This window comes from Mesorhizobium sp. L103C119B0 (genome assembly GCF_000502235.1).
Taxonomy (GTDB): Bacteria; Pseudomonadota; Alphaproteobacteria; order Rhizobiales; family Rhizobiaceae; genus Mesorhizobium.
In genome coordinates, this window is sequence record NZ_AYXE01000027.1 from 1 (window position 1) to 44,932 (window position 44,932).

Sequence of the window (44,932 nt, forward strand, 5' to 3'; positions counted from 1 at the left end):
CATCTGCAAAATCTGGACAAAAGAGCCCGAACGATTCAGGCTCGATCCAACCCATCAAACCTTGGGACTAAACACCTAGGTACGTTCGTTCAAAATCTGTCGGCCTTGATTGACGCTACCCGCAACAACCTTAAAAACTCTCGTCCAATCGGCGCTGGCCCCCCGCCACCAATCGCTGGGGTCAGGCCATTCCTCTTGGTCGGTGTATCTCACGTCATCAAACCGAAACGCCTCAGATGTCAGCGGACGCGTGTCTTCGGGATCGATCGCACTCGCAAATATGATCTGGAAAGGCCTCCCCTGCCGCTTTTCCTTGATCAGGTTGCTCAAGCCGTTGGCCTTTAGGACAGGGATCGACTCTGCACCCGGATTGGTCAGGTGAGCTCTACCCTGATGCCGGACGAACAACACTGGCTCGGGGTCAGTCATCATCTCGCGCCAACGCTGTCCAAGAAACTCGTACTTGTCACGGACCTGCTCTACATGGGCCGCCCAATCGGGAACAATACGACCATTCTCGCGTGGCACATCGTGATGGTGCAGCACGAGATGGTTGGTGTTCAGTAGGCTGAAATAGTTCTGGTAAGGCGCGAGATGCGCAGGTTCGACAAACGACTGCAGATCGTTTTCAATCAACTGGATAAGACTAGCGAACGGCGTGATCAGCCAGTCAAACGGAAACGCTGTCTCCTGCCCGAAGTAGCGCCTGATCTGATATGCAACCGAGCAAGAAGCCCCGAGGCTCACAGCGAATTTAAACTGCATCCTGTACATACGCCGATTTTACAGAGAACAAAAAATCCATGTCAACTCGACTTCACCCGGCCATTCAGAAGACCGAGTTTGAACGAGACGCCATGGCTTTGCCTCATGATGTTTGGGCACGAGCCTAGTCAAGGAGAGGCGGGTTAGCCGAAGGAATTGCGGGTGGGATCTCATCAGGCTGCGCCTGGAATCTGCGGCTGGTTACGGTTCTTTTCGCTCTTTTGAGAACCTTTCGATGCGATTCCAAACGAATCTGGCCAGTCTGTGATGCCTACTTGCGAATTGACTAAGAAACATAGCCACCTTCCAGCTCTTTGAGCGCTCAATCGCTTCCAGCCTGCTAGTTGTTGCATTCATTGCAAAACTGAGTTCCTGTGTCCTCGTGCCTAAAGCTTCTTCATAGATGCGGGCCTGCTCAACGAGGGCCTGGCGTTGCTGAATCAGGGCCATCTCCAGTTCGCGAAGGCGACCTAATGGCGGCATCAATGACGCCAATGGTCGCCGCATACCGTTCCTAATGTCACGATCGTTTTGATGCGAACGCCCATGAAACCAAGAACTGAAATTATCGATGAACATCACCTCTGGTACTAGCCCAGCTCTCCGAAAAGCGTAGTTCATCGACAACTGATCGCGTCGAGCGTATCGCTGGACATGTGCATTCCATATCTCCAGCATACTACGAACAGCGGGAGCCTTGTGATCGCGCAAGAGGATTGCCCCCCAAAACGGCTTCTCCATCAAGACGTCGGGACATTCAAGCTGATAATGGTTGAGTTGCTCGAATATTCGACTCTGATCGTCTAAACCAAGGCGGGCGACCTCCATGAATTCATCTAGGACAGTTTCTCGAAAACTATGCGCAGCGACGCTAAAGCCAGATTCCTTCTGATGTCGCTCTAGAATCTTCTCTGGCGGTTCCTTGAGGATAACAGTATTGTCGATATACAGCGACCCTTCGAAATCAGCAAGATGAAGGTGGGGACGTAGCTTTAAATCGCGTTGGCTCCGGATCGGGTCCATTCCGAAAGTGGGCGAGACCATTCGAATTTGCCAAGTGGCGCTCGTTAGCTCCAAATCGTCGGTCAGACAGATAAAGGGGATATTCGATTGCGCCGCAACGGGTTGATCATTGAGTCGCTCGTATCGGCCTATCATCGTTGTATAGACGCAAAATGGCTTAGTGCTTTGACGTTTCATGGAGAGCCTAAGTAAGCGCTGTCAGGCTCGTCTGCCTTCGCAACCATTTGTCCGCGTTCAACAAATATAAACCATATCGCGTCAACAAAAACTCCAAAATCTATAGCAATACAGAAAGTACCGATTTCGGAGCGACGGTAGCGTTGCGACACGTCGTTCCATCCCGAGGTGAAGGGTACAACAACTCTACCTATCGAATTTCGGATACCGACCGGCGCTTTTGACAAGGGAACTGAGTATGCAGCCGCCATAACTTCAAAGTTCCAGATTATATCCGAATGCTTCAATGGTCGGAAAGAGCTGCGAGTTAGCAAATTGAAGCTGGTCATCCGAAAGATTCCGGAAGCCTTGATTTGGCAGAACAATATCGCCATCAAATCGTATTTGCGTGTCTTCTATATCTAAGAATTCGCCTATACGCTGTGAAATTACCCTAGGCGAATTGACACAATCCTCCAGTCGAATCGTAAGCTCTCGGTCGTTTTTTCCGCCCGAAGAGGAGCGAAGCCTCCAATACTGTTCATAGTACAAACGAACCCATATGACTGCGTCCTCGAACGAGCCGGTAAACCAGTCCTGCCGGGCCAACGACTCTGCAATTCGTCGAGGATCCCGCACAACGTGGATAAGTCTGCTTTTGGGATACACATTCAAGACACGACCGAATTGCAGCGCGTTGTGTGGGGTTTTTTCAAGTACCCACCGGGCAGGTTCAGGCTGGAGTACCCCATATAGAAAAGGCGTCGCATATCTGCGGAATGCATCAGCCAAATTCAACGAGCCGGTGCGCACTCGATACAGATGCCCGACAAATTCTCTGGCTGCTGCGACAGCGCTATCTTTCGTGATTGGCGCAACCTCATTGCTTTCCGGAAGCAATGCAAAATTTCGCTCGACACTACTGACAAAAATATTGGCCATCCAGTCGAAGCGGGATTGGGTATAGGAGTAGACGTAGAAATCGAACAAATCTGGGATGGATGCCGGCTCTGCAAACAGCTTTGATTCGAAATCGAGAATTCCGGATATCTCGTTGCATGCACCAAGCCGTTCTTGAATAAATGTAGTTCCCGAACGGCCGCACCCACCTATAAGAAGGAACCGGGTTGTATCCGCAGGCGTAAAAACCGAGCTCATTTCAATAGTGCCGCCTTACCCACACTGATTCGTCATATTGGTCCTCGATCGCTGCCAGACCTTCACTGTGCACCCAATCGTGGTAGGTTTGGGGTCCAACTAAGAAGGGATTTGGGAAGGCTTCTTGCAGGTCTCGATGGCGGCGGTAGCATGTGCGCTGGGCCTGTGTCACTTCAGAGCCGTCTGCGTAAAGTCCATAAATCCAAGGTTGGCGAGGAAGAAGTGACCTATTTCGTTCCACTCGCCCCTTGTAGTCGGCTAGCAAATGTCGACCAGCCCCCCCTTTAATAAGCGATTTTGCGAAATGCTCCGGTGTCCCTTTGTCCCAGCCCGAGAAGTGGAACATTTCCAGGGGCTGTCGGTCGACAAAATATTTGTCCCCCTTTCTGGTGAAACTCCGGCCCTCCATGTTCCAGACCGCGGTGTTCACGCCAGGGTATGAGATGACTTCGATGCCTTCAAAAAATACAGGAACGTGATCAAACCACTTCTGGTCCGTGAATAGTCCTCTTGGCACGTCACTGAAACAGTAACTTTGGCATCGTTCTTGCCAGTAGTTTGCGACGCGCAGAGTCTTCTCTGAGTTCCGACAAGCAAAAAAACCGAGGTTGAAGATTCCATGCGCCAGCGCCGAAATCTCGAAGGTTGCAATGGATTCACTGGAAGTGGCGGGACGATAGAGGTGTGGGGTCAACGCTACATCTGACCGATCGATTGCTAACAAGGCAGAATTTAGCGGGGCGAGCAATAGCGTATCGGGGTCAAGATATATTGCCCGGCGGGCTTTTCTTTTTAAGAGAAAATTTAAATAGAAAGGTTTTACAGCAGTACTTAGCTCAACAACCGTATGCATGAAAGCCCAATTCGCTGTGAAGATGGGCAGGTCGCTTGCCAAAGATACGTGATCGATGCTGCCGTGTTGTTTTATTAACGAGCGTCGATCTTCGTCATCCGCATCAACCATTAGGAGGTGAAACTGAAAACCGGGCATATGCAGCTTGCAGCTGTCAGCCAAGACTACGGCCTTGTCTATATAGCGCCAATTGCAAACCGTAAAAATGACGTCCCGCCCCTCCACCTTGGCGCCCGCCGACGCCTGTCGGAAAAAAGGATGAGACAATTTTATCTCGTTGGCGCACAATCTATCATTGCTACCTTTTAGAGGCGAACACGATCGGCCGACACCTCTCTGTCCCAAAATCTTGGACAGCCCATTCAGCACAGGTCTTCCAACCCCCACCCAGGCGGCCCGGGCTGCTGTCAGAAAACGATACTCAATAGATTGTTCAAGCGTTGTGCGATGGCTAGAGAGTTCAATCTGGCGCTCAATCAGCAGCATCTTTAGAGACGAGTGGAAGTTCGAGGAATCTCGATATCGTCGTCCAGAGTTTCGGCGAGATGACGATGCTTCGATCAGACTAGTCAACGGAACGCGAATGGTTTTCTGCTCTTTGTAGAAGGCCTTCAGTGCAGCTTCATGTTCCTTTACACGTTTGGCGGTGTCCGAAGGATTGAGCGGTATCAAAAAAGTCGACGTCGTCGCGTTAACCGCCACGATGCGTTGGCCAATTAGCGTTTTCTGCCAAAACGACCAATCTTCAAGTGCGTTTAGCTTAGTGGAAAAGCGAGCGTTCGTTTCTATGATGCTTCGGCGAAACATCACGGCTTGAATAGGGAATAGATTGATATCGAGCAGGTCAAGGCTGCTGGCGCGTTCATAAAAGAATCTGGTGCGTTCACCGTACCTGCTCAAACTAGGGTTCTCTGCGTCAATGGCAGCCTCCAGCTGCCACGCTGCCGAGTAAGCTGCGATGGCATCTGGCGAGGCATTAAGTCTTTCGACCAACACTTGAATGTGGTTATTCTCAAACCAATCGTCATCGTCAAGGAAGTTTACAAATTGTCCTTTTGCATCATCGAGTCCAGCGTTAGCAGCTATTGAACGCCCGGACTGTTTGCCAAGACGAATAATTCTAGTGTTTTCACTTCTAGAACTTGAAATAATGTCCATGTCAATATCGCATGGTCCGTCAACAACAACTATGGTTTCAACCTCAGCCTGCCCCGTTTGTTGTTTCACGCTTTCCAGTGCTCGTGCAAGCAGTCGTTCGCGACCATGATACGTTCTTATGATAACCGTCACTAGCATAGCTAAATCCTGTAAATCTCTTTGACTTGTATTCCAGAACCACCATTGTAGGCTGCGTCTATCGTAGGTGCTAATCCGCGTCGGTTCTTAAGGTGCACGAAGGCACAACTTGATTGCTGGCAATGGATCCGGAGTTCACGCGCTCCGATAGACCCGGCTAGCTCATTCGGCTCGTCTGTCCTTATAGTCCTATGCAAGATTCTGGTGGGGACATCTAGTGTGAACCCCGCCAATGCCCAACGGTTTTGACAGAGAGACGGCAACCCCTCCGAAGGTGAACTAGTTCTGCAATTTTCCAGCATGCTTGACTGGGCTTGAATTATATAGAGATTCCACACGGCCGCTCTTGAGCGTCAGCTTTTTTGTGCACACTCTTTCGATCAGACTTTCACTGTGGGTGGCCAGCACGATAATGCCGGCCTTTTCCGCCAGTTCGTCCATACGCCTTTTGGCCTTGTCCTGGAAAGAGGCGTCACCGGCGCCGATCCACTCGTCCATGAGCAGAATTTCGGGATCGAGCGCAGTTGCTGCCGAAAAAGCCAACCGCGCGGCCATGCCCTGGCTGTATGCCTTGAATGGGAGGTCGATGAAGTCGCCCAACTCACTGAAGGCAATGATGTCCTCCATTTTCCCTTCGATCTCGGCTTCGGTCCATCCGTTGATCAACCCGCGCAAAACGATGTTCCTGCGACCCGTGGCTTCGCGGCGAAAGCCGATGTTGATGTTGAACAGAGCGTCGACCTTGCCCTCGATTGCGATGCTCCCCTCAGTTGGCGCGTAGATCCCGTAGAGCACCTTGAGAAGTGTCGTCTTCCCGGCTCCGTTCGGACCGACCAGGCCCAATCGGTCGCCCGCCTTGAGTTCGAAACTGACGCCGTCGAGAGCCTGCACAAACTGCTTTCTGCCTGAGCTTTCAATTCTGCCGCCTGGCCCGGCCACGCGCCGATCGGGCGCGGAAAGCGTCAGCTTCTCGTGTAGTTTGTAAACAAGGCTAACATTGTCCAGCTTGATAGAAACCATTGAGAACTCAGATGAGAAAGACGACTTGTTTGCGGTACCGGCCAAGCAGCAGCAATGCAATCATCCATGTAAGCAGCGATGCAGTGATGGTTACTACGAAGGCATGAGCCGGAAATTCTCCGTTTATGATTGGCAGGCGGACGATTTCCAGAAAGTAGGTGAACGGGTTCCATTCATAGGCATATTTTTGGATAGGGTCCTTGCCGTTGTTCATCCAGAAGACGGGCGTGAAGAACATGCCGACGCGCAGCAAGTTGCCGACTATGAATTGGCTGTCAGGGAAGAAGGTTCCGAGGAACGCGAAGACGGTGGTAAGGGCGGGCGTGACGACCAGGATCAGCAACAATCCTGCCAACGACCATAACCAGGAAATGGCGACTGGTGAGCCGCTCAAGATCAGTATCGCAACGCAACCAGCAATCGCGTAGCCGGCCCGGATGACAGACTGCAGACCCAGTCGCATCACGTATACAAACAAAGGCAGCGTCGTGCCTTCGATGAAGCTCTCCTCGCGTTGAAAGAGCGCCACGCTCGTGGAGATAACCTCCATTAGGTAAAACCATACCAGGAGACCTATTGCGACATAGGCGGAATAGCCTGCAGCATCCTTGCCGGCAGGCTGGAACACGAAAACGAAGGTGCCGACGAACGCGACGTAGTTGACCAGCAGCCAAAGCGGGCCAAGTGTCGTGCGTCTGTGCTGGTCGCCGATGTCTTCGTGAGCAAGCGCAATCCAGACCCTGCGCAACTTCATGGCCTTGCTGATATCGTCGACAGCGCCGTTTAGTGCCGCAATCATAGTTTCCTAGTGTCGCATTCTTTTGTTCTTGTGCATCTATGGCCGTTAGACGGGCCAAAGGCGCCCTTCATAGCCACTGCGGCGCGCATTTGGCAACGCATTGCGTCGCAATGAACCACGAATCGCTTGCGACAGGTCGACGCCTCTTACCTCGATATCGGAATCGGCGCACTGCGCGAATCGCAGATTCGTGCCTCTGATATCGCAAATTCCTGCCGCTGATTATGAGCAGAGGCTCATCTTCGCGCTTGGCCACAATCGCTTTTCCTGCCAATGCCGCGCGCGGCTGCTGCTCGAGGCTTGCTGGTCACACCCAACGGCTCGACCTTCTGCAAAACCTGGCGAAACCCTTCTTCGTTCGATCATTTCAATCCCTTAACCAAAGGGTCTGCCAAAAAAATATCTGGCGATCACTACAACTCCACGCTATGCGATACAAAGCGGCGGGGCTGGGGATTGGCACTCTAAACAGGTGATCGGTGACGGGTTTCCGTCGCTCTTGCACCACGTTAGTGTCCATGTCCTTGCGCCTGGAGTTCAGTACCACCCAATGACATCCTATGTAGAGGTCGTGTCCGGACTTCGGCCGAAGATGCGGCGCGCCATTATAATGATCCAGGATCTGGTCATGGTCCTGGTCGCGGTGGCGCTGAGTCTGGGGCTTTCTCAGTCGAGACTTTCATTCGACGCGCTCTCCACGGCCGGCCTGGCGTGCTGGGCAAGTATTGTTTTTCTCAGCCATATGCTGTTTCGCTATTGCGGCCTCTACAACACCGTGTGGCGTTTCGCCTCCACGCCGGACTTCTTCAACATCCTGAAGAGCTGCGCCATCCTGACCGTCACGCTCTATGTCGTCTCGCTGGCGGTTCGATCGTTTCAGCCGGTGACCGGCCTCAACGAGCGCCAGTTCATCGTCTTTTTCCTCGTCTCCTTCACCATCATATCGGCGCCTCGGCTCTATTACCGGTTCCTGCGCGACGGGGCGAGCTGGCGAATCCTGAGCCGCAACGCAAACAATGCGGCGATCAAACAAGCGCTGTTCGTCGGCAGGCTTGGCGAAGCAGACGTCATCATCCGCTTCACACGCACGGCCGAGCCGGCCGAATATTCCATCGCCGGCATCATGGCCATCGAGAACGGCGCGCCGTTGGGCACGCAGATACAGGGCGTTCCGGTGGTGGCCGTGCGGCCCCGCCTGGTCGAGGTCCTCGAAGAATATGCAAGAGGCACCAAAAGCCTCGACATGCTGATTTTCGGCAATGGCACCGAACGCGAGATCGAGGAATATTCGGAACTGGTCCGTGTCGCCCGTCACAGCGGTATCGCCGTCGTCCAATTCTCCGGCGTTTCGGAGCTCGGCCAAGGCGGAAAGCTGGTACTCGACGCTGTCGAGATGGAAACCATCCTGCGCCGCCCCACAGTTGCTTCCGATATGGAGCGGATCGGCGGCTTTATCGGTGGCAAGCGCGTCCTGGTCACCGGCGGCGCCGGCTCAATCGGTCGCATCCTGGTCAAGCGGTCGCTGGAACTTGGCGCCGAGGCGGTTCTGGTCGCCGATATCTCGGAGTTCGGTATTTTCCAGCTCGACCAGCAGGTTGACGAAAAGGACCATGTCCGGCTCAAGAGCCGCATCGTCGATGTCACAGACCGGCGCCAGATCACCCGCGTCGTCAGCGATTTCAAGCCCGACATCATCTTCCATGCCGCCGCGCTCAAACATGTGCCGCTGCTCGAGGAAAATTGGGAATCGGCGATCCAGACCAACATTTTAGGCACCCTCGTCTGCGCCGAGGTTGCCGCCAAATGCGGGGTGCCGCAGTTCCTGCTGATTTCCAGCGACAAGGCGGTCGATCCGACCTCGGTGCTCGGCATGACGAAACGCGCCGCCGAGCAGATCGTCTCTTCGCTGCACGAAACGCATGCCACCGGGCCTAGCGGCCGTCGCTCCGGCACCAAGTTCATCGCCGTGCGGTTCGGCAATGTCTTCGGCTCCAATGGCTCGGTCGCCACCATCTTCCAGGCGCAGATCGAGGCCGGCGGTCCGGTCACCATCACCGATCGTCGCATGACCCGCTACTTCATGACGGTGGCCGAAGCCGTCGACCTCGTCATCATGTCGGCGGCCGACGCCGAGCGGCGCCAGGGCAAGGACGACTACGCCATCTACATGCTCGACATGGGCAAGCCGGTGCCGATCCTCGAAGTCGCTGAAACCATGATCCGCATGGCCGGCAAAAGCCCCTACACCGACATTCCGATCCGTTTCACCGGGATCAGGCCGGGCGAGAAGCTTCACGAGGTGCTGCATGGCGGCAATGAGGAGATCGTCGCGCTGGATATCCCCAAGATCTTCGGCCTCAGGACCGATGTCGTGGGATGGCCCAAGGTCCAGGAGGCGCTGACATTGCTGCAGGCGGCCATGCGCGATCAGGACAAGGCCTCGGCGCTCGCCGTCATGGCCGGCCTCTATCAGGCGGAAGAGCCTCCAAGTGACGCACGCCGGGAAACCGTTGCGAAAACAGTCGGGCAAGCTGGTTAGAGCAATTCCAGGAAAAGTGTGGAGCGGTTTTCCGTCCGGGATTGCGTCAAAACAAAGAGCCTGTCCTGATCGACCGGGATTGGCTATTGAAACCGATCCGATGGCCGTTCCCAGGCGTTTGCAGATGATTTTGAACCAGTGAGCAGACAAGATCAGCGCGTGGCCGTGCTGCTGGGCACGAAAGATGGCGCGGCTTTCCTTGACGAGCAGCTCGCGTCGCTGGCTGCGCAATCGCATCCTGTTGTCGACCTCTGGGTTTCCGACGACGGTTCGACAGACGGCACTTCGGCCATTATCGGCGCCTGGCAGAGCCGCTGGTCCAAGGGCCGGTTGACCCTGTCGAATGGTCCTCGCCAAGGCTTTGCCGCCAATTTCCGCGCGATGATCATCGATCCGCGCATCGAGGCCGACTACTACGCCTTCTGCGACCAGGACGACATCTGGGAGCCGGACAGGCTGGAGAGCGCCATTGCCTGGATGCAAGGGCACGACGCCGGAACGCCGCTGCTGTTTTGCTCCAGAACCGCGACCATGTCCGAAACCGGAGCAGCGCAAGGGTATTCGCCGCTGTTCCAGCATCCACCCGCATTTCGCAATGCGCTTGTGCAAAGCATTGCCGGCGGCAACACGATGATGATCAACCGCGCCGCGCGAAAGTTGCTGGCAAAGGCATCGGGAAGGACCGAGTTCGTCAGCCATGACTGGTGGACCTATCTGATCGTCACGGCTGCCGGCGGCATTGTCCGCTATGACCCGCGACCGCTGGTGCGCTACCGCCAGCATGAGGCAAACTTGGTCGGCGCCAACGTGTCGTGGAAGGCGAGGCTGTCGCGGCTGGGGCGCCTGTTCAGGGGCGAGTTCGCCGTCTGGACCGATCACAATCTGAGCGGCCTGGCGGTCAATCGCGACATCCTCTCGAGGGATGCCGCCGCCTGTCTCGGCCTGTTCATCAGGGCACGAAAGGGCGGTATTCTGCGACGCCTGCGCCTTCTCAGGAAAAGCGGCGTCTACCGGCAGACGCTGGCTGGGACGCTTGGGCTCTATCTGGCCTTCATCTGGCGGCGGATCTAGAGCATGCAGACACGGCCATGAGGGAACCCAAGCGAGCTTTCGACCTGGCGGTGGCGGCGCTGCTGCTGCCACTGGCCTCGCCTTTCGTCCTGCTTGCCATGCTGGCAATCAGGACGACGTCGCCTGGACCGGCACTCTTCTCTCAAACCCGTGTCGGCCAGCACGGGGTGCCGTTTGCCTGCCACAAGCTGCGCACGATGGTTGTGGGAACGCCGTCTCTGCCCTCGCATCAGGCGCCGGCAATGTCCGTCACTGCCGTCGGCAAGGTGCTGCGGAAATTCAAGATCGACGAGCTGCCGCAGCTCTGGAACGTGCTCAAGGGCGAGATGAGCCTGGTTGGGCCGCGTCCATGCCTGCCCACGCAAACCGAATTGATCGAACGCCGCAGGCAATTGGGTGTGCTTGCCGCACTTCCGGGCATTACCGGGCTGGCACAGATGAAAGGCATCGACATGTCGGATCCGAAACTCTGCGCCGAAACGGATGCCGAATATCTCAGGGGAGCCTCGATCGGACTCGACGTCAAAATCCTGCTTGGCACAATCTACCGGACCTGACGGGCCTGTCGTGCAAGTTCCTCAATCCGGCCGAGCGTGTCGGTTTCCGGCATCCAGCCTTCCGAGATCAGCAGTGACGGGTCGCAAATCTGTGTCGCCATGGAAGCGTCGTACGCTGCTTTTCTGCCAAGCAGTGTGGCGAACAGCCTGAATGGCCAGGCCGGCACAGGAACGAGCCGGGTCGGAACGTCGTATCCGTGCCTGAATGCAGTCAAGATTTCGAACATCGCAACGGGGGAAGCATCGCCCAGGACATAGGTCGGGCGCGGTGGCGTGGGACGAGTCAAAAGATGCGCCACGGCGCCAGCCACCGCGTCGCGCGATATCAGCGAACGAACTGCGGTGAAAGCGCCTGAGGGCAATGGTAAGGCAATGGCGGCAGCCCGCATCATTCCACGCAGGTTTCCCTTCATGCCTTCGCCATAGACCGGCGGCAGGCGCAGCGCGGTGGCATCGGAGGGCCTGGACGCATAGGCTTCCAGTGTCTTGATCTCGCCTTCGCGTTTCGAGCGCCCGTAGGCGCATTGCGGGGCAGGGAGCGTCGCCTCGCTGATCGTTCCGCTGAAACCGGGACCGGCTACTGCCCGGATCGACGACAGATAGATGAAGCGCCCGCTTGTCCGCGAGGCGGCCGCGCGCGCCAGCTGCGCGGTCAGTGTCGCGTTGGCTGCCATGAAGTCGGCTTCGCTCGCCTTGCGGTCATTATTGAGCGCCGCACAGTGGACGACATGGGTGATATCTCGCATCAGCGCCTGGTATGCCTGAGCCGGTGCGTCGAAGTCCGGCAACAAAACCGCATCGCTCACGGGATCGAGCCGTTCCGGGTGGCGCGATGCCATGCGCACCCCGAACCCGGCTTCGCGCAGCTGGTTGACGACCTGCCTGCCGATGAAACCCGTCGCGCCTGTGACCAGCACTTTCACGGCCGGCTTGCCTGGGGGGCCGGGGCCGGTGCCTGTTGTTCCGGCAGCATTTGTTGCCGGCCCGATGCAAGATATGTCCCGGACACCAGGAACACCATCAGTGTGGCATCGAGGATGTCGTGGCCGACCAGGATGCCGGTCAGGCCGCCGATGAGGTAGGTGATCGCAGTGACGACAATCATCGTGGCGCCGAACCGCTCGATCGCGTCCGTGCTGGTGCGCAGCACGATGGCCGCGTTTCTCGCGGCAACGAAGAACACAGCCGCGAGCGTTACGGCTCCAAGCAGCCCGGCCTCCACCAATGCAGTCAGGAAGCCATTGTGAAAATGGCTGAAGCCCGTGGACGGCATGTGGAACTGATTGTGGAATCCATCCTTTATCAGCTCACGGCTTGCAGCAATGCCGTGACCGAAAATCGGCATGTCGTGGAAGGCGCTCAGCCCAATCTGCCAAAGTGCGGCGCGCAAGCCGAGCGCGGTCGTGTGGTCGCCCTTCGTGGCGAGCGCATCCCAGTCGCTGAACAGGAAGGCCGCGCGCTCGGAAATGATGGGGAGACCGATGACAGCGATGACGATGCCGGTCGCCCCCGCAATCAGCAAAAGCCGAATGGCGTTTCTGTTGTTGAGCTTGCGACGGTTGATCAGCAGGACCGCGATGCCGGCCACCAGCATCGCCAGCCAGATGATCCGCGACCCCGAATAGACAATGGCGACCGCGCCGGCCAGTGTCGCGCAGGCCAGCAACGCCCTGTTCTTTTCGACACCCGATAAGGCGCCTGCCAGGCACATCATCATGCTGAGGCAGGCGACGGTCGCGAACACGATCGGATTGCCGGCGCCGCCTTCGGCCCGTATGCCCAGCCCGTGATATTGCACGACCGCCAGCAGCAGGGCGCCAAAACAGGCGGCGGCGCTCGCCAGCACGACGATGCGCGTCAGCGTGGTTTTCTCGGTAATGCTCCAGGTCGCGTATGAGACAGGGAAAAACAGGAAGGTGATCAGCCCTGCCAGATGCGGCGCATCCCTGGCGATCGAATTGTTGACGATGGAGGCGAACACGCTGGCTGCGCAATAGGCATAGATGGCCACCGTCATCGCGGTCATCGGCCGGTCAATGTTGAAACGCCGTCTTTTCAACGCAAGCAGAAGCACCGACCACAGGCCGCCACCATTGAACAAAAAGCTGACCGCCGATCCCAGCACCGGCGGGAAAAAGAAGCACAGAATGGAGAAGGTGATGTTGATCCGTGACGGCGAAACGTGCTGCTTGATGGCGGAAATCGGGGTCAATGCTCTGGTTCACAATGCGCTGGGTCGCTTGGCGACGGACGATGTTTGGCGGCGGCATTTGCGGCATGCCGCCCGGCGCAGGTTCAGGAGCCGGTATAGCGGCTGGGTGCGGTTTTCGAAAGTGCGACGAGGTCGGGCCGGCGTTTCTTTCGGTCCAGGCAAGATTTTTCCCGGCCTTTGAATGCTATCGCTCCGTCGGGCAGGAATTTTCGGATTCTAGGCTTTTCATGGAAAATTCGTTGCCGATCGGTGTGGCCGCCGGCCTTTCCAGCGTTGTTATATCAGGTGGCGATCTGCTAGAACGCCGGCACGAACCGATAGTGTCCAGCAGTGAAGCTTGAACCGGGCGGCTGAAAAGGACGCCCGATCCATCTGATGCAAGGTCTGGATTGCACGAGAGAACGCTCACAGTCCATGAACATCGCGCTTACGCACCTGCAGCGGCTCGAGGCCGAGTCCATCCACATCTTCCGTGAGGTTGCCGCCTCCTTCTCCAAGCCGGTGATGCTCTATTCCGTCGGCAAGGATTCCTCCGTGCTGATGCATCTGGCGATGAAGGCCTTCTATCCGGCCAAGCCGCCTTTCCCCTTCCTGCATGTCGACACCACCTGGAAGTTCCGCGAGATGATCGCCTTTCGCGACCAGATGGCGCAGAAGCTCGGCTTCGACCTGCTGGTCCACGTCAATGAAGACGGCGTGCGCGACGGTATCAACCCCTTTGACCATGGCTCGAACACCCACACCCATGTCATGAAGACGGTGGCGTTGCGCCAGGCGCTCGACAAATACGGCTTTGACGCTGCCTTCGGCGGGGCTCGGCGCGACGAGGAGAAGTCGCGCGCCAAGGAGCGCATCTTTTCCTTCCGCAACGCCCAGCATGTCTGGGACCCGAAGAACCAGCGGCCGGAGATGTGGAAGATCTTCAACACCCGCATCGCGCCGGGCGAATCGATCCGCGTGTTTCCGCTGTCGAACTGGACCGAGCTCGATATCTGGCAGTACATTCTGCAGGAAAACATCCCGATCGTGCCGCTCTATTTCGCCAAGGAGCGGCCGGTGGTCGAACGCGACGGCATGCTGATCATGAAGGATGACGATCGCATGCAATTGCGCCCCGGTGAGACGATGGAGAACCGTCTGGTGCGTTTCCGCACGCTCGGCTGTTATCCGCTGACCGGCGCCATCGAATCCGACGCCGACACGCTCGAAGCCATCGTCGGCGAGATGCTGACGGCGCGCACCTCCGAGCGCCAGGGCCGCCTCATCGACCGCGATGAAGCCGGCTCGATGGAAAAGAAGAAGCGCGAGGGATATTTCTGAGCATGCGCCATATCCTGGCCAAGAGCCTCGCTCCCACCGACGGCGTGCGCGAATACATGGCGGCGCAGGAGAAGAAGTCGCTGCTGCGCTTCCTCACCTGCGGCTCGGTCGACGACGGCAAGTCGACGCTGATCGGCCGTCTTCTGTCCGACACAAAGCAGATCTTCGAGGACCAGCTCGCCGCACTCGAGCGCGATTCCCGCAAGCACGGCACCACTGGCGACGACATCGACTTCGCGCTTCTGGTCGACGGCCTCGAGGCCGAGCGCGAGCAAGGCATCACCATCGACGTCGCCTACCGCTTCTTCGCCACGCCCAAGCGCAAGTTCATCGTCGCCGACACCCCCGGCCATGAACAGTACACCCGCAACATGGCGACCGGCGCATCGACTGCCGATCTCGCCATCGTGCTGATCGATGCGCGCCAGGGTGTGCTGCGCCAGACCCGGCGCCACTCGATCATCGCTTCGCTGCTCGGCATCCGCCATATCGTGCTTGCCGTCAACAAGATCGACCTCGTCGATTTCGACCAGGCGGTGTTCGACCGTATCGTCGAGGATTACCGGCAGTTCTCGCACGAGCTCGGCTTCCAGACGATCGTGCCGATCCCGATGTCGGCCCGCTATGGCGACAATGTCACCAGCCGCTCCGGCAAGACGGCGTGGTATTCCGGCCCGTCGCTGATCGAGCATCTCGAAACCATATCGGTCGACGAGGCCGCGGTCGAACTGCCGTTCCGGTTTCCGGTGCAGTATGTCAACCGGCCCAATCTCGACTTCCGCGGCTTTGCCGGCACCATCGCGTCCGGCTCCGTCGCGCAGGGCGACGAGGTGGTGGTCGCCAAATCCGGCAAGGCCTCGCGGGTCAAGCGCATCGTCGCGCAAGGCGGCGATCTTGCCCAGGCGGTGGCCGGCCAGGCCATCACCCTTGTGCTCGATGACGAGGTCGAGGTCTCCAGAGGCAACATGCTGGTGTCGCCGGCGGCACGGCCGCAGGTCGCCGACCAGTTCGCCGCCAACATCGTCTGGTTCGACGAGGCAGCGCTGCTGCCGGGACGCTCCTATATACTGCGCACCGAGACCGACCAGACCAGCGCCACCGTCACCGACCTGAAATACCGCGTCAACGTCAACGACTTCGCTCGCGAGGCGGCGAAGTCGCTCGAGATGAACGAAGTCGGCATCTGCAATATCTCGACCCGGGCGCCGATCGCCTTCGACACCTTCGCCGACAACCGCGATACCGGCGCCTTCATCCTGATCGACCGCATCACCAATGCCACGGTCGGCGCCGGCATGATCCTGCATTCCTTGCGCCGCGCCGAAAACATCCACTGGCAGTCGCTCGATGTCGGCAAGCGCGGTCGTTCCGACTTGAAGAGCCAGCGTCCCGCCGTGTTCTGGTTCACCGGCCTTTCCGGTTCGGGCAAGTCGACCATCGCCAATCTGCTTGAGAAGAAGCTGTTCGCTTCGGGGCGCCACACCTACATTCTCGACGGCGACAATGTCCGCCACGGCCTCAACCGCGATCTCGGCTTCACCGACGCCGACCGGGTCGAAAACATCCGCCGGGTCGCCGAGGTGGCCAAGCTGATGGCCGATGCCGGGCTGATCGTCATCGTCTCCTTCATCTCGCCCTTCAGCGCCGAGCGGCGCATGGCCAGGGAGTTGATGGCCGACGGCGAGTTCGTCGAAGTGTTCGTCGATACGCCGTTCGAGGAATGCGCCCGACGCGACCCGAAAGGCCTTTACGCACGGGCGCTGAATGGCGAGATCAAGAACTTCACCGGCGTCGATTCCCCGTATGAAGCTCCCGAAAATCCCGAAATCCATCTCAAGACACTCGGCAAGACGGCCGAGGAGATGGTAGAGGCTCTGGAACACTGGCTGAATGAGCGCGACATTGCCGAAGACCAATATGACAGCGGCGGCGGCATCTGACGACGAAGTGATGCTCGACGTGTTCGAGCGCCTGGCGCTCGAAGCCGGACGCGAGGTGATGCGGGTCTTCAAGGCCGGCTGCGCGGTCGACAGCAAGTCGGACTCCTCGCCGGTCACGGAAGCCGACCGCGAGAGCGAGACGATCATCCTCGCCGGCCTGCGTGCGGCCTATCCCGATATTCCCTGCGTGGCCGAGGAAGAGGTCGCCGAAGGCATTGTGCCGCCCGATCTGGATGGCGCCTTCTTCCTGATCGATCCGCTCGATGGAACGAAGGAATTCGTCAACCGCCGGACCGATTTCACCGTCAACATCGCGCTTGTCCGGCACGGCGTGCCGGAGATCGGCGTCGTCTTCGCACCGTGCAGCGGGCGGTTCTTCTCTGGACGGCCGGGCTGGGCCGAAGCAATCGAGGTCGATGGCGACTTCCGTATCGTCGGCCGCCGGCGGATTTCGGTTAGGAGGGCGGTCACGCCGCTGGCGGTCGTTGCCAGCCGCTCGCACAACACCCCGGAGACCGAAGCCTTCATCAAGGATCTCGGCGCCGCCGAGATCGTCTCGGTCGGCTCATCGCTGAAATTCTGCCTGCTCGCCGCAGCCGAAGCCGACATCTATCCGCGCTTCGGCCGCACCATGGAATGGGACACGGCGGCCGGCGACGCCGTACTGCGCGCCGCCGGCGGCATGACGCGCACGCTGGACGGCGAGCCGCTCACCTATGGCAAGCGCAAACAGAGCGACGACGAGGATTTCGCCAACCCGCATTTTATTGCGAGCGGGAAGGCGGCGGACGCGGCGTAACTTACGCCGCCGCTACATGCGCCGGTTCGAGCCAATGTAGTTGCGGATCGTCTCGATGATGCGGTCCTGGTCGGCTTCGCTGAGATAGGGATGCATCGGCAGGCACAGGATGCGCTTCGGCAGTTGCTCCGAAACCGCAAGCCCGGTCGGCGTGCGCGGATAGTCGCGATAGGCGACCTGCTCGTGCAGCGGCTTCACATAATAGATCACCGAAGGGATGCCCTTTTCGCCGAGATGCGCCCTCAACCCGTCGCGCTTCGGCGTCTCGATGGCGTATTGCGCCCAGGCCGAGCGGCCACCGCCCAGATTGCGTGACGCATTGACGATGTCGCCGAGACCTTCGGCGTAGCGCTTGGCCACCACCTGGCGGGCGACCATCTCGTCTTCGAGGATGGCGAGTTTCTCGATCAGGATCGCCGCCTGGATCGTGTCGAGGCGTGAATTGATGCCGACGCGGACATTGTCATACTGCGTCTCGCCCTTACCGTGGAACGCAAACGAGCGCAGCTGGTCGGCCAGCGCGTCGTCATTGGTGAACATCGCGCCGCCATCGCCGTAGCAGCCCAGCGGCTTGGCCGGATAAAAGCTGGTCGAGCCGACATGGCCGAAGGCGCCGCACATTGTGCCGTCGGCCGAACCGCCGATCGACTGCGCCGCATCCTCGATCACCAGCAGCCCTTCGCGCTTGGCAATCGCCATGATCGCCTCGTAGTCGGCGGCAAGCCCGAACAGGTCGACGGGAATAATCGCCTTCGGCTTCAGCCGGCCTTCCTTCTTGATCATGGCGATCGCCGCCTCGAGGCTGGCGATGTCGATGTTGTAGGTCTCGGCGTCCACATCGACGAAAACCGGTTCGGCCTTGGCAAGCGCCACCACTTCCGCCGTCGCGGCAAAGGTGAAGCTCGGCACGAACACCGCGTCGCCGGGGCCGATACCGGCGGCAAACAGCGGCAACAGCAGCGCGTCGGTGCCGTTGGCGCAGGCCACGACATGCTTGGTGCCGATATACGCTGCGAGCTTGTTTTCGAATTCGGTGACTTGCGGTCCGAGGATATAGCGGCCTTCCTCGACGACATTGTCGATCGCGGCCTTCAGCCGGTCGCGGATACGTTCGCGTTGCGCGCCAAGATCGATGAACTGCATGTCGGCCTCAAAACGGTGTGGTGCGGGCTGCCCCGGGGACAATGACACGCACAGAAACAACAACTTAACCGGGCCGCTGGTACCAGAGTTGGGCCGGTCTAGAAAGCCGGACCGGCCGCGGGACGGGTTGTCTAGGTGTCGCAGCCTGTTACTTCAGGCTTTCCCTGCATTGCCGCAAGATGCCGGAAATCCGGGCTTCGCCGCCTATTAATCCGGCTGATTCAGTGCGTCTTTCCGGCTCGCGGAAACATAAAGTGATCGGCTGCTTGCAGCGGCTGGCGGCGGACTAAGCGTGGATCAGGCGATTTCGTGCCGCCAGGGCGGGTTGGCGCCGGCCCGCGACACGGTCACCGCCGCCGCTTTGGCGCCGAGCGCCAGCGCCTGACGGATGGCGTCCTCCGAAAGGCCGCCGATCCCGGCCTTGGTGAGCAGGCCTTGCTCGTGCAGCGAGGCCAGAATGCCGGCATTGAAAGTGTCGCCGGCGCCGACCGTGTCTACCACCTCCACCTTATGCGGCATCACCGTGACCTTGTGTTCCCTGCTGTAGCCGACGGCACCTTCGCTGCCGTGGGTAACGACGATCAGCTTCGGGCCGCGATCCAGCCAGTTGCGGATGACGTCCTCATGCGAGCCGGCCTCGCCGAACCAGTGCAGATCCTCATCCGATAGCTTCACGATGTCGGCCATCGCCATCATCGAGCGGATGCGCCGGAGGTGCTTGGCTTTGTCGGGGATGAAGTTCGGCCGGATGTTGGGGTCGAGCATCATGACGCGGCGTTCGTGCTCGCGTTTCATGAATTCTTCGTAGGCAGCACCCGCCGGGTCCGAAATCAGGCTGATCGCGCCAAACAGCATGGCTTCGATCTCGGCGCCCAGTTTCGGCAGATCCTCTGTCGTCAGCATGCGCCCGGCGGTGTTTTCGTCGTAGAAAGTGTAGGTCGCCTGGCCGTTGGTGAGCCGCACGAAGGCGAGCGTGGTCGGGCGAGGGGAGGTGTGCGCATAGGTGGAGCTGACCTTGCTTGCGCCGAGCGCCTCGCGGAACTGGCCGCCGAACAGATCCGACGACAGGCCGGAAAAGAAGCCGGCGGGCGCGCCGAGGCGGCCAAGCGCGATCGCCGTGTTGAACACCGCGCCGCCGACATAGGGCGCAAAGGCCGGCTCTCCCTGTGTCGTGGTGCGCGGCAGCATGTCGATCAGGGCTTCGCCGCAGCAGAGGATCATGATTTCTTGTTCTCCGGCGGATAGATCACGCCCTTGCGGATGATGATGTTGGCATAGAGCCGGGGTTCGCTGGTGGCGACGATCGCATATGCCGACCGGACGCGTGCATAGAAGTCGGCGCCCGCCAGCGCAACCACCTTGCGGCCCGGCGCGCGCCTGGTGCAGATCGCCTCGATCTCGAGGTGGACGGGATCGGCGACCGAGGGATCGCCTTTTACCGAGGCACGAAACAGCGTTTCCGGCACGAAGTCGTCCACCGGCAGCACGCTCAAAATGGCGTCAAGCACCGGTATGAGGTGAAGACCGTCGGCGCGGATCAGCCGGTTTGCCTGTTCTTCCGCCGGATAGTTGCCGTCGACAAGCGCGATCTCGTCGCCATGGCCCATGGCGCGCAATGTCGCCAGAAGCTCCGGACCGAGCAGCGACGGAATACCGATCAGCATTCAGGTGCTCCGGGAAATGGTGGTCGAACCGATGAGGAAGCGTTCGGACAGCGGCAGGCTGGCGCCGCCCAGCGCGCGGGCATGGATGCCGACGGTGCCTTCGCGCACCACCGGAAGCTTCAGCCCTTCGCCATCGATCGTACCGATCGCCCGCCTGATCGCATCGACGAGCCGGCGCCGGACAGCGAGCGGCATCCAGCCGTCGATCACCGCGGCCTCGAAATCGATCACCGATGACGCCGATACGATGGCATAGGCCAGCGCCTGAGCGGCATTGGCGATCCAGTCGTCGAGCTCGTGACCGATCTCGCCCCAATCCTCAGGCGACGTCCACAGATGCGAAGCCTCGACGCCGCGTGCGTTAAGCGCCTTTTCCAGCATGGCGATCGAGGCGACGTCGATGAGCTGCGTCGGCTTGCCGTCTGGTCCCGGCACCGGCATCGAACCCAGCGCCCCGGCATTTCCGGTTGGCCCGCCGAACAGCCGGCCGTTGAGCACGATGCCGCCGCCGGCAAAGGCGCCGATATAGAAATAGACGAAGTCGCGCGCCCCGCCGGTCTGGCCGAACACCAGTTCGGCGCCGCAGGCGGAGGTGGCGTCATTCTGCAGATAGACCGGGAATTCGCACTGCGCCTGGATGTCGGCACGGATGTCGCGATGGCGCCATTCGTCCATGATGTCGCGCGGCGCGCCGGCGGTGTCGGCCCAGTTCCACAGTTCGAACGGCATGGCGATGCCGAGCCCGGCAATGCGCTTGTCCTGCGCAGGTGTCAGTTCGGCGCGCATCGTCTTCATGCCTTCGGTGACGAACTCAACCGTCTCGCGCGGCGCCGGATAGCGGTAGGAGTGCTGCAGCATGGAACGCACAGTTCCGAGGAAATCGATCAGCACCAGTTCGGCGCTGCGGCGGCCGATCTTGAGGCCGATGAAGAAGGCGCCTTCGGGGTTCAGCGCCATCGGGATGGAGGGCTGGCCGATCTTGCCGCGCAACGGCGCCTGGCGCAGCAGCAGGCTGTCTTCCTCCAGTTCGCGCATGATGACCGAGACCGTCTGCGCTGAAAGCCCGGTCATGCGCGCAATGTCTGATTTGGCCAAGCTGCCGTGCTGGCGAACCAACGACAGCACCAGCCGCTCATTGTGGTCGCGCATGCCGCTCTGGTTGGTGCCACGGTGGAGACGGCTGGCGGCCGCCTCGGGCGAACCGTGCCTTGCAATGCCGGTCTCCACCCTTGTTCCTTCCCTTGGTTTATTCTTACTGCTTTTGCGGCAGAATGAGTGAACCGCGCAAAGCTGTCAATAATAAATAAGAGTGATTTAATTATTGACAGGCGGCTCCCGCTGGTGTCATTTGAGGGCGCGTCCACACTGGGAGAACTTCAGTGGATGCGCTCGAGATGCCGGTTGGCGGCATCCGCATGGTTCCATGGGAGGAAGATCGTGACCAAAGCTTTATTGAAGTCCACCGTGTTCGCCGCGGCGGGCCTCGGCCTGATGGCGTTTGCTTCGACAGCATCGGCCGCCGGCGTCGGCGCCTGCCTGATCACCAAGACCGACACCAACCCCTTCTTCGTCAAGATGAAGGAGGGCGCGACCGCCAAGGCCAAGGAACTTGGCGTCGACCTCAAGACCTATGCCGGCAAGATCGACGGCGACAGCGAGAGCCAGGTGGCGGCGATCGAAAGCTGCATCGCCGACGGCGCCAAGGGCATCCTGATCACCGCGTCCGACACCAAGGGCATCGTGCCGACGGTGAAGAAGGCGCGTGACGCCGGCCTGCTGGTGATCGCGCTCGATACCCCGCTGGACCCGATCGATGCCGCCGACGCGACCTTCGCGACGGACAATCTGGAAGCCGGCAAGCTGATCGGCGCCTGGGCAGCCGCGACCCTCGGCGACAAGGCCAAGGACGCCAAGATCGGCTTCCTCGACCTGACCCCCTCACAGCCGACCGTGGATGTGCTGCGCGACCAGGGCTTCATGATGGGCTTCGGCATCGACGTGAAGGATCCCAACAAGATCGGCGATGAGGACGATGCCCGCATCGTCGGCCACGACGTCACCAACGGCAATGAAGAAGGCGGCCGCAAGGCGATGGAAAACCTTCTGCAGAAGGACAACTCCATCACCGTCATCCACACCATCAACGAGCCCGCCGCTGTCGGCGCCTACCAGGCGCTCAAGGCGGTCGGTCTCGAAAGCCAGGTGCTGATCGTCTCGGTCGATGGCGGCTGCCCCGGCGTGAAGTCGGTGACCGAAGGCGTCATTGGCGCCACCTCGCAGCAATACCCGCTGCAGATGGCGGCACTCGGCATCGAGGCGATCGCCGCCTTCGCCAAGGATGGCGCCAAGCCTAAGCCGACCGAAGGCAAGAACTTCTTCGACACCGGCGTCAACCTCGTCACCGACAAGCCGGCCAATGGCGTGAAGTCGATCGACACCAAGGAAGGCCTCGCCAAGTGCTGGGGCTGATGGCTGTCTGACAGCCAGCGACAAGCTGACGGCCGGGGGCTTGATCCCCGGCCGCTTCGGGTGGACGATGCGTCACGCGAATAATCCCGGCAGCAGACCGGACAGGCGCGAGCGGGTATCGGCATGGAGCTGAAGCCCAGGGGAGGAAACATGGCTCAAGCACAGGAATTCGAGAAGGTTCTCTCGAGCAGCGACACAAGCGTTGCCGCCTTTGACGAGCACAAATCGGCCGTCAAGCGCATCCAGCATTTCCTGCACTCCACGCCGGCGGCGGTGCCGCTGATTGTGCTGGTCTTGTCGATCGTCATTTTCGGCATCGCCATTGGCGGGCGTTTCTTCTCATCCTATACGCTGACGCTGATCCTGCAGCAGATCGCCATCGTCGGCATCCTCGGTGCCGCGCAGACACTGGTCATCCTGACCGCCGGCATCGACCTGTCGATCGGCGTGATCATGGTGATTTCGGCCGTGATCATGGGCAATTGCGCGGTCAGCTACGGCATGCCGGCCGTGCTCGCAGTGCCCATCGGGCTTGCCGCCGGCGCAGCCTGCGGCCTGCTCAACGGCTTGCTGGTCGCCTACATGAAGCTGCCGCCGTTCATCGTCACGCTCGGCACCTGGAACATTGTCATGGCGACGAACTTCATCTATTCGGCCAATGAGACGATCCGCGATACCGACGTCGACGCCCAGGCGCCGCTGCTGCATCTCTTTGCCCTGAGTTTCAAGATCGGCACGGCGGTGCTGACACTGGGCGTCATCGCCACGGTCGTGCTCGTTTTGATCCTCTGGTACGTGCTCAATCACACCGCCTGGGGCCGCCATGTCTACGCCGTTGGCGATGATCAGGAGGCGGCGAAGCTGTCTGGCATCCAGACCAAGAAGGTGTTGATGACGGTCTACACCCTTGCCGGGTTGATCGCCGCTTTCGCTGCCTGGGTGTCCATCGGCCGCAACGGCTCGATCTCGCCGTCAGCCGCCGTCACCGACTACAACCTGCAGGCGATAACCGCGACGGTGATCGGCGGCATTTCACTGTTCGGCGGGCGCGGCTCAATTCTGGGCACGCTTTTCGGCGCGATGATCGTCGGCGTCGTCTCGATGGGCCTCAACATGCTGGGCGCCGATCCGCAATGGAAGGTGCTGCTCACCGGTGTGCTGATCATCGGCGCCGTGGCGATCGACCAATGGATCAGAAAGGTTTCGGCATGACCGTGGAACCCATCCTCACCGCGCGCGGCCTGATCAAGCGCTATGGCCGTGTCACCGCCCTCGACAATGCCGACTTCGACCTCTACCCCGGCGAAATCCTGGCCGTCATCGGAGACAATGGCGCCGGCAAATCATCGCTGATCAAGGCGATTTCCGGCGCCGCCGTGCCCGACGAAGGCGAGATCCGTCTTGAAGGCAAGGCTGTCGCTTTCAAATCGCCCATGGAGGCGCGCGAGGCGGGCATCGAGACGGTCTACCAAAACCTGGCTTTGTCGCCGGCCCTGTCGATCGCCGACAACATGTTCCTGGGCCGCGAGATCCGCAAACCCGGCTTCCTCGGCGACTGGCTTCGTATGCTCGACCGGCCCGCAATGGAAAAGCGCGCCCGCGACAAGCTCACCGAGCTTGGGCTGATGACCATCCAGAACATCAGCCAGGCGGTGGAAACGCTGTCGGGCGGCCAGCGCCAGGGCGTGGCGGTGGCGCGCGCCGCTGCTTTCGGCAGCCGCGTGGTGATCATGGACGAGCCGACCGCCGCACTCGGCGTCAAGGAGAGCCGCCGCGTGCTGGAACTGATCCTCGACGTCAAGAAACGAGGCCTGCCGATCGTGCTGATCTCGCACAATATGCCGCATGTCTTCGAGGTTGCCGACCGCATCCATATCCATCGGCTGGGTCGCCGCCTCTGCGTCATCGATCCCAAGCAATATACCATGTCCGACGCCGTCGCCTTCATGACGGGAGCGAAGGTTCCGCCGGAGGCTGCACTCGCTGCCTGATCCGCTCGACGGATAAATTGCCGCAGGGGAACTGGCGGCATGCTGGTCTAAATCGATTGAACGTATGTTGCGATGCACTAGGATAGGCTGGGACTGAGAGCGAAAGCCGGTATGATCGCAGCACGATCACGAGAGGCAGTATGACGCGAACAATGACAGCCAAAGCCCCCGATCTCGAAATACCCGATCCCAAGACGCTGGCCGACGAAGTCTTGCTGGCTCTCAAATACCGGGTCGGCAAAGGCACCTCCGTTGCCACGCAATATGATTGGCTGACAGCCTCGATCAAGGTCGTGCGCGACCGCATCGTCGATCACTGGATGCAGGCGACGCAGGAGGCCTACGCCCAGCAGGAAAAGCGCGTCTATTACCTGTCGCTCGAATTCCTCATCGGCCGGCTGATGCGCGATGCCTTCTCCAATCTCGGCCTGATGGACAATATGCGAGAAGCGCTCAAGTCGCTGGGCGTCGACCTCGACCTCATCGCCGGGCTCGAACCGGATGCAGCGCTCGGCAATGGCGGTCTCGGCCGGCTCGCCGCCTGCTTCATGGAAAGCATGGCGACCGTCGACATTCCCGCGCATGGCTACGGCATTCGCTACGCCAACGGCATGTTCCGCCAGGAGATCCATGACGGCTGGCAGGTCGAACTGCCCGAAACCTGGCTCGACCACGGCAACCCCTGGGAGTTCGAGCGCCGCGAACGCGCCTTCGAAGTCGGCTTCGGCGGCTCGGTGGAATCGATCACCTCCAAGGATGGCCGGCTCGAACGTCACGTCTGGAAGCCGACCGAGCATGTCCAGGCCGTCGCCTACGACACCCCGGTGGTTGGCTGGCGGGCCAACCGCGTCAACACGCTGCGGCTTTGGTCCGGCATGCCGGTCGATCCGATCCTGCTCGACAAGTTCAACGCCGGCGACCACATCGGCGCGCTGGCCGAAAGCAACAAGGCCGATGCCTTGTCGCGCGTGCTTTACCCCGCCGATTCCCACAAGGCCGGCCAGGAACTGCGGCTGCGGCAGGAATATTTCTTCTCCACCGCATCGCTGCAGGACATCGTCCAGCGCCATCTCAGCCAGTATGGCGATCTCGCCTCGCTGCCCGACAAGGCGGCGATCCATCTCAATGACACCCATCCGGCGATCGCCGTGCCAGAGCTGATGCGCCTGCTGATGGACGTCCATGGCATGGATTTCGACCAGGCCTGGGACATCACCAAGCGCACCTTCGGCTACACCAACCACACGCTGCTGCCAGAGGCGCTGGAAAGCTGGCCGGTGCCGCTGTTCGAGCGGCTTTTGCCGCGCCACATGCAGATCGTCTACGCCATCAATGCGCAGGTTTTGCTTGAGGCCCGCGCCACCAACCAGTTTTCCAATGAGCAGATCAGCCACATCTCGCTGATCCAGGAAAATGGCGACCGCCGCGTGCGCATGGGTAACCTGGCCTTTGTCGGCTCGCACTCGATCAATGGCGTGTCGGCGTTGCACACCGAACTGATGAAGGAGACGGTGTTTGCCGATCTCCACAAGCTCTATCCCGATCGCATCAACAACAAGACCAACGGCATCACGCCACGGCGCTGGCTGATCCAGTGCAATCCAGGCCTCACCGCGCTCACCCGCGCGGCGATCGGGGACCGTTTCCTCGACGACATCGACGCCATCAAGGGGCTCGAAGCCTTTGCCGGTGACTCCGCCTTCCGCGACAAGTTCGCCGCCGTCAAGCGCTCCAACAAGGTCAAGCTCGCCAAACTGGTCGCCGACCGGCTCGGCATCAAGCTCGACCCGTCGGCGCTGTTCGACATCCAGGTCAAGCGCATCCACGAATACAAGCGCCAGTTGCTCAACATCCTGGAAGCTATCGCGCTCTACGACCAGATCCGCTCGCATCCCGAGCTGGACTGGATGCCACGCGTCAAATTTTTCGGCGGCAAAGCGGCGCCCAGCTACCACAATGCCAAGCTGATCATCAAACTGGCCAACGACGTCGCCAAGGTCATCAACAGCGACCCGTCGGTGCGCGGGCTGCTGAAAGTGGTGTTCGTGCCGAACTACAATGTCAGCCTGGCCGAGGTGATGATGCCGGCCGCCGACCTGTCCGAGCAGATTTCGACTGCCGGCATGGAGGCGTCGGGCACCGGCAACATGAAGTTCGCGCTGAACGGCGCCTTGACCATCGGCACGCTCGACGGCGCCAATGTCGAGATCAAGGAATGCGTCGGCGACGACAACATCTTCATCTTCGGCCTGAGCACGGCGGAAGTCGCCGAGCGGCGCAGCAATGGCTACAACCCGCGCGCCGTGATCGAGGGCTCCCCTGAATTGGCGCAGGCTGTTGCCGCAGTATCGTCGGGCGTGTTCTCGCCCGACCAGCCGGATCGCTACCGCGAGCTGGTCGACGGTCTTTACAACAGCGACTGGTTCATGGTGGCGGCGGATTTCGACGCCTATGCCGCCGCCCAGCGCGATGTCGACGCCGTCTGGCGCAACAGCCCCGATTGGTACGCGCGCGCTATCCGCAACGTTGCCCGCGTCGGCTGGTTCTCTTCCGATCGCACGATCCGCCAATATGCGAAAGAAATCTGGAACGTGCCCGCCTGATATGATTGCATGAGGCCACGAGCAACGGGTCTTGTGCACAAGAACTGGTTCCCAGGGAGGGACACCGCCTGATGAAGAAACCGCGCGCGACCGCGACGACGAGCGGGTCGGACGGGCTGGCGTCAGCCGGCGATGTCGCCGCAATTGTTGCAGGCACGCATGGCGATCCTTTTGCAATCCTGGGCGTGCATGATGCCGGCAAGAGCCTGGTTGCCCGCTGCTTCGTCCCCAATGCCGAGTTCGTCACCGCATACACGCTGGCCGGCAAGAACGCCGGCGAACTCACGCGGCGCGACGACGCCGGTTTCTTCGAAGGCAGACTGTCGATCAAGAAGCGTCAGCCGCTGCGCTATCACGCCAAAAATGCCGGCGGCGACTGGTGGCTGACCGATCCCTATTCCTTCGGCCCGGTGCTCGGCCCGATGGACGACTACTATATCGCGCAAGGGTCGCACCTCAGGCTGTTCGACAAGCTCGGCGCCCATCTCCTCGACCATGAAGGCGCGTCGGGCGTCCATTTCGCCGTCTGGGCGCCCAATGCAAGGCGCGTCTCCGTGGTCGGCGACTTCAACGAATGGGACGGCCGCCGCCATACGATGCGCGACCGCCGCGACACCGGCATCTGGGAGCTGTTCATTCCCGATATCGGCGCCGGCCACCCCTACAAATACGAGATCATTGCCCCCGACGGCGTGCGCCTGCCGCTCAAGGCCGATCCGTTCGCCTTCAAGTCTGAACTGCGCCCGGCCACAGCCTCAGTGACGGCGGTGCCGCCGGCGCATGAATGGGGGGACGAAGCGCATCGCGCTTACTGGCGAAAGGCCGATCCGCGGCGGGAAGCCATATCGATCTACGAGGTCCATGCCGGTTCGTGGCAGCAGCACGATGATGGCAGCTTCCTGTCATGGGACGAACTCGCCAACCAGCTTATCCCCTATGCTGTCGAGACCGGCTTCACCCACATCGAGTTCCTGCCGATCTCCGAACATCCCTATGACCCGTCATGGGGTTATCAGACAACCGGACTTTATGCCCCCTCGGCGCGCTTCGGCGACCCCGACGGCTTCGCCCGTTTCGTCGACGGTGCGCACCGCGCCGGCGTCGGCGTCATCCTCGACTGGGTGCCGGCGCATTTCCCGGTCGACGCGCATGGCCTCGCCAATTTCGACGGCACCGCACTCTACGAGCATGCCGATCCGCGCAAGGGTTTTCATCCCGACTGGAACACCGCGATCTACAATTTCGGCCGCCGCGAGGTGGTGTCGTTCCTCGTCAACAACGCGCTGTTCTGGGCCGAGAAATACCATGTCGACGGTTTGCGCGTCGATGCGGTGGCCTCGATGCTCTACCTCGATTATTCGCGCAAGGCCGGCGAATGGATCCCCAACGAGAAGGGCGGCCGCGAAAACCTCGAAGCGGTGTCCTTCCTGCAGAAGATGAACAAGGAGGTCTACGGCCACCATCCCGGCGTGATGACCATCGCCGAGGAATCGACCTCATGGCCGAAGGTCTCGGCGCCGGTGCATGAAGGCGGGCTGGGCTTCGGCTTCAAATGGAACATGGGCTTTATGCACGACACGCTGGAGTATTTCGCCAAGGAGCCGATCTTCCGCAAACATCACCACAACGACCTGACCTTCGGCCTGACCTACGCCTTTTCCGAGAATTTCGTGCTGCCGCTGTCCCATGACGAGGTCGTGCACGGCAAGGGCACGCTGCTCGGCAAGATGGCCGGCGACGACTGGCAGAAGTTCGCGACTTTGCGCGCCTTCTATGCCTTCATGTGGGGCTATCCCGGCAAGAAGCTGTTGTTCATGGGCCAGGAATTCGCCCAGCGCCGCGAGTGGAGCGAGGCGCGCGCGCTCGACTGGAACCTGCTCGACTTCCACCCGCATCGCGGCGTCTGGCAGACGGTGCGCGACCTCAACTATCTCTACCGCTCGCGCCCGGCGCTGCATGCGCGCGACTGCGAACCGGACGGCTTTTCCTGGCTGATCGTCGACGACAAGGAAAACTCGGTCTTCGCCTGGCTGCGCAGCGCGCCCGGCGGCAACCCGATCGCCGTCATTTCCAACTTCACACCGGTGCCGCGCGACAATTATCGCGTGCCATTGCCCAAGGTCGGCAAATGGCGCGAAATCATCAACACCGACGCTTCGGACTATGGTGGTTCGGGCAAGGGCAATGGCGGTGTGGTCGAAGCCAGGGCTGAAGGAGGAGGCATTTCGGCAACGATGCTTTTGCCGCCGCTGTCGACGATCATGCTTGAACTCGTTGCGGACTAGGTCCGTCAACTCGTTTCGGATTAGGTCCGTCGACTCGTTGCGGACCGGGCGATGCTCCAGACTGGTAATTTGGGAGGGTAAAAATGGCAGACTTGAAGAGAACCCAGCCGCTGGCGCGCGATGCCATGGCCTATGTGCTGGCCGGCGGCCGCGGCAGCCGGCTCAAGGAATTGACCGACCGCCGCGCCAAGCCGGCTGTCTATTTCGGCGGCAAGACGCGCATCATCGATTTCGCGCTGTCCAATGCGCTGAATTCCGGCATTCGTCGCCTCGGTGTCGCCACCCAGTACAAGGCGCATTCGCTGATCCGCCACCTGCAGCGCGGCTGGAACTTCCTGCGCCCGGAGCGAAACGAAAGCTTCGACATCCTGCCGGCCTCGCAGCGTGTCTCGGAAACCCAGTGGTATGAAGGCACCGCCGACGCCGTCTACCAGAACATCGACATCATCGAGGCCTATGGCCCTGAATATATGGTGATCCTAGCCGGCGACCATATCTACAAGATGGACTACGAGCTGATGCTGCGCCAGCACGTCGACGCCAATGCCGACGTCACTGTTGGTTGCCTCGAAGTGCCGCGCTTGGAAGCGACCGGCTTCGGTGTCATGCATGTCGACGGCAAGGACAACATCATCGCGTTCGTCGAAAAGCCCGCCGACCCGCCCGGCATTCCCGACAAGCCGGAATTCGCGCTGGCTTCGATGGGCATCTATGTCTTCAAGACCAAGTTCCTGATGGAGCAGCTGCGCCGCGATGCCGCCGAGCCGGGTTCAAGCCGCGACTTCGGCAAGGACATCATCCCCTACATCGTACAGCACGGTAAGGCGATCGCGCATCGCTTCGCCAAATCCTGCGTGCGCTCGACGGCCGAGAACGAGGCCTATTGGCGCGATGTCGGCACCGTCGACGCCTACTGGGAAGCCAATATCGACCTGACCGATATTACTCCCGAACTCGACCTCTACGACCGCGACTGGCCGATCTGGACCTATGCCGAATTGAAGCCGCCGGCAAAGTTCGTGCATGACGAGGATGGCCGGCGCGGTTCGGCCGTCTCCTCGCTGGTCTCAGGCGATTGCATCGTCTCGGGTGCTTCGCTGAAGCGCAGCTTGATCTTCACCGGGGCGCGCATCAACTCCTATTCGACGCTGGAAGAGGTCGTCATGCTGCCCGACGTTCATGTCGGCCGGAACGCAAAGTTGAAGCGCGTCGTCATCGACCACGGTGTAAGGATACCGGAAGGGCTGGTGGTTGGCGAAGACCCTGTTCTCGACGCCAAGCGTTTCCGGGTTTCGGAAAAGGGCATCTGCCTGGTCACGCAGGACATGATCGACAAGCTGAAGCTGTAAGACGGGGTACCATAAACGCATGCAGGTTCTGTCGGTCACGCCCGAGATATTCCCGCTGATCAAGACCGGCGGACTTGCCGACGTGACCGGCGCATTGCCGATCGCGCTGGCCGCCAAGGGCGTGACCATGCGCACGCTCATCCCCGGCTTTCCCCAGGTGATGGACGCCTTCAAGAAAAAGAAGGCTGTCTACCAATACCCGCTGCTGCAGGGCGGCAAGGCTTCGGTCCATGCCGTCAAGATCGCCGGGCTCGACCTGTTCGTGCTCGACGCGCCGCATCTCTACGACCGTCCCGGCGGCCCTTACGGCAACGCGGCCGGCGCCGATTGGCCCGACAATTGGCGGCGTTTTGCTGCGCTGAGCCAGGTCGGTGGCGATATCGCCGGCGGCGCCATTTCCGGCTACCAGCCGGATCTCGTCCACGCCCATGACTGGCAGTCGGCGATGACGCTGGCCTATATGCGCTACGGCAAGGCGGTCGGCGTGCCGTCGCTGATCACGGTTCACAACCTTGCCTTCCAGGGTCAGTTCGGCGCCGGCATTTTTGGCGAGCTCGGCTTGCCGGCCGCGGCGATGGCGCTTGACGGCGTCGAATATTATGGCGGCGTCGGCTTCCTCAAGGCCGGCCTGCAGGCGGCCTGGGCGATCACCACGGTGAGCCCCACCTATGCCCAGGAAATCCGCTCGCCGGAATTCGGCATGGGCCTCGACGGCCTGATCAACATGCGCTCTTCCGACCTCTACGGCATCGTCAACGGCATCGACACCGACATCTGGAACCCGGAGACCGACAAGCATCTGGTGTCGGCCTACTCCGCCGCGACGCTCAAGGCTCGGCTTCCCAACCGGGCGGTTGTCGAGGACCGCTTCAGCCTCGAGCGCGATGACAGTCCGATCGTCTGCGTCGTCAGCCGGCTGACCTGGCAGAAGGGCATGGACATACTGGCGGCTGTGGTCGACGGCGTCGTCGCCACCGGCGCGCGGCTGGCGATCCTCGGCTCAGGCGACGCCGGCCTGGAAGGCGCGCTGCTGGCTGCCACCGCCCGCCATCGCGGCCGTGTCGGCGTCGTCGTCGGCTATGACGAGGGGCTTTCCCACACCATGCAGGGCGGCTGCGACGCCATCGTCATCCCGTCGCGCTTCGAGCCTTGCGGGCTGACCCAGCTTTACGGCCTACGCTATGGCTGCGTGCCGGTCGTCGCCCGCACCGGCGGCCTTGCCGACACCATCATCGACGCCAATGAAGCAGCGATCTCGGCCGGTGTCGCCACCGGCTTCCAGTTCGCGCCCAATAGTGGCGGCGCCATGCTGCACGCCATCCGCCGGCTGGTCGATGCGCATTCGAGCCCGGCCGTCTGGGAACAGATCCAGCGCCAGGGCATGAAGGCCGATGTCTCCTGGGACAAGAGCGCCGACAAATACGTTGAACTCTACCGCCTGCTGCTTTCGAAAAGGGTTGCCTGAAGCATGATCCGGACCGTCGCCACCAAACCCTATCTCGACCAGAAACCCGGCACGTCCGGCCTGCGCAAGAAGGTGCCTGTCTTTCAGCAGGAGCACTATGCCGAGAACTTCATCCAGTCGATCTTCGACGCGCTGGAGGGCTTTGAGGGCAAGACGCTGGTGATCGGCGGCGACGGCCGCTTCTACAACCGCGAGGTCATCCAGAAGGCCATCGCCATGGCGGTGGCCAACGGCTTCGGCAAGGTGATGGTCGGGCAGGGCGGCATATTGTCGACGCCGGCGGCGTCGCATGTCATCCGCAAATACAAGACCTTCGGCGGCATCATCCTGTCGGCCAGTCACAATCCGGGCGGCCCGCACGAGGATTTCGGCATCAAGTACAATGCCGGCAATGGCGGCCCGGCGCCGGAAAAGCTGACCGACGCGATCTTCGAAAAGACCAAGACGATTTCGAGCTTCAAGACCGTTGACATCGACCAGATCGACATCGACAAGATCGGCACGGTGACCGCCGGCGGCATGGCGGTCGAGATTATCGACCCGGTCACCGACTATGCCGAATTGATGGAGAGCCTGTTCGACTTCGACGCCATCCGCGCCAATTTCAAATACGGCTTCCGCATGCGCTTCGACGCCATGCATGCGGTCACCGGCCCGTATGCCAAGGAAATCCTCGAGCGCCGGCTCGGCGCGGAGAATGGCACCTGCCGCAACTACAAGCCGCTGCCGGATTTTGGCGGCCATCACCCGGATCCGAACCTGGTCCACGCCAAGCATCTCTATGACGAGATGATGGGACCGGATGCGCCCGATTTCGGCGCCGCTTCCGACGGCGACGGTGACCGCAATCTCATCATCGGCAAGGGTATTTTCGTCACCCCGTCGGATTCGGTGGCCATGCTTGCCGCCAATGCGCAATTGGCGCCGGGCTACAAGGACGGCCTCAAAGGCATCGCCCGCTCGATGCCGACCAGCGGCGCTGCCGACCGCGTCGCCGAACAGCTCGGCATCGGCATCTACGAGACGCCGACCGGTTGGAAGTTCTTCGGCAATCTGCTCGATGCCGGCATGGCAACGATCTGCGGCGAGGAAAGCGCCGGCACCGGCTCGAACCATGTCCGTGAAAAGGACGGGCTGTGGGCGGTGCTGTTGTGGCTGAACATCCTGGCCGTGCGCGGCGAAAGCTGCAAGGACGTCGTCACCGAACATTGGGCGACCTACGGCCGCAATTACTATTCACGTCATGACTATGAGGAGGTCGAAACCGAGCGCGCCAACGCCCTGGTCGACGAGTTGCGCGCCAAGCTCGCTTCGCTGCCCGGCACCAGCGTGCGCGGACTGAAGATCGCCAATGCCGACGACTTCGCCTATCACGATCCCGTCGACGGTTCGGTGAGCAAGAACCAGGGCATCCGCATCCTGTTCGAAGGCGGCTCGCGTGTCGTGTTTCGTTTGTCCGGCACCGGCACGTCGGGTGCTACGCTGCGCGTCTACATCGAGCGCTACGAGCCGGACAGAGCGCGGCATGATCTCGACACGCAAGAGGCGCTCGCTGACCTGATCGCGGCTGCCGATGATATCGCCGGGATCAAGAGCCACACCGGGCGCAACAAGCCGAGCGTGATTACTTGAGGGTGGTGACGTCTTTACCCTCCCCCTTGTGGGGAGGGTCGATCCGCGCAGCGGATCGGGTTGGGGGTGCTCGTAAAGCGCTTTCCCCGCGCCGACCCCCACCCCGCTCACTTCGTTCGCGACCCTCCCCACAAGGGGGAGGGTGGAGGATGCGCCGATGACCCAACTCGGCGCAACGGTCACTCCCGAAGGCATCCGTTTTGCCGCCTGGTCGTCCTCGGCGCGGCGGCTCTGGGTGTCGATCTTCGACGTCACCGGCGCCCGTGAAATCGACCGGCTCGAACTCCAGCCGGAAGGCGAGGGCGTCTATGCGCTGTTCGTCGCCGGCCTCGCTGCCGGCACCTGCTACGGCTTGCGCGCCGATGGCGACTATGCGCCCGAACGAGGCCTGTGGTTCGATCCCGACAAGCTGCTGACCGATCCCTACGCCGTCGAAATCGACCGACCGTACCAGTATCACTGGCGGCTCACCGCCAAACGCAACGAAGGCGCCGACACCGCCCCGCTCATGCCGAAGGCGGTCGTAGTTGCGCTGCCGGAACCGGTGGCCCTGTTGCCGCCGGTCTTCAAGCCAGGCGGCCTGATCTACGAGCTCAATGTCCGGTCTTTTACGAAGCAGCATCCGGACGTGCCCGAAGCGCAGCGCGGCACCATTGCGGCACTTGCGCATCCGGCCATCCTCGAACACCTCAGAAAGATCGGCGTCTCCGCCGTTGAGCTAATGCCCGTGACGGCATGGATCGATGAGCGTCATCTGCCGCCGCTCGGCCTCAGCAACGCCTGGGGCTACAACCCCGTCACCTTCATGGCGCTCGATCCGCGGCTGGCGCCCGGCGGTATCGCCGAATTGCGCGATACGGTGGCGGCGCTGCACAAGGCCGGCATTGGCACCATCCTCGATCTCGTCTTCAATCATACCGGCGAAAGTGACCGGCTCGGGCCGACGCTGTCGCTGCGCGGCCTCGACAATCAAGCCTACTACCGCAGCGAGCCGGACGGCAGGTTGGCCAACGATACCGGCACCGGCAATACCATTGCCTGCGACCATCCGGTCGTTCGCGACATGGTACTCGACACGCTGCGCCATTTCGTCCGCCATGCCGGCGTCGACGGTTTCCGCTTCGACCTGGCGCCGGTCCTCGGTCGCGTCGATGGCGCATTCGATCCGGCAGCCCCGTTGCTCGAAACCATCGCAACCGATCCCATCCTTGCCGACAGGGTGCTGATCGCCGAGCCCTGGGACATCGGCCCGAATGGCTATCAGCTCGGCAATTTCCGGCCGCCTTACCTCGAATGGAACGACCGCTACCGCGACGACGTCAGGCGCTTCTGGCGCGGCGATGCCGGCACGGTCGGTGCGCTGGCGACAAGGCTCGCCGGCTCCTCCGATGTGTTCGGCAGGGAGGGCCAATCCGCCAGCCGCACGGTCAACTACATCGCCGCACACGATGGCATGACGCTGGCCGATATCGTCGCCTATGAAGCCAAACACAACCAGGCCAATGGCGAGAAGAACCGCGACGGCCACAATGAGAACCTGTCCTGGAACAACGGCGTCGAGGGCGAAACCTCGGACAAGGCGATTGCCGAGGCCCGTTCCCATGATCGCTTCGCGCTGCTCGCCACTCTGTTTGCCTCGCGCGGCACCATCATGCTGACGGCGGGCGATGAATTCGGCCGCACACAAGGGGGCAACAACAACGCCTATGCGCAGGACAACGCCATCACCTGGCTCGACTGGGCCGGGCGCGACGTCGGGCTGGAAGCCCGTGTGTCGGCGCTCGCAGCTCTGCGCGGCGCGGTGCCGGCGCTTTCCGATACGCGCTTCCTGACCGGAGAGCCGCCGGACGGTTCTGATGTGCCCGACGTCGCGTGGCTGACCGAGACCGGCGCGCCACTCGGCGAAGCCGACTGGAACGATGGCTCGCGCCATCGCCTCGTCATGCTGCTCGGCGATGGCGGGGAAGGCCGCCTGGCTGTGATCGTCAATGGCGATCGCCGCCAATGCGTCTTCACGCTGCCCGCGCGGCAAGGGTTTGAATGGCAGCCGGCTGTTGAAGCGCAAGCGGTCGACCTCGCGTGGCCGCTGCCCGGCCGCAGTGTCAGTTTCATGATCGAGCGCCGGACCGCAAAGGCCCGCGCCAGGAAGGGTCCGTGATGGCCGACGACAATGCCCAGCCGGGAGCCGAACAGCGCGCCGACTGGTGGCGCGGCTGCGTCATCTACCAGATCTATCCTCGCTCCTTCCAGGACACCACCGGCGACGGCAGCGGCGACCTCTCAGGCATCACCTCACGGCTGGCGCACGTCGCCTCGCTCGGCGTCGACGCCGTCTGGCTGTCGCCCTTCTTCAAGTCGCCAATGGCCGATATGGGCTACGACGTCTCCGACTATCAGGCGGTCGATCCGATGTTCGGCACGCTCGACGACTTCGACGCGCTGGTTGCCGAGGCGCACAGGCTCGGCCTGAAGGTGATCATCGATCAGGTGTTGTCGCACTCCTCCGACAAGCACGAATGGTTTGTAGAGAGCCGTGCCAGCAAGGATAATCCCAAGGCCGACTGGTATGTCTGGGCCGACACCAGGCCGGACGGCAACGCGCCCAACAACTGGCTGTCGGTTTTCGGCGGCCCGGCCTGGGAATGGGACGCCACCCGCCGGCAATACTACATGCACAATTTCCTCGCCTCGCAGCCAGACCTCAACTTCCACAATCCTGAGGTTCAGGACGCGTTGCTGGAGACGGTGCGGTTCTGGCTCGAGCGCGGCGTCGACGGCTTCCGCCTGGATACGGTCAACTACTATGTCCATGACCGCTGGCTGCGCAGCAATCCGCCGCTGGCGTCGAGCGTCGCCGGCACCAATGGCGAAACCAACACCTATCTCTTCCAGGAGCACTTGTTCGACAAGACGCAACCGGAAAACCTCGGTTTCCTCAGGCGCTTCCGCGCTTTGCTCGACGAATATGACGGCCGCGCCAGTGTCGGCGAGGTCGGCGACGAAGGCCGCTCGCTGCAGACGCTGGCCGCCTACACATCCGGCGGCGACAAGCTCAACATGTGCTACACCTTCGACCTGCTCGGCCCGCAATTCTCAGCCGCCCATGTGCGCGGCTGTGTCGAGGCCTTCGAGGCAGCTGTCGCCGACGGCTGGGTCTGCTGGGCGTTCTCCAACCACGATGTCGTGCGCCATGTCAGCCGCTGGACGCGGCCGGAGGGCGATCCAGATGCGGTGGCGACATTCGCTATCGCTTTGCTCTCCTGCCTGCGCGGCTCGATCTGTCTCTACCAAGGCGAAGAGCTTGGGCTGGAGGAGGCGGAACTGACCTTTGAGGATCTGCGCGATCCCGTCGGCATCCGTTTCTGGCCGGGGGTCAAGGGCAGGGACGGCTGCCGCACACCGATGGTGTGGGAGGCGGGCGCCGACAATGCCGGTTTTTCTTCGGGAAAACCCTGGCTGCCGGTGCCGGAAAGCCACCGCGCTCGGGCGGTCGATATCCAGAACGCCGACGACAAGTCCGTGCTCGCCGGCTACCGGACGATGCTTGCCTTGCGCAAGGCGCATCTGGCGCTGGTCAAGGGCCCGATCCGCTTTCTCGATACCGACGGCGATGTCCTTGCCTTCATCCGGCAGGGCGAGGACGAGATATTGCTCTGCGTCTTCAATTTCGCCGACAAGCCGGCCGACTGGCGGCTGCCGCCGGATCTCCAGCTTGTCGAGGCGATCGCTCTGGGTGGCGGTGCCGTCCTGCAGGAGGAGGGGCTGTTGCTGCCGGCCCTGGGCTGGTTTGTCGGCAAGGTAGGCTGATCTTTCAGGGACGCCGTCCGGCGTCAACAAAGATCGTGTCCGCATGCAACCATGCCGAGTGATCCGCGCAACGTCACCGGCGCCACATTTTTCATTTTCGGGCTTCTTCGGTACTTTCGTCGAGCTTGGCCACGAACGGCATTCCTGGAATTTTTCCAGATGGTTGCGCTAATGACAACTGCTGAGGGCAAAACCAAAATTACAGGACAACCACAAGCTGCACCCAATTGGATCTTGTAATATAGATTAGCTATGGCTGGTTTAAGGTGAGGATGCTCACTTAGCGTCAAGCAAGACTCGGTTGAAATAATATTTCCGTCTGTCTAGTCTCCTGCCACCAGCTGCCGGAACGGGAACCGGCGGCGCGCTCGAAGGGGCCAGAAATCGGTTCCGGGGCGTCAACACTCGTAAGGCGCAGCCGATGGGCAGCGCCACAGGGAGAGACTTCATGCTGAAAAATATGCTGAAGGCGACGCTTGTCGCCGCGACCATGACCTTTGCCGCAGGCACGTTCCTGACGCCGGCCCTTGCCGAGACCGTCTATAACAGAGGCAGCGCCGCCGAAGCGGAGACGGTCGATCCGCACAAGACCTCGACCGTCTACGAAGCCGATATCATACGCGACCTGTTCCAGGGACTGGTCATGCACGATCAGAAGACGAACCTCATCCCGGGCGCCGCCGAAAGCTGGACGGTATCTGATGACGGCACCGTCTACACCTTCAAGCTGCGCAAGGACGGCTTGTGGTCGGATGGCAGCCCGGTGACGGCGGACGACTTCGTCTATTCCTTCCGTAGGCTGGAGGATCCGGCGACCGCCGCCGAATACGCTTCCATGCTCTATCCCGTGAAGAACGCCGAGGAAGTCAACACCAAGAAAGGCAAGCCCGAGGACATGGGCGTCAAGGCGATCGACGCCAACACCCTGGAAGTGACGCTGAAGGCGCCGACGCCATACTTCCTGGAGATGCTGACCCACCAGGCTACCTACCCGGTCAACAAGGCCTCGATCGACAAGCTCGGCGCCGACTGGATCAAGGCGGGCAATCTCGTTTCGAACGGCGCCTATACATTGGCCGAGTGGATTCCCAACGACCACATGAAGCTGGTCAAGAATCCGAAATTCTGGGATGCCGCGACCGTCAAGATGGACGTCGTCAACTACATCCCGACCGAAGACCGCTCTTCGGCGATGAAGCGCTTCGAGGCAGGCGAACTCGACAGCTACGGCGACCTGCCGACCGAACAGCTCGCTGACCTCAAGACCAAGTTCGGCGATCAGGTCCGCGTCGGACCGTATCTCGGCACCTATTATTACGCGATCAAGACCGACAAGGCGCCCTGGGACAATGTCGAGCTGCGCAACGCCATCTCGATGGCTATCGACCGCGACTTCCTGGCCGAAAAGGTCTGGCAGAATTCCATGCTGCCTGGCTATTCGATGGTGCCTCCGGGCATCGCCGGCTACACGCCGGCAATGGCCAAATACGCCGACATGCCGCAGATCGACCGCGAGGACGCCGCCAAGAAGATCCTTGAGAAACTCGGCTATACGCCCGAGCATCCGCTGAAGATGGAGATCCGCTACAACACCTCGGAAAACCACAAGAACACCGCGGTTTCCATCCAGGAACAGTTGAAGCCGCTTGGCGTCGAGATCACGCTGCTCAACACCGATACCAAGACCCACTATTCCTTCCTCGAGCAGAAGGGCAACTACGACGTGGCGCGTGCCGCCTGGATCGCCGACTACAAGGATCCCGAGACCTTCCTCGGCATCACCCGCAAGGCCAGCGGCAACAACTATTCGAACTACGTCAGCCCGGCATATGAGGCGGCCATGGACAAGGCCGCGGCTGCCGGCGGCAAGCCGGAAGAGCGCATGAAGGACCTCACTGAGGCCGAGCGCATCCTTGTCGATGACGTCGGCAACATTCCGCTTCTCTACTACAGCTTCCACGATATCGTTTCCTCGAAGCTGCATGGCTTCGATGACAATGTGATGGACATCCATCCGTCCCGCTTCGTCTCCAAGGACTGATAATCATCCTTGACTGGACCGCCGCGCCCCATTTGGGCGCGGCGGACTGGTCGGTCATCGCACCGGTCCGAAAGTCGTGGTCGATTTTCGGCAAGCCCGGTGCGAAGATTTGGCGCCGGAGCGTGGCAATGCGTCCGCATGGACGTATGTCGCTCTGGCCGAAGCGGGGCGCCGATGCTGCGATACATCTTACGGCGGCTTCTGACCGCCATTCCGACGCTGTTCGTCATCGTGACCATGGCGTTCTTCCTGATACGCGTCGCACCGGGCGGCCCCTTCAATCAGGAGCGGGGCCTCAGTCCCGAGATCAGGGCCAATCTGGAAGCACAGTTCGGCCTCGACGATCCGCTCTGGCTGCAATATGCCCACTATCTCGGCAATCTCCTGCGCGGCAATTTCGGGCCGAGCTACAATTTGCCTGACTTCACCGTCACCGAACTGTTTGCCAAGGGCCTGCCGATATCGGTCCAGCTCGGCACCTCGGCGCTGATCCTGGCGCTGCTGCTTGGTTCGGTGCTCGGCACCATCGCCGCGCTCAACCAGAACAAGCTTGGCGACTATACGGTGATTGCGCTGGCGACCGCCGGCAGCACTATCCCCACCTTCGTCATCGCTCCTGTGATTCAGCTGGTGTTCGGATTGACCTGGAAGCTGTTGCCGATCGGCGGCTGGGGTGATGGCGCATTGATCAACAAGATCGGCCCGGTGCTGACGCTGGCCTTGCCGCAGATCGCCATCGTTGCCCGCCTGATGCGCGGGTCGATGATCGAGAGCTTGCGTTCGCATCATATCCGAACGGCGCGTGCGCTCGGCCTCTCCGACTGGTCGGTGGTGGTCAAGCACGCGCTGCGCGGCGCCATCCTGCCGATCGTTTCCTTCACCGGTCCGGCAGCCGCGGCGCTGCTCACCGGTTCGGTCATCGTCGAGACCATCTTCTCCATTCCCGGTGTCGGCCGCTATTTCGTCGATGCCGCGCTCAACCGCGACTACACGCTGGTGATGGGGACCGTGGTGGTGATCGCGCTCTTCACCATCGTCTTCAACCTGATCGTCGACGTCATGTACGCGGTCGTCGACCCGAGGGTACGCTATGACTGAGGGTACGCTATGACTGACATCACAGCCGCCGCCGCTCCGCCGGCCGTCGTCGGCCGCTCGCTCTGGGGCGACGCATGGGCGCGCCTCAAAGCCAACCGCGCCGCCATGTTCAGCCTCTATTACCTGGCCTTTATTGGCGTCATCAGCATCTTCGGCCCCTGGTTCGTGCCGCATCAGTACACCACCATCTATGCCGACTATGTGCGCACGCCGCCAAGCTTTTCAGCCTATCCGAAGCCCGACATGATCGAGACGGCGCTCAAGGATGCCATCAAGCGCATGCGCGTCGACATCAAGGAGTGGAAACTGGACGGCAGTCGCGTCACCGTCACCGTCACCTCGACCAAACCGATCGACGACCGCAACATCCGCTATCTCGACCGCTCCGATGCCTTCGACGATACCAAGATAGAGAGCAAATCGGCCGACGGGCTCGAATTGACTATGACTGCGTCGGTCAAACAGCAGTACTTCCTGTTCGGCACCGACAACACCGGTCGCGATCTTCTCTCGCGAACGCTGATGGCAGGGCGCATCTCGCTGGCCATCGGCCTGCTTGCCGGCATTGTCGCCGTGGTCATCGGCGTCCTCTACGGGGCGGCGGCAGGCTTTTCCGGCGGCAAGATCGACGAGGTGATGATGCGCATCGTCGACGTGCTCTATTCCTTGCCCTTCATTTTCTTCGTCATCATGCTGGTGGTGTTCTTCGGCCGCAACTTCGTGCTGATGTTCCTGGCGGTGGGAGCGGTGCTGTGGCTCGACATGGCGCGCATCGTGCGCGGCCAGGCGCTGTCGATCCGGCGGCAGGAGTATGTCCAGGCGGCCGAAGCCATGGGCGTCGGCCAGCGCGGCATACTGCTGCGCCATGTCATCCCCAATCTGCTCGGACCAGTGGTGATCTACATGACGCTGCTGGTGCCGCAGGTCATCATCCTGGAAAGCTTCCTGTCCTTCCTCGGCCTTGGCGTGCAGGAGCCGATGACCAGCTGGGGCGTGCTCATCTCGGTCGGCGCCAAGAACATCGGCACCGCCAACTGGCTGCTTTTGTTCCCCGCCTTCTTCCTCGTGTCGACGCTGTTTGCGCTGAACTTCGTCGGCGACGGCCTGCGCGACGCGCTCGATCCAAGAGACCGATGAAGATGGGACGGATAAAGATGGGGACCGATAAGATGGGGACCGTTGCGATGGAAGCGCCCGAAACGATCCTCAGCGTCAAGGACCTTCGCGTCCGCTTCCGCACGCTCGACGGCGCGGTCGAAGCGGTCAAGGGCATCAACATCCACGTCAAGGCAGGTGAAACCGTTGCCGTGGTCGGCGAATCCGGATCCGGCAAGAGCCAGACCATGATGGCGGCGATGAGCCTGCTGGCGTCCAATGGCGAGGCGACGGGTCACGTCGACTATCGCGGCCGCAATCTTCTGACCATGACCAAGAGCGACCTCAACAAGGTGCGCGGCGCCAAGATCAGCATGATCTTCCAGGAGCCGATGACCTCGCTCGATCCACTCTATTCGATCGGCAACCAGCTTATCGAACCGATCCGCAAGCACCGCGGGCTGAACGCAGCCGAGGCACGGAACGAGGCGCTCAAGTTGCTCAGGCTGGTGCATATCCCCGATCCCGAGCGGCGGATGAAATCCTATCCGCACGAAATGTCGGGTGGCCAGCGCCAGCGCGTCATGATCGCCATGGCATTGGCCAACGACCCCGACATCCTGATCGCCGACGAGCCGACGACGGCGCTCGACGTCACCATCCAGGCGCAGATCCTGGTGCTGCTCGCCGAATTGCAGCGCAAGCTCGGCATGGCCATCGTCTTCATCACCCACGATCTCGGCATCGTCCGGCGCTTTGCCGACCGCGTCTATGTCATGCGCTATGGCGAGGTGGTCGAGGAAGGCGAGGCGGAAGCACTTTTCGCCAACCCGCAGCATGCCTATACCAAAATGCTGCTGGCCGCCGAACCGACCGGCACCAAGGCGGCGCCGCCGCCCAGCGCTCCGGTGCTGCTGGAGGGCCGCAATGTCGAAGTGACCTTCAAGATCGGCGGCGGCTTCCTTGCCGGCGAACCGCTGCTGCTACGCGCCGTCGATCACATTTCGATCCGGCTGAAGCGCAACCAGACCATCGGTATCGTCGGCGAGTCCGGTTCGGGAAAATCGACGCTCGGCCGCGCACTTCTGCGCCTGTTGCCCAGCGACGGTGTCATCCGCTTCGGCGACCGCGACATCTCCACCGCCGACCGCCAGGCGATGCGGCCGCTGCGGCGCGAGATGCAACTCGTCTTCCAGGATCCGTTCGGCTCGCTGTCGCCGCGCATGACCGTCGGCCAGATCATCACCGAAGGGCTTCTGGTGCATGAGCCGAACCTGTCAGGCAAGCAACGCGATCAGCGCGCCGTCGAGGCCTTGCTCGAGGTCGGCCTCGATCCCAACGCACGCAACCGCTACCCGCACGAATTCTCCGGCGGCCAACGCCAGCGCATCGCCATCGCGCGTGCCGTGATCCTGAAGCCCAAACTGGTGGTGCTGGACGAGCCGACTTCGGCGCTCGACCGCTCGGTGCAGAAGCAGATCGTCGAATTGCTGCGCAAGCTGCAGGCCGACCACGAACTATCCTACCTCTTCATCAGCCACGATCTCTCCGTGGTGCGCGCCATGGCCGACTACATCATCGTCATGAGGCAGGGCAAGATCGTCGAGGAAGGCCCGACCGAACAGATATTCAGCAACCCGCAGGCCGACTACACCCAGACGCTGATGGCTGCGGCGATCGATGTCACGCGCTTCCGGCTGAGTGCTTAAGGCGTGACGTTGAGCAGATAGTCAGGGTAGGGCCAGTTCGCTTAGCCCGCTGACCTGGGACATCTGTTGGCTCTTGTCGCGACAATGGCCTCTTGCCGCTGCTTCAGCAGTTCGATTCTGGCCGTCTCACGGTTGGCCACTGCGCTCTTCACGCGCCTGCCGCCGAGCAGCCAGTTGGGAACGCTGGTGTTGGTGACCCTGCCGCGGGTGATGGCGGTTTGCGAGATGTCGCGCGCGGTATCGCCTACCGCGTTGTTGAGCTCGGCGCATGTCATGCTGTCGTATTTCGCCGGGTTCACCGCGCTGCCCAGCGATGAGCAGCCTGCCGCCAAGGACAAAGCGAGCAGCGCTGACAGCCGGCTTGAAATCAACAAATTCATCTTCCGCAAACCTCGTTCCGGCCGCTGTCTCGGCGGCATTCCTATTATCGAGGTAGCGCGGAAGGTTGTCGCGTCAAAACACCATGCTGACAGCGAACGCCGACGCGGCCGGTTTGCATCAAGCTATCTTGTGGGTCGGGAGAACAAACACCTAAGTGTCTGTTTTTTCTGGTCGGAGTGGCAGGATTTGAACCTGCGACCCCCTCGTCCCGAACGAGGTGCGCTACCAGGCTGCGCTACACTCCGTGACCAGACCGCGGGCTTATAGCCGCCGCATACCGTTCCTGCAAGCGGCAATGGCAGCGCTTCTGTCGCATTTCGTTGGCTTTCGTTGGGCATTGCCGCAAAGCTTGGCTTTCCCTCCCGGGATAAACCCGGCTTAAAGCCTTATGTGCTAAGTCGCAGCCTCGATAGATCGTGTTTTCGCCATCTGGAGCTTTGCTGCCTTGCCCCTGAAAGTCGTAGGCGACGCCCGGCCCAACAGCTTCGAATTCGAAACCGAAGCGCTGATCAAGGCGTCCGGCTTTCGCGAATACGACGCGCGCTGGTGGTTTGGCCATGCCGGCTCCACCCAACCGCCGGAGCTGAACCTGATCGGCGTCCAGGCGCTGGGCATGGGCCTGGGCACCTTGATCCGCCGTCTTGGCGCCGGGCCCGACATCGTCACCGGGCATGATTTCCGTTCCTATTCGC

At 61.1% G+C, this 44,932-nt stretch carries 33 protein-coding genes, 1 tRNA gene and 1 pseudogene; 21 read left to right on the forward strand and 14 right to left on the reverse strand.

Annotation, left to right across the window (positions count from 1 at the left end):
* Positions 1-75 precede the first annotated feature (75 nt).
* The 6 genes from X728_RS138595 to X728_RS138585 all read right to left on the reverse strand — a co-directional run bounded on the left by X728_RS138595 (position 76) and on the right by X728_RS138585 (position 7,070).
* Positions 76-765: a DUF1796 family putative cysteine peptidase gene (locus X728_RS138595; protein WP_196815116.1), complete on the reverse strand. Its 690-nt coding sequence runs from the start codon at positions 763-765 to the stop codon at positions 76-78.
* Between the two features lie 201 nt (positions 766-966).
* Entirely contained in the window at positions 967-1,965 is a 999-nt protein-coding gene (locus X728_RS1000000167995; protein ID WP_081732511.1) for a glycosyltransferase domain-containing protein, read from the reverse strand.
* A 255-nt stretch (positions 1,966-2,220) separates the two neighbouring features.
* Positions 2,221-3,102, reverse strand: a complete 882-nt coding sequence (locus X728_RS1000000169685; protein ID WP_081732512.1) for a sulfotransferase — start codon at positions 3,100-3,102, stop codon at positions 2,221-2,223.
* Between the two features lies 1 nt (position 3,103).
* Positions 3,104-5,251, reverse strand: a complete 2,148-nt coding sequence (locus tag X728_RS1000000168000) for a glycosyltransferase family 2 protein (RefSeq protein ID WP_023833061.1) — start codon at positions 5,249-5,251, stop codon at positions 3,104-3,106.
* 279 nt (positions 5,252-5,530) lie between these two features.
* Complete coding sequence (locus X728_RS138590) at positions 5,531-6,271, reverse strand: ABC transporter ATP-binding protein (RefSeq protein WP_023833062.1); 741 nt, start codon at positions 6,269-6,271, stop codon at positions 5,531-5,533.
* Positions 6,272-6,278: 7 nt separating this feature from the next.
* Positions 6,279-7,070 (reverse strand): ABC transporter permease, encoded by a 792-nt coding sequence (locus X728_RS138585; RefSeq protein ID WP_023833063.1) that lies wholly within the window; start codon positions 7,068-7,070, stop codon positions 6,279-6,281.
* A 550-nt stretch (positions 7,071-7,620) separates the two neighbouring features.
* On the opposite strand from X728_RS138585, the gene X728_RS138580 reads away from it, so the two are divergent.
* From X728_RS138580 to X728_RS138570, 3 genes are all read left to right on the forward strand, one after another.
* Positions 7,621-9,609 (forward strand): nucleoside-diphosphate sugar epimerase/dehydratase, encoded by a 1,989-nt coding sequence (locus X728_RS138580; RefSeq protein WP_031196086.1) that lies wholly within the window; start codon positions 7,621-7,623, stop codon positions 9,607-9,609.
* Between the two features lie 138 nt (positions 9,610-9,747).
* Entirely contained in the window at positions 9,748-10,680 is a 933-nt protein-coding gene (locus X728_RS138575) for a glycosyltransferase family 2 protein (protein WP_023833065.1), read from the forward strand.
* 17 nt (positions 10,681-10,697) lie between these two features.
* Positions 10,698-11,237, forward strand: a complete 540-nt coding sequence (locus X728_RS138570) for a sugar transferase (RefSeq protein ID WP_023742693.1) — start codon at positions 10,698-10,700, stop codon at positions 11,235-11,237.
* Here X728_RS138570 and X728_RS138565 read toward each other — a convergent pair.
* Together X728_RS138565 and X728_RS138560 are read right to left on the reverse strand one after the other, a co-directional pair.
* Positions 11,225-12,160, reverse strand: a complete 936-nt coding sequence (locus tag X728_RS138565) for an NAD-dependent epimerase/dehydratase family protein (RefSeq protein ID WP_023698142.1) — start codon at positions 12,158-12,160, stop codon at positions 11,225-11,227. The genes X728_RS138570 and X728_RS138565 overlap by 13 nt on opposite strands.
* A complete protein-coding gene (locus tag X728_RS138560; RefSeq protein WP_031196088.1) occupies positions 12,157-13,449 on the reverse strand; it encodes an O-antigen ligase in 1,293 nt (430 codons plus the stop codon). Before X728_RS138560 ends, X728_RS138565 begins: the two co-directional genes overlap by 4 nt.
* 414 nt (positions 13,450-13,863) lie before the next feature.
* Here X728_RS138560 and cysD point away from each other — a divergent pair, with 414 nt between their 5' ends.
* The 3 genes from cysD to cysQ are packed head-to-tail and all read left to right on the forward strand — an operon-like array spanning position 13,864 to position 17,508.
* A complete protein-coding gene (gene cysD / locus X728_RS138555) occupies positions 13,864-14,769 on the forward strand; it encodes a sulfate adenylyltransferase subunit CysD (RefSeq protein ID WP_023670717.1) in 906 nt (301 codons plus the stop codon).
* Between the two features lie 2 nt (positions 14,770-14,771).
* On the forward strand, positions 14,772-16,709 hold the full coding sequence (gene cysN, locus X728_RS138550) for a sulfate adenylyltransferase subunit CysN (RefSeq protein ID WP_023670718.1): 1,938 nt from the start codon (positions 14,772-14,774) through the stop codon (positions 16,707-16,709).
* A 10-nt stretch (positions 16,710-16,719) separates the two neighbouring features.
* Positions 16,720-17,508, forward strand: coding sequence for a 3'(2'),5'-bisphosphate nucleotidase CysQ (cysQ, locus tag X728_RS138545; protein WP_031196090.1), 789 nt, complete (start codon positions 16,720-16,722; stop codon positions 17,506-17,508).
* A gap of 12 nt (positions 17,509-17,520) precedes the next feature.
* Here the strand turns inward: cysQ and X728_RS138540 are convergent, their stop codons facing one another.
* From X728_RS138540 to X728_RS138525, 4 genes are all read right to left on the reverse strand, one after another.
* On the reverse strand, positions 17,521-18,651 hold the full coding sequence (locus X728_RS138540) for a DegT/DnrJ/EryC1/StrS aminotransferase family protein (RefSeq protein WP_023833067.1): 1,131 nt from the start codon (positions 18,649-18,651) through the stop codon (positions 17,521-17,523).
* 297 nt (positions 18,652-18,948) lie between these two features.
* The gene (locus X728_RS138535) at positions 18,949-19,872 is read right to left on the reverse strand and encodes a carbohydrate kinase (protein WP_023684582.1); all 924 of its coding nucleotides are present in this window, start codon (positions 19,870-19,872) and stop codon (positions 18,949-18,951) included.
* Entirely contained in the window at positions 19,869-20,315 is a 447-nt protein-coding gene (locus X728_RS138530) for an RbsD/FucU domain-containing protein (protein WP_023833068.1), read from the reverse strand. The genes X728_RS138535 and X728_RS138530 overlap by 4 nt, the downstream gene beginning before the upstream one ends.
* Positions 20,316-21,542 (reverse strand): ROK family transcriptional regulator, encoded by a 1,227-nt coding sequence (locus tag X728_RS138525; RefSeq protein ID WP_023833069.1) that lies wholly within the window; start codon positions 21,540-21,542, stop codon positions 20,316-20,318.
* Between the two features lie 225 nt (positions 21,543-21,767).
* Between X728_RS138525 and X728_RS138520 the strand changes: the two genes are divergently transcribed.
* The 14 genes from X728_RS138520 to X728_RS138455 all read left to right on the forward strand — a co-directional run bounded on the left by X728_RS138520 (position 21,768) and on the right by X728_RS138455 (position 43,859).
* Entirely contained in the window at positions 21,768-22,784 is a 1,017-nt protein-coding gene (locus tag X728_RS138520; protein ID WP_023670724.1) for a sugar ABC transporter substrate-binding protein, read from the forward strand.
* A gap of 150 nt (positions 22,785-22,934) precedes the next feature.
* Positions 22,935-23,996, forward strand: a complete 1,062-nt coding sequence (locus tag X728_RS138515) for an ABC transporter permease (protein ID WP_023670725.1) — start codon at positions 22,935-22,937, stop codon at positions 23,994-23,996.
* Complete coding sequence (locus X728_RS138510) at positions 23,993-24,775, forward strand: ATP-binding cassette domain-containing protein (protein ID WP_023670726.1); 783 nt, start codon at positions 23,993-23,995, stop codon at positions 24,773-24,775. Before X728_RS138515 ends, X728_RS138510 begins: the two co-directional genes overlap by 4 nt.
* Positions 24,776-24,915: 140 nt before the next feature.
* The gene (locus X728_RS138505; protein WP_023833070.1) at positions 24,916-27,378 is read left to right on the forward strand and encodes a glycogen/starch/alpha-glucan phosphorylase; all 2,463 of its coding nucleotides are present in this window, start codon (positions 24,916-24,918) and stop codon (positions 27,376-27,378) included.
* A gap of 71 nt (positions 27,379-27,449) precedes the next feature.
* The gene (gene glgB, locus X728_RS138500) at positions 27,450-29,663 is read left to right on the forward strand and encodes a 1,4-alpha-glucan branching protein GlgB (RefSeq protein ID WP_023833071.1); all 2,214 of its coding nucleotides are present in this window, start codon (positions 27,450-27,452) and stop codon (positions 29,661-29,663) included.
* An 83-nt stretch (positions 29,664-29,746) separates the two neighbouring features.
* Complete coding sequence (glgC, locus tag X728_RS138495) at positions 29,747-31,012, forward strand: glucose-1-phosphate adenylyltransferase (protein ID WP_023715696.1); 1,266 nt, start codon at positions 29,747-29,749, stop codon at positions 31,010-31,012.
* A gap of 19 nt (positions 31,013-31,031) precedes the next feature.
* A complete protein-coding gene (gene glgA, locus X728_RS138490) occupies positions 31,032-32,477 on the forward strand; it encodes a glycogen synthase GlgA (protein WP_023692759.1) in 1,446 nt (481 codons plus the stop codon).
* A gap of 3 nt (positions 32,478-32,480) precedes the next feature.
* Positions 32,481-34,109 carry an alpha-D-glucose phosphate-specific phosphoglucomutase gene (locus X728_RS138485; protein ID WP_023833072.1) on the forward strand — a complete coding sequence of 543 codons (1,629 nt, stop codon included), beginning with the start codon at positions 32,481-32,483 and terminating at the stop codon, positions 34,107-34,109.
* Positions 34,110-34,266: 157 nt separating this feature from the next.
* A complete protein-coding gene (gene glgX / locus X728_RS138480) occupies positions 34,267-36,267 on the forward strand; it encodes a glycogen debranching protein GlgX (protein WP_023833073.1) in 2,001 nt (666 codons plus the stop codon).
* Positions 36,267-37,916, forward strand: a complete 1,650-nt coding sequence (locus tag X728_RS138475; protein WP_023833074.1) for an alpha-glucosidase family protein — start codon at positions 36,267-36,269, stop codon at positions 37,914-37,916. Before glgX ends, X728_RS138475 begins: the two co-directional genes overlap by 1 nt.
* A 448-nt stretch (positions 37,917-38,364) precedes the next feature.
* The gene (locus tag X728_RS138470; RefSeq protein ID WP_023833075.1) at positions 38,365-39,957 is read left to right on the forward strand and encodes a peptide ABC transporter substrate-binding protein; all 1,593 of its coding nucleotides are present in this window, start codon (positions 38,365-38,367) and stop codon (positions 39,955-39,957) included.
* Positions 39,958-40,131: 174 nt separating this feature from the next.
* Positions 40,132-41,055 (forward strand): ABC transporter permease subunit, encoded by a 924-nt coding sequence (locus X728_RS138465; RefSeq protein WP_023684574.1) that lies wholly within the window; start codon positions 40,132-40,134, stop codon positions 41,053-41,055.
* A gap of 9 nt (positions 41,056-41,064) precedes the next feature.
* Entirely contained in the window at positions 41,065-42,192 is a 1,128-nt protein-coding gene (locus tag X728_RS138460; protein ID WP_023670736.1) for an ABC transporter permease subunit, read from the forward strand.
* Between the two features lie 47 nt (positions 42,193-42,239).
* Entirely contained in the window at positions 42,240-43,859 is a 1,620-nt protein-coding gene (locus X728_RS138455) for an ABC transporter ATP-binding protein (RefSeq protein WP_023833076.1), read from the forward strand.
* A 41-nt stretch (positions 43,860-43,900) separates the two neighbouring features.
* On the opposite strand, the gene X728_RS138450 is transcribed toward X728_RS138455, so the two are convergent.
* Positions 43,901-44,239: a hypothetical protein gene (locus X728_RS138450; protein ID WP_023833077.1), complete on the reverse strand. Its 339-nt coding sequence runs from the start codon at positions 44,237-44,239 to the stop codon at positions 43,901-43,903.
* A 169-nt stretch (positions 44,240-44,408) separates the two neighbouring features.
* Positions 44,409-44,485 (reverse strand) — tRNA-Pro (locus X728_RS138445).
* Between the two features lie 200 nt (positions 44,486-44,685).
* Here X728_RS138445 and X728_RS0136365 point away from each other — a divergent pair.
* Positions 44,686-44,932: pseudogene (locus X728_RS0136365) on the forward strand (phosphomannomutase/phosphoglucomutase); the annotation flags it as partial.

Bases quoted from the DNA above. Each gene is read 5' to 3' on its own strand.
- X728_RS138595 (WP_196815116.1), bottom strand. From the start codon at position 765: ATGCAGTTTAAATTCGCTGTGAGCCTCGGGGCTTCTTGCTCGGTTGCA.
- X728_RS1000000167995 (WP_081732511.1), bottom strand. From the start codon at position 1,965: ATGAAACGTCAAAGCACTAAGCCATTTTGCGTCTATACAACGATGATA.
- X728_RS1000000169685 (WP_081732512.1), bottom strand. From the start codon at position 3,102: ATGAGCTCGGTTTTTACGCCTGCGGATACAACCCGGTTCCTTCTTATA.
- X728_RS1000000168000 (WP_023833061.1), bottom strand. From the start codon at position 5,251: ATGCTAGTGACGGTTATCATAAGAACGTATCATGGTCGCGAACGACTG.
- X728_RS138590 (WP_023833062.1), bottom strand. From the start codon at position 6,271: ATGGTTTCTATCAAGCTGGACAATGTTAGCCTTGTTTACAAACTACAC.
- X728_RS138585 (WP_023833063.1), bottom strand. From the start codon at position 7,070: ATGATTGCGGCACTAAACGGCGCTGTCGACGATATCAGCAAGGCCATG.
- X728_RS138580 (WP_031196086.1), top strand. From the start codon at position 7,621: ATGACATCCTATGTAGAGGTCGTGTCCGGACTTCGGCCGAAGATGCGG.
- X728_RS138570 (WP_023742693.1), top strand. From the start codon at position 10,698: ATGAGGGAACCCAAGCGAGCTTTCGACCTGGCGGTGGCGGCGCTGCTG.
- cysD (WP_023670717.1), top strand. From the start codon at position 13,864: ATGAACATCGCGCTTACGCACCTGCAGCGGCTCGAGGCCGAGTCCATC.
- cysN (WP_023670718.1), top strand. From the start codon at position 14,772: ATGCGCCATATCCTGGCCAAGAGCCTCGCTCCCACCGACGGCGTGCGC.
- cysQ (WP_031196090.1), top strand. From the start codon at position 16,720: ATGCTCGACGTGTTCGAGCGCCTGGCGCTCGAAGCCGGACGCGAGGTG.
- X728_RS138540 (WP_023833067.1), bottom strand. From the start codon at position 18,651: ATGCAGTTCATCGATCTTGGCGCGCAACGCGAACGTATCCGCGACCGG.
- X728_RS138535 (WP_023684582.1), bottom strand. From the start codon at position 19,872: ATGATCCTCTGCTGCGGCGAAGCCCTGATCGACATGCTGCCGCGCACC.
- X728_RS138530 (WP_023833068.1), bottom strand. From the start codon at position 20,315: ATGCTGATCGGTATTCCGTCGCTGCTCGGTCCGGAGCTTCTGGCGACA.
- X728_RS138515 (WP_023670725.1), top strand. From the start codon at position 22,935: ATGGCTCAAGCACAGGAATTCGAGAAGGTTCTCTCGAGCAGCGACACA.
- X728_RS138510 (WP_023670726.1), top strand. From the start codon at position 23,993: ATGACCGTGGAACCCATCCTCACCGCGCGCGGCCTGATCAAGCGCTAT.
- X728_RS138505 (WP_023833070.1), top strand. From the start codon at position 24,916: ATGACGCGAACAATGACAGCCAAAGCCCCCGATCTCGAAATACCCGAT.
- glgB (WP_023833071.1), top strand. From the start codon at position 27,450: ATGAAGAAACCGCGCGCGACCGCGACGACGAGCGGGTCGGACGGGCTG.
- glgC (WP_023715696.1), top strand. From the start codon at position 29,747: ATGGCAGACTTGAAGAGAACCCAGCCGCTGGCGCGCGATGCCATGGCC.
- glgA (WP_023692759.1), top strand. From the start codon at position 31,032: ATGCAGGTTCTGTCGGTCACGCCCGAGATATTCCCGCTGATCAAGACC.
- X728_RS138485 (WP_023833072.1), top strand. From the start codon at position 32,481: ATGATCCGGACCGTCGCCACCAAACCCTATCTCGACCAGAAACCCGGC.
- glgX (WP_023833073.1), top strand. From the start codon at position 34,267: ATGACCCAACTCGGCGCAACGGTCACTCCCGAAGGCATCCGTTTTGCC.
- X728_RS138475 (WP_023833074.1), top strand. From the start codon at position 36,267: ATGGCCGACGACAATGCCCAGCCGGGAGCCGAACAGCGCGCCGACTGG.
- X728_RS138470 (WP_023833075.1), top strand. From the start codon at position 38,365: ATGCTGAAAAATATGCTGAAGGCGACGCTTGTCGCCGCGACCATGACC.
- X728_RS138465 (WP_023684574.1), top strand. From the start codon at position 40,132: ATGCTGCGATACATCTTACGGCGGCTTCTGACCGCCATTCCGACGCTG.
- X728_RS138460 (WP_023670736.1), top strand. From the start codon at position 41,065: ATGACTGACATCACAGCCGCCGCCGCTCCGCCGGCCGTCGTCGGCCGC.
- X728_RS138455 (WP_023833076.1), top strand. From the start codon at position 42,240: ATGGAAGCGCCCGAAACGATCCTCAGCGTCAAGGACCTTCGCGTCCGC.
- X728_RS138450 (WP_023833077.1), bottom strand. From the start codon at position 44,239: ATGAATTTGTTGATTTCAAGCCGGCTGTCAGCGCTGCTCGCTTTGTCC.